This is a genomic window from Chroococcus sp. FPU101 (assembly GCF_017312365.1).
Lineage (GTDB): Bacteria > Cyanobacteriota > Cyanobacteriia > Cyanobacteriales > Microcystaceae > Chroococcus.
The window spans coordinates 1-57,671 of sequence record NZ_BLJI01000017.1 but is presented as its reverse complement, the minus strand read 5'-3'; the positions used below and the strand labels follow the sequence as shown (position 1 = coordinate 57,671).

The window sequence follows — 57,671 nt, the reverse complement described above, 5'->3', positions numbered from 1 at the left end:
AAGACATTGATTTAAGGCAACAATTGCCCGACTAGCGCGAGAATGCCACACCTGATAGCCTTGCGCTTCTTCTAACCAAACCGACTCAGTAATTAAATTAATCCCTAAATGATGATGAAAATAATAATTTAGTGGGGCTTTTTTAGGTAAATCGGCAAGTGGGGCGGGGCTATTTTTGCGATAATGACCGGGATAGTACCACAATAAATGTAACTCTCTGGGTAAATCTACGCCTGGTTGTACGCCTTGTTTGAAATCTAAACGCAGATAGAAATTAAGGTGATCCCAACCATAATACAACCGTTGTACTAAACTTCCTCGGTGCATGGTTCCTCTAGCACCCCCAATATCATACCGTCCTGCGTAATCCCAGTCTTGTTCGTCACCAAAACCATCAATGATCGGATGAATATAATTAGATGGACGATGAGCTTGTTTCGCGTAATGATCTTCTAAGGGTTGGCGTAAATAGGGGGGTATTGGTTCATTTAAAGCCCGATAGATCGCGGCGAGATGTTCCCGAAACAGTTGATCAAACATGGCATCTTGATTAGAGGTATGTCCCTCGCCAAACCACCAAAACCAGTCTGATCCCTCGGCTGCATACAAAGCATCCCAAACTTCGGGGTTATTTTCGGGTGTAGCTTCAGGATGTGTCGCTAAAACTTCTCTGGCAATCGTCAAATAATCCCAAGCTTTATTCTTGACAGGATCACCAATCCATGTACTAAAACAGGCATCGATCCAAGAGCCGCTATGTAATTTAGGTAAAATGATCTTTGGAGGAAATTGCTCAATAAATTCAGAAACAGTAACTAATTTAAGATCGGGGTGCTGACTCAAACGACGATACAGTTCTTCTAGGAAAAATAGACCATCTTTGGGATAATGTTCCCAACAGTTTTCGCCATCTAAAGCGATCGTTACTAACCAAGGTTCATTTAATCCTGTGCCATCCCCAGTTCGATGTAATAGAGAACGGGAAATTGCTTCTAAATGTCCGATCAGATCCATCGCTGCTTGATGACTATCCATCGCTCCATAAGTAAACCCAATAAGATCCGATAAACGATGATCCCGAAAGACGATCGCTAAATCTCCGTTTGGGGTATCGAGTCGATAAGGACGATACAGCAATTCAGGTTCATAAATATTCCCTGTTTCATCTCGATGGAAAAAATGATTTAAACTACTACCTAAAACACCCTCATCTGAACAGATCCAGTTAAAGCCTTGTTTAGCAATATAAGGCAAAATTGCGGGACTGACTGATTGTTCCGAAGGCCATAACCCGCGTGGGATACAGTTAAAGTGAGTGGCATAAATATTCCATGCTTTTTCTAAGTGTCTGGGGATATCAGCCGCCCATTGAAATCTTAACTGAGGTAAAGTCATTTTGGGAATCGCAACCCGTCCCGCATTTGTATCGGCTAGGAGGGGTAAAATCGGATGAGTATAAGGGCTAGTTATTACTTCTATTTGACCACTTTGCTGCATTTTGTCATGATAAGGCAAAATACGGCGAATAATTTGACGTTGTTTTGAGATAATGCGCTGACGATCGCTTAGTGTAAAGTTTTTTCCTTTTTCTAACCAAACGGCGATTTCTGGATCATCCCAAAAGATCGGATCGATCCACGCTAAGTTATGCCAAGCGAGTAAATCACTATAATCTTGTTGTGTCCAATTTTCTAGACACCAAGCGATGCCATGATCTTTTTTTTGCTCATAAAGTTGTCGATAGCGAGGATGGGGTGCGATCAGGGTAGAATAATTCGCATCAAAAAAATGTTCAATAATATAGTGTTTCTGTGCGAGGTTAAATTGTTCTACTGAAGTGAGAGTGAGTGCCATATAAGGATCGATCCCTTCTCCTTTGGCGTAGTCTTCGAGTTGTAAAATCAGTGAAGGAACAAGATTAATTGTTTGATGTAGCTTAGGAAAACGTTCTAAAATCAGAATTAAATCTAAATAATCTTTTGTGCCGTGTAGTCTAACCCAAGGTAGGCGATATTGTCCTGAAGCGTCTGTTACTGCTTCCCGTGATTTGTACAGAGGTTGATGTTGATGCCAAATAAAGGCAATATATAGAGGATGAGCCATAGAAACCGTGTTAACAAAAAGCTTAGATTTATCCTATCGCTGATCAGTCAAGCAGGATGCAATCAGTTTTCGGGATTTGCATCACAAACAGAGTATTGATGTCAATTAATATATAACTTTAACTAACGTTACTTGTACATCATCTCCCAGAGTCGTGCTAATACTGATTTTTCGATAATCCTGAGTACTACGTTACGGATGTTTACCAAGAATTTTAATGTTTATTTAAGATTTTTGACATTTTCAGCTAAACTGCTTTTTGGTAGATATCGTATAGACAAGCAAGCATCTAAAAAAATATTAGCTTGGAGATGATCATGGTCATCAGTCTACTTCGTTCCCTCCTATTTTCAACAATCCTCAGCTTTACGATACCTATTATTGCAGTCGGTAGTATTTTGGCTACTTTATATACTGTCAGTTATGTTCCTGGTATTGCTTGTGTCGGGCAAATCGGTGCTACCCATATTGTCGGTTTTTTGTCGATTTTCGGTAGTGGTTACCCCGTTCAAGGTATTTTAATTATTGGTGGTACTTTTGCCATTGCAGGTAGCTTATTCGATTTATTTAATTTTTACGTTAATCAAGGCAGTAGAGGGCTGTAGAGACAAACTTTTCTTAAAATAGAATAGAACATTTATTCGTCTCGAAACGTTTATGTCACAGCGATACGCTTCATGGTGGGCCTTTTGGTACTCTAAGGGGTTATATGTTCTGGTTGCGCTGTTGATGGCAGCTACTATTATTCTGACAACACCTCAAGTTAGTCAAGGACGTTCTTGGCTCGATCTATTGCTTCAAGGTGTTCAGGTGATCCAACTCTCCAGACTCTCAGATAATCAAGAAGTACAACTTGGACAGCAAATTAATCAAGCATTACTAAAAGAAGGCAAAGTTGAACTCTACCGCAATGATCAGATTAATCGTTATGTCACCAGTATTGGCCAAAGATTAGCCAAAAAGAGCGATCGCCCCTCAATCCCCTACACTTTCCAAGTCGTAAATGATGATACTGTAAATGCTTTTGCCACAATGGGGGGGTTTATCTATGTGCATACTGGACTCATGGAGAAAGTCGCAAATGAAGCGGAATTAGCGAGTGTGATCGCTCATGAAATTGGTCATATTGTCGGTCATCATGCAATTGAAAAGATGAGGAAAACGGCTATTACTCAAGGATTATTGACCGCAGCAGGACTAGATCGACAAACTTTTGTTCAACTTGGGGTACAACTCGCTTATAGCCTTCCTAATAGCCGAGGTGCGGAACTAGAAGCCGATCAATTAGGATTACAAAATCTTAAACGAGCAGGTTATGCACCGATCGCCATGCTAACCTTTATGGAAAAACTAATCAAGTACAGCAGTTCTGCACCAGAGTTTTTGAGTTCTCATCCTGCGACAGATGATCGCATTACGGCTTTAAGAGCATCGATTGATCCCGCAACAGCTAACAAAGGAGATGGTCTTAATGAAAAATCCTATCGTAATTTTGTAAAACCACTTATTGCAAAATAATCGTCGCCTAAAGTACAATAAGTTTATCTAGATAATGCTTATTTGCTGAGAAATTTAATTTTTCACGAGACAAAAAAGCTATGTTTGTTGTCCAAAAAAGCAAGTATACTCAAGAACTGTTGTATTTATCAATACAAAATTGGAACTTAATCATTACATTCTTTTAGAACTTCCCTCGAAGGTTGAATACGCGATCCTAGCCTTGCTAGAAATGGCCAGTCAAGTTAATGTAGAACAACCTGTTACGGTTAATGAGATTATCGCTAAACAACCCATTCCAGAACGTTATTTAGAACAAATTTTAGCCAATTTACGACGGGGTGGATTACTGAAAAGTCAGCGCGGCTCAAAAGGAGGCTATATCTTAGCTCGTCCTGCCGCTCAAATTACTTTATTAGAAATTGTTTCGATTATTGAAGGCGATCGCCAGCCCAAAGATGACTCAAATTTACCAACCGTCGAAATGAAGCTGATTCGGGAGAGTTGGCAAGAAGCTAACCTAGCGGCACAATCGATGCTAGAACAATGCACATTAGAAGAATTATGTCAACGAAAAGCAGCATATCTTCAACAAGGATTAATGTACTATATTTGACATTCAAGCAATTAGACCGCTAGAGAAAGCCTAAAACAATTACAGCGGTGCTGGAGGTTCAGGACGAGCGTTTCTAGGTTCGGGCCTTTTTGAGCGTCGTTGTTGCATCATTTGTTCTAATTCTTGACGTTGAGCCGTTGTTAAAACATCGCGGATGTCTAGCATACTTTCAAAACGCAATCGATCCATATCTTGACGTAAATTGCCGACTTGTTGATATTTAGCTAGGATTTGGTCACGAGAAGCAGAACTCGCCATCAGCTTTTGTAAATCTTGTTGCGTGGTACGAAGTCGCTGGGCAGTTTGCTCGATATTAGGACGATATTTTTGGCGAATCGTTGAAATCTGCTGTTTTTGGGCTTCGGTTAGATTAAGTTGCTCAAAAAAATTTTTTCTATCTCTTTGTGGTCGTGGTTTAGTTTCTGCTTGAGCATATTCTGATTGAGGAGAAACAGACGGAACAGCAAACACAGGCCCACTAATGGAAGCTAGTGTGAGCAATGATAGACTAGCAGCATATAAATACTTAAACATGATTGTTTTCCCTTATTATTTGTGATTTGTTTTGTTTTTTGAATTCGAGTCAGACTCTTCTAGCATTAACCAAGTGTTTTCGAGATTAGTTTCTTTTGGTGCATAGGATAACTGTTCGTTAGCCCCATTCCAACTATCGATCACAAAAGATTCTAATTCTTCTGGTTGAGTCGCCATTTGTTGAGTAGAAGGCCCACTTTTCCAAAAGTGCCAAGTTACTAAACCAGCAGTAGCAATCATCCCAGGAATTAGCAGCCTATAAAAAATCGGTTTGCTAGAGGATACACGGCGTTCCTTAACCACCCATTGCATTAACTGTTTTTCAACTAAATTAGTTGTTGCAGGCGGTATCGGTCGATTTTGCTTCAAAAATTGGATTAATGGTTGATCATCATGAGGAAGGCGAGTCATAGGATTACTCCTTGTTGCTGCAAATATTGACGAATTGCATTCCGAGCATAATATAAACGAGATTTAACCGTTCCCGTCGGAATCTGTAAGATTTGCCCAATTTCTTTTTGTGGTAAATCTTCTAAGTCATGTAGGACTAATACAGCACGATGTTCTAGACTCAGTGTGTCTAAAGCTCGCTGTACGAGATCTTGATAATGCAATTGCATCAAATCTGGTGTATCTTGCGGACGCGAGAACTGTTCATCTACTGTAGACGTTTCTTCACGTTCAGTTGTTGGGAGTTCTCTTTCTAACTGACGTTTAGCAAACTGTCGCCGTCCATCGGTGGCTACATTCCAACAAATGCGATAAAGCCATGTGGAAAAATAAGACGGTTGACGAAGTTTCGGAAGTCCTCGCCAAACTCGAAAAAACACTTCTTGCAGCAAATCGTCTAACATCTCGCTACCACATAATTGATACAAAGTCGCTTTAACACGTGGCTGATAACGTCGATAAAGTTGTTGGAAAGCGATGCAATCCCCTTTTTGACATTGTAGGATTAATGTGCGATGCCCCAGGCACGCTTCGCGCACGCTTGTTCCTGTCTGGTTATCAGCTATCACGAGTTTTTCACCCTCACCAGTCATTGCAGCCTTTTAGACTTGGGTTATTCAATAATGGTTCAATAATTTCATTTATCCTGAGTATGATTTGAGTAACCAACCAATAACAATACCCAAACCTCCAAACCGTATGATTTGCCAAAAAACCTCACTGAGTAATCCTTGTCTAATTCCTTTCCAGAATAATCGTTGAAAATCCCGACTCGATAGTAAAGCACTTTCTAAAGCAATGGATAATTCTTGAATTTGATCTCTAAGGTTGATTAATTCTTTTTCTAATTCGCTTTGTTGATGAGTTTGCCATTCTTGCTCAAGACTCTCAAACTGTCCTTTAAGCTCGGCTTGTTGTTGCAGATCTTGTTTAACTTGATGATAACGTTGTTTTAATGTCTTTAAAGACTGTTCTATGTCTACAATTGCTTGTTCAAATTCTGCGTCATCGCCATCGAATAGGTTAGAAATCTCTGAAGACATACCATCATCACTATAAGGTTAATGTAAATTATATATAGTAGATAGGAAGGAGATTTTTACTAACTTTCTTAAAACTTTATATGATGCTTCCCACTTCATCTGACAAACTGTCTGAATATAGTACTCTCGAATTAGCTCAAGCTTTAGCGGAACGTCTTTCCATTACTCCGAATGATTGGCATCGTCTCAAAGCTAATCGTAAGGCACAAGCGGGACAGCAAATCGGCTCGGCTTTAGTTTTTTTACTCAAAGATCAACCCGAAGCAGCGTTAACCCATCTTCATCAGGCTACAGGATGGTTAGATCGTTCAATTTCTGCGCCACCTTGCCCGACTCATGGTAAGCATTAGACTTGTACGGTTTGACGTTTACCTTTTTTAATGATTTTACAAAGTTTGACCTGTGTTCCTTTCTCATAATCCCAGAGAACTTGGTCAAATATTTCGTTTAGTATACACAAACCTCGACCACTTTCTGATTCATCGATCGGAAGATCTCGATCATGAGTGACTTGACACTGACATTTGGGTTCGGAGGGCTGTGGATGATGAAAACCCACTCCTTCATCTGAAATAATCCAAGAATAACTTTCTTTGGTAATGATAAACTTAACGACTACAGTTTTAGACGGATCAAGTTTATTTCCATGTTTAGCTGCATTAATTAACGCTTCTTGTAATCCAAGCCTAATTTCGGGCTGTAATTCTTGAGGAACTTTTGATAATAATAAATCCAAAATTGGACATAAATAAAGAGTTGAAGCAAAACTTACAGTGCTTGAATTCCGTCTGGTTGGAGAAGGCAGCGAAACGAAAATCACGTGCTTTACCTCTAGATTTTTTAGTAAATGTTAATGGATTCAATAATTAAATCTGATTAATCATGATTAATTCATCTTTTCTGGTTCTATTTTTATTCTTAATACTTTTAAAAGCCAGAGTTAAATCATCGTTTTTACTCTAATTTAACTATTCATATTTATTTAGCTTGAAAGTCAAAAACATATAGAATCCTGAAAAAAACGAATGTATCTTTTCTTGGATGAGCATAATTAGTGTGTGAGGAAAAGATTAAATCTTAATCGCTTTTGTTCATTTCTATAGAACTTACTCAATAAATTGACAAAAAACATTGATTAATGTAATATGATCAGATGCCTAGTTTTAAAACTATCTTAAGGTCTATAAACTACACTTCTATCTATAATTTATCATAACATAAAATGAAATCGTTTCAGCTTCATTGTCAAGACAGCAGTTTTATAGCCAAAATTTTTAATTAATGCGTTTATTAAAGCAAAAAAGAAGTGGTATTAACGCTTTTGTGCAATACCACTCTGTAATAAGTAATTTTAGAGATTCTCCCTCTCCAGACATGGACAAGAGAGTAGAGTAGTTTAAGCTAAAGCCATTTGATGCTGTGGCCAACGATTAATCGCTTTTCCGATAATGGCTAATTCTTGGGTGAGTCGATCAAAACGTTCTGGTGTAAGGGACTGTGGCCCATCTGATAAGGCTTTTTTCGGATTGGGATGCACTTCAATCATCAAAGAATCTGCACCTGCCGCTAAGGATGCCATCGCCATTGCAGGGACATAATCTGATTTACCTGTACCATGACTGGGATCAATCATAATCGGTAAGTGAGTCAGAGCGCGTAAAACGGGTAAAACCGATAAATCTAGAGTATTGCGGGTATATTTGCCATCAAAGGTACGGATACCACGTTCACATAGAATCACATTAGGATTACCTGCCGCTAGGATATATTCAGCCGCCATCAACCACTCATCGATTGTTGCTGACATTCCTCGTTTAATTAATACGGGTTTATCTTTTGCGCCGACTTTTTTGAGGAGTGAGAAATTCTGCATATTTCTCGCCCCAACTTGAATGACATCTGCGACTTCAACAATTTTATCGAGGTCTGCTGCATCCATGACTTCTGTGATAATGCCTAAACCCGTCGCTTCTTTGGCTGCTGCTAATAAACCTAAAGCACTTTCTCCATGTCCTTGAAACGCATAAGGAGAGGTGCGAGGTTTATACGCCCCACCTCTGAGAAACTGTGCACCAGCCGCTTTGACTCGTTTGGCGGTTTCTATGATCATTTCTTCGTTTTCGACGGAACAGGGGCCGGCGACAATACTAACGGGGTGATTTTTCCCGATGAAAATATCTCCGTTAGGGGTGGGAACAATGACCTCACTATATTCACCGTGACGATATTCGAGACTTGCCCGTTTAAAGGGTTGTTCAACTCGTAGTACGGTTTCAATCCAAGGGCTAACTTCTTGGATTTGTAAAGGATCTAAATCGGCTGTTTCACCGACTAAACCAATTACGACTTTATGTTTACCGACAATTTTTTCGGGATTAAGTCCCCAACTTTGAAACTCTGCACTAACGCGACTGATTTCGGGTTCTGGGGAACCAACTTTCATTACGACTATCATTTCTTATGATCCCTTATACTGATTGGGTTCTATTTAGCGATTCAAAGATATTTTAGCTGTTGCCCTTGGCTTCTTTTTTACCTGACCGCCATGCTTCTAGTGTACGGCCAAAGTTGATTTTGCACTCTTCCCAACCGAACCAACTTCCTAGTCGATTTTCATCCCATGAGGTCGAAAAAATACCGTAGCTTAAGCCAAGAACGCCTAACCCAAATAAGCCTAGACTGACGGCAAAGACAGCATAGTTGGGTACTTTGATCCCATGACTAACCACTAGGTAAAAAACAAAAAATGATGACATTCCTAGTGCTGTAGGAATGCCTGAGAATAAAGCCATGCGTTTAATCATGCGCTTACTAACCTCTTCTGGGATCGCTTTTAGGCTTGCTTGTTCCTTTTTAGCTGCGATGACAGGTGATGGAGGTTGTTTTGGGGTTTTCTTTTTTTTCTGATTGGGTTCAAACGGTAAGCGATCCCTTTTCGGTTCAGAGGGCATAGGAAATATGGTAAAGATAAATTAACGACGAATTCCAAGAGTACGAATCAGGTTTTGATAACGGTCTTGGTCTTTATTTTGAATATAAGATAATAAGTTTCTGCGACGACCAATCATTTTGAGTAGTCCCCGTCTAGATGCGTGATCTTTGGGGTTCGTTTGTAGATGAGAGGTCAATTGGTTAATTCTTTCGGTAAGCAAAGCAACTTGTAAATCCGCAGATCCCGTATCGGTTTCATGGGATTGGAACTGAGTCATTAATTCTTGTTTTTTGGTCTGTGTTAATGCCATTGCGATTCTGTAAGTTTTCGTTAAATGCTGCAATCTATTATCTTACCATCCTTCTTCGGGATGGGTCAATCTTAGCTTAATCCTAATCTATTGCGTAAATCTGTACTCTTAATTGCACCCTCAATACTTTGCGTCATTTATTAGACATTGCAGAGACGTGCCATTGCATATCTCTACAACCGTTCTAAACAACACTAAAATCAGCCGAAGTTAGAGCTAGATTAGCTGAAAGAGTCACGAACTGGGTAGCGGTAGATAAAGTACTATTACCATCCGCATCAAAGAATAACGCGCCAGTTGTGGTGTTATAAATCAATCGCTGTGTTGCTGTATTTGCCGTCGTAATTCCTGCACCGACTCGCAACAGAGAAGGATCAAGAGTACCAGCCAATAAGCCACCACCGAAACCCGATGCTGATATTTCGATAAGATCGTCAACGACTGAAAAATCGCTAATCCGATCGATTCCATCAGCCAAGGAAACAAAGGCAAAAGTATCAATACCACTGCCACCTGTCAGGGTATCATTACCGCTTTCTCCAACTAAGCGATCGTTTCCATTCCCTCCAAGCAGTTTATCAATACCACTGCCACCTGTTAGGGTATTGTTGCTAGTATTACCAGTCAGAGTGTTATTATTACTATCTCCAGTACCGTTGATGTTTCCTGTTCCCGTTAAAGTTAAATTTTCGAGGTTCGTTCCTGTCAGGTTAGAGGTAAAAGGTGTTTTAAGGGTGTCTATCCCTTCTCCCACGTTTTCTATGCACACATCAGCGATATTGTCAACAGTATAAGTATCATTACCCAAGCCACCAATCAGGTTATCTACGCCGACACCGCCATTAAGTTGATCGTTACCGCCGTTACCTGTCAGGGTATTATTGCCCGCATTACCTGTAATCGTGTTATTGTTGCCATCTCCTGTAGCGTTGATGTTTGCTGTACCTGTTAGTGTCAGGTTTTCTATGTTAGTCGTACTATTTAAGTCAACCGTAATGGAGGCTTGCAGAAGATCGGTACCTTCACTGACATTTTCTGTAACGATGTCTCCTAGATTATCGATGAAATAACTATCATTACCTAAACCACCGCTAAGGCTATCGACTCCAGTACCACCGTTGAGGGTGTCATTTCCTGCATTTCCAATTAAAGTATCATTTCCATCCCCACCGTTGAGGTTATCGCTACTACTACCACCGATTAGGGTATTGTTTGAAGCATCCCCATCATCGTTGGTTATTGTGCCTGTAACAGTTGCAGGAGTAGCAATAAGGTAATTCAGTCCACTGGTTAGAGTTATTCCAACAGTTTCAGGATTTTCAACTAGGGCATCACCTTTAGGATCAATGGTTAGCGTTGCGGTAGCAGAGTTAGCTGCAAAAGTTAGATTTCCTACGGTGGCACTAAAACTACTGCTTCCAATGACGGTATAGTCTGTATTCCAAGTTGCTGTACCATTAACGCTAAAGTTAACGGTTAGAGAATTCGTTGTATTACCAGTTCGGGTAAAGGTATAAATTAGATTAGGTGTACCATTTTCGGCGACGGCAGTCTGGTTAACCGATAGACTGATGCTAGATGGGTTAACCGCGATATCGTCATTCAAAATCGTACTGATTACTGTACTATTGGTGCCAATGATATAGCTGGCATTAGAAGCTAAAGTAATACCAATGGTTTCATCGTATTCTACTTCTGTGTCATCGGTAGGACTAAGGGTGAGAGTGGTGGTACTGGCACCAGCGTTAAAGGTAATGCTACCAGTGGTACTGTTATAAGTTGCTCCACTTTGGCTATAGTCGGTATTAAATACAGCATCACCACTAACATTAAAGTTAACGTTTAAACTACTGCTGAGATCACCAATACGAGTAAAGGTATAGACAAGAATATTGGTACCGTCTTCTGCGACACTACTCGGCGATACTCCAAGGCTAATTGTAGGAAGAAGAACATTACTGTATAGAATGTTCAGTTGGGGGCTAGTATAGTAGTTTTTTACTGTAACTGAGCCATTGCTACCTAAACCAATAACTAAATCATTGCCGTTTTGAGTACGAGTGACTGCATTGAAACTATAAGCAGATAAATCTAAGGTATCGTTATTACTTGTATTCCAGAGAACATCTGCACCAACCGATCGCCCTGTGGTATATCCTTGAAATTCATTCGCGGCATTATTAGCATAGATAGTATCTGAACTGCTGGAGTTAACTAAATTTTCTAGCGTGACATCATAAGCGATCGATGTGCCAAAATCAAAATAGGTGCTTTGAATGGTTCCTCCCGTCACATTATAGTCACTAATATTCTGTTGGAAGCGATAGGCGCGGTTTGCAGTTAACCAGCCACCTTCGTTCATATCAAAGCGATAACCCAAACTCTCAAAGCTAAGATTAGAAAAATCTAGGGTATCAGTTCCCCCTGTATCCCAGATCGTTTGTTTGGTTAAATTGGGAGTGTTAATCGATAAAACGCTATTGACGGAAAACTGATCAATGCGAGTGGTAAACTGATAGGAGGTATTTCCAGTTTCTTTGGCTTTTGTGCCGTATAAATTTTGTAATGCCCCAATATCATAAGCCATCGCTGTTCCAGATGAGTTTCCTGTAAAGCGATAGGACATGACGGTATTGGCTGTATTATCCTCAACAGTGGGTAGTGCAGTGCCTTCGTGGGGATGTTTGAGACCAAGACCATGTAAGGTTTCATGAATTAAGGACATATAACCATGATTACCTGCGGGTTGCTCAAATCCGTTAGTACTGGATGTATTTTGATAGCTTGGCCTTAAGTGAACATCTCCCCCCAGTGGATGAGTAGTCGGATAGTAGGCATAGGCATAACCAGGATTATTGGATAACATATAGCGTAATGTTCCAACTGAGCCAGATGTAGAGGTTTCGGTTACTTCTTGAAAGTCGATATTAATGACTGTCTCTAACCAATTCAAAATATTTCGTACATTGGTTTTAACCGCTTCACTAACTTCTGTGACACCTGTTTCACTCCCATAATAAGACCCATTCCAAACCGAAGATTCATAAAAGCTATAAGTCAGCACTCTGGAAGCGGGTATAGTCCAGCTATAACCCGATAATAAGCCATTAATTCGACTTTGACTGAGGGAATTAGTCGGGATAATTTCAGGGACGACTAAGCGAGTCGGTGCAATAATAGATCGTGGTGAATCACTGACTGCAAGGGTAGCAGGGTTTAAATCGATCGGATAATCATGAACGTCATGGATATCATGATCATGCTCGTGAGCCCTGTCACTCAAAAGATCACTAGCTGTTAAATTTTCTTCCAAAATATTGGACAAAGAATCATTATTAAATGTCATGATTTTTACCTAAAGATAATTAGTAATTCGTTAAATAATGCTTTTTCAAGTCGAAAATACCAACGCTCCTTTTCAGGACGAAGGCTCAAGAATTTTGGCTAACTCTACTTTGTTTGTTGTCTCTAGATTGAAATATGGAGGGTTTAAATAAATCTGATTCGAGCTACCTAAATATTATAAAAGATTGATAATAAAATAATTTTGATACTTGATAGACTTTATATTAATTTACAAAAACAAGTTAAATAATGGGAAATTACTGAGCATCAAAAAGTTTTTATCTAAAAAAATCAGTAAATTTACGCTAGTCTTGTTCGGCTTTTAAATCACGAGCCATCAAGTTTTTTACAGCTTCTTGGGAAGTGATTTCGCCTTTCAGTAGACGATAAACCTGATAAGCGATCGGTACATATAAATTTTGTTTTTGAGCGATTTTTAGTAAAACCTCGGTTGTATTAATTCCTTCGGCAGTACCTTTTAAGGCAACAATAATTTCATCAAGGGTTTGTCCTTGACCTAGACGGTAACCAACCTGATAATTACGAGATAGAGGACTATTACAAGTAGCGAGTAAATCCCCTAAACCCGATAAACCAAAAAAGGTTTCTTGTTTTGCTCCTAATAAAGTTCCAACGCGAATCATTTCAGGTAAAGCCCTTGTTAATAAAGCCGCTTTTGCATTGGTTCCTAGGTTTAATCCATCACAAACACCAGATGCGATCGCCATCACATTTTTTAAAGTTCCTCCTAATTCAGTCCCCTGGGGATCAGAATTCACATAAACTCGAAAAGTATCTGATGATAAAATTAATTGTATGGCTGCTGCTGCTTGAATATTTTGACTAGAAACAACCGTTGCTGCGGGTAAATTCTGTTCAATTTCAACCGAAAGATTAGGCCCAGATAATACAACATGATAATGGTTAGGGAAGGCTTCTTGCCATATTTGTGAAGCGGTTAATGTTGTAACTGGATCTAAGCCTTTTGTAGCTGATAGAAAAATAGTTTTTTGAGGTATTTCTAACGTTTTTAAATGCTCTACTGTGGGGCGTACACCTTGAATAGAAACGGCTGATAGAATAACATCAGCATCATCAATAGCCGTCTCTAAACTTTCAGGACTTTGACGCGACCAAAGGCGTAAATCATGATGATTTCGAGAAACTAATTTACCTAATGCAGTTCCCCACACTCCCGCCCCTATAATAGTAATAATTTTAGTTGGTTGATTCATAACATTTAGGGTGGAGCTTTAAAAATGACTTATCGTAATCCAACTCCAACAGTAGATATTATCATTGAATTGTTAGATCAGCCCCATCGTCCGATTATTTTAATCGAAAGAAAAAACCCGCCCTACGGATGGGCAATACCAGGGGGTTTTATCGACTACGGAGAAACAGTAGAAACCGCCGCTAAACGTGAAGCAATGGAAGAAGTTAATTTAGATGTTGATTTAGTCGAACAATTTTACGTTTATTCTGACCCGAATCGTGATCCTCGTCAACATACCCTCAGTATTGTTTTTATTGCAACCGCTAAAGGTGAACCGAAGGCGTTAGATGATGCTAAAACTGTTAAGATTTTTCCTCTTGGGGAAATTCCATCTAATCTTTGTTTCGATCACGATAAAATTTTAAAAGACTATTGTTACTATCGTAATTATGGTATTCGTCCACGTTTATGAGTTTTTATCTAGGAATAGATTTTGGGACATCGGGTGCTAGAGCCATTATTATTGATGAAGCTGAAGTAATTTTATTTCAAAATCATTATCTTTTTGAAACTCAAAATTATATCAAGATGTGGCAAGATGCGTTATTTTCTCTCCTTGCTGCCATACCCTTAGAAATTAGGAAAAAACTAAAAGCGATCGCAATTAACGGAACATCTGCTACAGTTCTCTTATGCGATCAACAAGGCGATCCTATAGATGCACCGATTTTGTACAATGATGATCGCGGAAAAGTGGTTTTAGATGAAATTAAATTCATTGCACCAACTGATCATACAGTGATTAGTGCAACTTCTAGTTTAGCTAAATTATTGTGGTGGCAAAAACAAAATCTTTTATCTCAAGCAACTTATTTTTTACATCAAGCAGACTGGTTAGCGTTTTTATTACATGACAAACTTGGAGTCAGTGACTATCACAATGCTTTGAAATTGGGTTATGACGTAGAAACCCTATCTTATCCCGACTGGATCAAGAAATTATTGTGTTTTCCTCTATTACCTGATATTTTCTCACCCGGCTATCCTATTGATACCATTACACCCAATATTGCGAACCGTTTTGGGATACCATCGTCATGTGTGGTTTGTACAGGTACAACGGATAGTATTGCTGCATTTTTAGCTAGTGATGCTAAATACCCTGGTGAAGCGGTAACTTCTCTGGGTTCAACTTTGGTTCTAAAACTCCTTAGTCAGACTCGCATCGAAAATGCCAAGTATGGTATTTATAGTCATCGTCTGGGTTCTCTGTGGTTAACGGGTGGCGCATCGAATACAGGTGGCGCGGTTTTAAAACATTTTTTTACCAATACAGAATTAAAAGAACTCAGTGAAAAGATAGATGCAACTCAAGAAAGTCCCCTAGAATATTATCCTCTATTAACAAAAGGCGATCGCTTTCCAATTAATAATCCAGACTTACTCCCTAAATTAACTCCACGTCCCGAAAATCCTGTAGAATTTTTACATGGTTTATTAGAAAGCATGGCGCGTCTTGAAGCATTAGGCTACAAAAGATTGCAGGAACACGGCGCAACCCACTTAACAAAAGTTTATACAGCAGGGGGCGGGGCGAAAAATCAGACTTGGTGTACCATTCGTCAGCGTCAACTACAAGTACCCGTACTCACATCCGTTCAAACTGAAGCCGCTTTCGGTACTGCAAGATTAGCCAAGAGTTTAATGTAAAATTATGTAACGTATATTATTTTTTTGATGTTTTATATGTTACGCAGACAGTTTTTGCAGAGTCTTGTCGGTATTGCGATCGTTATCCTAACCTTTTTTAATTTTAATCCAGTAGCATTGGCATTAGGTGGCACTCAACCCACGCTTAACCAAGCTGCGCCCGAATTTACTTTACCGACAAATACGGGTGATGGCAACATCTCTTTGTCCGATTATCGGGGACAATGGGTCGTTTTATACTTTTATCCCAAAGATTTTACCCCTGGTTGTACCTTAGAAGCGCGTCGTTTTCAACAAGATTTACCGAAATATCAAGCCAAAAACACACAAATTTTAGGCGTTAGTGCTGATGATACAGAATCTCATGAGGAATTTTGTGATTCTGAAGGCTTAAAGTTTCCTCTATTAGCTGATACTACTGGAAAAGTGAGTAAAGCCTATGGTTCTTGGTTAGGTGCGATGTCCTTGCGTCATACCTATATTATCGATCCAGATGGGATATTAAAAGCTAGTTTTCTCGGTGTTCAACCTGCTATTCATAGTACAGAAGTGTTAGCCCGTTTAGACGAATTACAATCTAATTCGTAATCAATTAGAGTAGGTTTACCAATAGCCTACTCATTACTGTTTTGATTTTCTTCAATAATCATTGTTATTTCGTACTCTCCAGATAATAGTTCTGAAATAATATTAGTTTTAAAGTTCCCTTGCTCATCTAAAATTCCTTTAGCTTTAACTGTATGTAATATAACTTGTTTAGTACCGTCATTAGTATGGATTCTTCTAGGAATATTCCCTTTTAAAGCTTGATATTGGTCATCATATTTACCTCGAACAGATGTGCTTAAATCATAGTTATCTAGATTGTCTAAAGCATCTTTGGAAGAATAATCAGTTTTAGATTCCTTGTTCATATAATTTGACTTTTTTTATGTTCACTCTAACGTATTTTTAACAGTTTCAATAATTAAATTCTGATTTTTTGCATTCGCATCTCTCAAAGAATCAGTCACACCTTTAATCACACTAGAAATCGGAACGGCAATCAATAAACCTAAAATCCCACCAACTTTTCCACCAATAAATAAAGAAATAATAATCCAGACTGGATTTAAACCTGTCATTCCTCCCATCAAACGCGGAGCAACAATATTATCATTAATTTGACCGACAATAAAAGCAGCAATTAAAACTTTTAATCCTAAACTAAATTGCTGTAGCATTAAAATTGTACTAATCATTAAAATCGTTACAGCACTCATATAAGGAATCAGTGTAGTCGCACCAATCAAAACACCAAATAAAAGCGCGTAAGGAACATTTAAAATACCAAAGACAAGGGTTTGGGCGGTACTTAAAATTCCTGCCAAGATTGCTTGACTAGCAAAATAGTTTTCAAATTGTTGTTGCAAAGATTCTCTTAATCGCGTATTCCAAGGTGTGGGAATCCAGCTAAAAATACCATCCCAAACCTGTTCACCTGTTAAAACTAAAAAGACCGTTAGAATTAAAACAAAAGCCACATTAACTAAACTACCGATCGTTCCTACAATAAAATTCAAGAGATTAGAACTTATGGATTGTAGAACCGAAGAAAAGTTATTCAATAACTGATCAATGGATTCTTGAATATTAATCGATAATTTTTGAATAATTGTCCAGTGTTCAGCCGTTTTTATCTGTTCGCGACTCGCTTCTAATAACCCTGGTAAATTTGTAATTAAATCAGTTAATTGTTGAATAATTATCGGAAATAGAATTACACTTAAAATCACTAAAATCAGAACAGCAACCAATAAAACTAGACCAATTGCCAACTCACGACGAATTCCGCGATCTTGTAATGCTCTAACGGGAAAATCTAGTAAAAAAGCCAGTAAAGTAGCAGTAATAAAAATACTAAATAACGGCTCAAAATAACTAATAAGCAGGGTTAAAAGCCAAGCATTTAAAAAAGCGATCGGAAAAATAATCCCAATTTGTAGCCAGCGCGGAAGTTTATCAAAAAAATCCATCATAATATTTTTCTTAAGTGATAGATGATGGAAAGAGAGAGGGCGTAAGGATTTGATCACCAAACCGCCGACCAAACCGACTTTGAAAGTCGGTTCACAAGCGGCGGTGCATTCCGCACCCTTACAAATAATGATGGATCTTAACTATTAACCGTTAATTGATACTGGGCATTTTTCCACAATTGATAAAGAAAAGACTCAGTATATTCATCCATCACACAGACAAATAAACCCTCATCACTTTCAACATCAGATGTTAACCAAGTTCCCTCTAAACTGATTTCGACTAATTCAGCATCACACTGCGAAACAGATAAAGTATCCTCTCCCATCTCTTCTAAGGTAGCTAAATCTGCTAAGTTTTGGGGTAGTAAAAAGCAAGCGGTACTCGGTTCAACACTTAAACCCGTTCCAGAACGCATGGCAAGTAAAACACGTGTATTAACCCATTCTTCAATTGACTGGCTTAAATGCTCTAAATGAAAGCCATTTGTAGTATAAGTCAGTTTTAACATCTGAATCCCTCTAAAAGATAAATCGGTTTGAAAAGGACAATTTTGCTAGTCCTTTATCGTTTGCCCCAAAACTCTTCGGCAAATAGTACAGCAGGATGACAGGGGGCTTTTGGAGTCGTGTGTAAAATCATTCCCACTTGTTGCGGAGTTTGATCGCCTTTACGAGTGTTACAACTTTCACAGGCAATCACGACGTTATCCCAAGTGTGTTGACCACCTTTACTACGGGGTAAAACGTGATCGATGGTTAATTTTTTACGACTTCCGCAGTATTGACATTGATAGTGATCTCGACGTAACAATTCTCGACGGTTTACGGGGGGAACTTTCCAAATCCGTTCAGCACTTTGAAATTTGAGACGGATATAAGCAGGAACCTGTAAAATCAAATTGGGCGATCGTACTTCCGTATACGTTTCTGTTTCCAAGTCCATCGGTTCAGCTTTTTCCGTTACTAAAAGCACTATAGCCCGTCGGATATTGACTCGACTAATAGGCAGGTAGTTAGTCGAAAAAACGACTACCGATTGTTGTAAAGGTTCAGTTGCTTGAATCACGGTTTTATCCCAAACATTTTAAGAGAATTAAAAAACCCCGCTTTCAGTCTGAATGCGGGGTCAAGTAAGGGGTTAAGTTACTTCGTTTTATACAGGTACAGTGACTCGGTTTCTGTACCTCCCGCTTGTCTTTTTGGATAATGCTTTGGCTGTTAAATGACGATCGCGAATAAAATTAGGTCGATTATCTTGGTTAATATTAATCTCGCCGTTAAAATAACTTTTTCCACCCAAGCATTCAAGGTTAAATAAGCCCACACCCTCGCCTGACACTGCGAAGCCTAGCCAAATCATGGCTTTGTGCAGCAACAAACTGGTAGATATGGCTTGAATTCTTAACATTGAAAGTGTTACTCCTTGGGACGGCGCGTGTTTACTATTTTTTTGATTATTACAAATATAATACAAGGTGGGTCAATTGGCCAATACCCTAGCTAAAAATTTTTTTTTACCAATCATCATCAGGAATTTGAATCTGTGTTGATGTACTCCGAGGCGTTAATTCAACGTCATCTTCATCTTTCTCCTCTTCTGTATTCCAAACATCAGTAAACGGTTTAACAACTTTATTAATCGCGTCTACTACAAAAGCTTTAATAAATTCATCTTTTTTGCTTAATTGGAACTGTCGCTGCACAACCTCAGAAATTCCCCCATCGCCCCAATCTTGATCGTGTCGGAAATATTCTACAAAACTTTTTCCTGCAATTCTCGTTAAATAAGCAGCCGTAACCGCTTGAATCACTTTACCAACAATATAAGTCGCAATATTGGTTTGTAATGCCCTAGCCAATAATTCTACCGCCCCTTTGACCACTCCCAGACTTACTAATGTTTTCCCCAAAGAGATAGCTAATTCTTTTCCTCGTTCGCTATTAATTTCACATCCATACACCTGCCCAATTTCTACCACCATTTGAGCATTAACCGCAACTGTCGCCAGTAAATCAATAACTGGTAGAGGAGTTACCGCAATAACACCCGCGCCTATCCATTGATATCGATCAATGATTTGATCCGCTTGTCTGCGTCGTTGTCGATCAATGATTTTGCGGGCTTCATCCCCTAAACGTTGCGATTGTAATAGGATATTATCAGCGACGAGATCCTCACCTTCTGCCCGTAACACAGTAGCGAGTCGTTTGATTAAAGGAATAATTTCGGGTTCAGGGCTGAAAATCTGTCCATTTTCGAGTTGCAGGGGTTGAGGGTTTGCCGCAATGGGGATAATATCAGCACTAGAGATAATACCTTTGAGTCGTTCTCGTAATTGTTTTAAGATAACTTGTTGATCTTCATCAGTATAAAGATCGGTTTTATTAAAGACTAACAGCGATCGTTTACCCATAGCTGCTAGATATTGCAAAGGTTCATATTCAGATTGTCGTAAATCATTATCAATCACAAATAATAATAAATCGCTTTGGGTTGCCAGTTGTCGGGCTAGTTTTTCTCGTTCCGTTCCCGCGACTCCTGCTTCTAAAATTCCTGGTGTATCCGTTATTAGTATTTCTCTGGCTAAACCCTTTAATTTCAAACGATAGGTTTCCCCGACTTCAGTTGTTCCCATCGTTGCTTCGACATTGCCCACCATTTCCCCAATTAAAGCATTGACTAAAGACGTTTTACCCGCCGAACCAGTCCCAAAAATGACAACTTGTAATTCACCTCGTGCAAGATTTGTTTCTATTTCTTGGGAACGTTTAAATAAAACCTGTTGTGAAACTTGATCTTGAATTTGTTGAACTTGTTGACGAATGGCTTTTAGGTTTTCTTCGGCGGCTTCGGTTTTTTGAAGAGGGGGTAAGGTAGTAGGAGAAATTTGACGAGACTTACGCCGTGATTTTTTTTCTTTAGGACTAAGATAGAAATAATAAACAAATATATAGATTAATAGCCCCAGAAGAGCCATAATCAGCAATAAAAGCAAATTAGCAAATATTGGGGCAGTAAAAGAAATTGAGATATAAAGTCGGTAAATTGAGTTGACCAACCACAAAATCATCCCTAGAATGAGTGTCAGACCGAGGAAAAGCAAAAATAGTCGGGGTAAGGGCATTGTCTTAGAAAGGGGCATTTTTTTTGATCTTAATCTTTTCGGCAACGAGTAAGCGATCTGACAAAAATTTGACATAAGGTGGTCAATTTCAAATTTTTTTGCTATAATAGACTGGATCATGCAAACAATATCCTATTTGTCAAGTGTCAAAAGTCGGTTTTTAGTAACAATAAAGTTAGTTAGATTTTCCCTAACCATCAAAAATCAATAATTGCGAAAGAAAACTTCACTTAAGGGTTTTCCATACTATGAGAAGGCTTTTATGATCACCTCTGATCTATTAACAGACTCGCTTTCCATGTCAATTGATGAGGTCATTCGATTATTAGAAGTGTCTGGGCCCAAAAAGCTAACGCCTTTGCAAGAACAGGTACTGCGTTTGGCATGGGATGGCAGCACGTATAGTCAGATGGCGATCGCCTTACATTATCAAGAAGCTTATTTAAAAAATATTGCCTCGGCACTGTGGCAAGAACTTTCAGTGCTATTGAACGATAGTATTACTAAAACAAATTTTGCCGATAAGCTGAAAAGTTATTTATTATCTGAACAACAACAGCAACGTTTAACAACAACGTTTAATACTTCACTCGTTCAGCCTTCGGTCTCTCCCGAATCACCCTACGGACCTGTTCCTCTCAACTCCATTTATTATATTAAACGTCCCCCCATTGAAGAACTAACCTTTATGGAATTACATAAACCAGGTGGGGTGATTCGTCTCAAAGCTCCCTCAAAAATGGGAAAAAGCTCTCTTTTATTAAGAATTATTGCACAGGCTCAAATTGCCGATTATCATACTATCCAAATTGATTTTAAAGAAATTGATCAATCTATTTTAAAAAATTTAGATAAATTACTACGTTGGCTATGTACAGTTATTAGCCGTCAACTTTCCTTAAAACCCATGTTGAATGACTACTGGGGTGAAGAAACTGGCAGTAAAATGAATTGTAGTGTTTATTTAGAAAATTATATCTTATCGCATCTAGAACAACCGTTAGTGATCTCATTTTGCGATTTACACTATATTTTTGCCTATCCCGAAATAGCATCAAATTTACTTTCTCTATTGCGTTTCTGGCACGAAAAAGCTCAACAATCAAACATTTGGCAAAAAATACGATTGATTTTAGTGCATTCTACAGAAATCTATATCCCGTTGCGTTTTAATGAATCACCTTTTAATATTGGATTACCGATTACGATTCCTGAATTTACCCTCCCACAAATTCAAGAATTAGCCGAACGTCATCGACTCAATTGGAAGAATGAACAAGGGTTTAAGAAGGCTCGATCTTTAATGAATTTAGTTGGGGGACATCCCTATCTAGTCCGTCTCGCTTTTTATTATATGTGTTGGCGAGAGATGAGTTTAGAAACCATTATTGCTGAAGCCTCAACTCAGACAGGAATTTATCGAGAACACCTTCAGAATTATGTCGTTTTATTACAAGAATATCCAGAATTATTATCCGCTTGGTTAAAAGTTGTTACATCTAGTGAGCCAGTCCAATTAGAAACCATTACCGTCTATCATTTAGAAAGTTTAGGCTTGATTAAAATAGTCGAGAATGGCGTAGTTCCGCGTTGTGAATTGTATCGTCAATTTTTCCAAAGACAACTAGATTTAGTCAATTTAATTGACAATCAACTTAAACGCTTAAAAGAAGATAATCAACGTTTACAGGCTCTTTGTTATATTGATGAATATACTCAAACAGGAAATCGCCGAGGCTTTGATCAGACACTAGAACTAGAATGGCGACGCATGACCCGAAATCAAACCCCTCTAGCACTGATTTTGTGTAATATTGGCTTTACTAAACTTGACGATGATAACATTGAAGATTCAGACACCGATCGTTATTTAAAACAGGTCAGTCAAATTTTTAGAAATGGTGTGCAAAGAGCATCAGATTATATTGCCCGTTATACAGATCGAGAATTTGGGATTATCTTACCCGAAACCGATGTCAAAGGAGCTACCCAGATTGCCGAACGAATTCTTCAAAATATCGTACTCTGGGAAAGTGAGAAAACTTTAGGTTTAATCACACATTTAGGTGTTGCTTGCCTCATCCCTAAAACAGAAATGAGAATTAGTTTTTTGGTTCACGAAGCCCAAAAAGCCCTTTATCGTTCTATAAAAATGGGACATAATACTGTGATCGTTAGTTCCTTGTTAGACGATTAATTGTGGCTTAATACTTCTCAATAAAGTCTTGTTAGTTTAATCGATTTTTGGGGAATTCTAAGAGTAGTTCTTGTTGCGCTCTTGTAATCCTCAATCAACAGAGGTGAACTTCATGACCCCCAAATCACAGCCCATTCCTGATCCTTCTTTTTCGACGATTCCACCTTCAGAGAGTCTGACTAGCGATTCATCACTTTCCTTTTCGAGTGAGAATTTAACGCTAAATTCACATCACCACCAACGCGAAGCCCTAAATCAGCCCTCACCTGTCTTTTTTGAATCCGATCAAGAAAAAAACCAGCAATTCTCAACAAATCCAGGTTTTTTCTCTTGGAAAGGGGATTTACGTTCTCAAGCTGCCCTCGCTTCTCTACTCATTGGCTTAGTTCCTGTTGCTCTCGTTGGAACCAGTGCTTATCTTGTTGGTAGTAATCTGATTAATCAACAAGTTCGTCAGAATATGGAAACGAAGGTGATTGGATTAGGCGAACAACTTCAAGACTTTATTAATAATCGCTATACTAACCTAGTCGGACTAGCTCGACAAGATATTTTTACCCTACCGCAGATTAGTTCAATTACAACCACAGAAACCCGAAATCAAGCATTACAGCGTTTTCGGGAAGTACATCCCTATTTTGGCAGCTTAGTTTTATTGGACTTACAAGGCAATGCGATCGCCCAAAACAGTAACACACAACTAAACCGCCAAGACAATGAAAAATATTTTCAAACGGTTTTAAAAACAAAACGTCCTTATATCAGTGAACCTCAAATTAATAAAACAACAGAAACATCTAGTTTTAATATTGCCGTTCCCGTCATAGAGCAAAATACAGGTAAACTGATTGGCATTTTAAAAGGTAATATTCCTTTAAAAAATCTTGATCAACTGTTTCGTCAATCAATCGAACGAGGCATCGAAAATTACTTTTTAATTAATTCTGATGGTCAAATAGCGGCTTCAAATCAGTCTCAAAATCTGGGTAAAACACTCAGTAAAGATTTTCCCAAGATCTATGATCAACTCCGTCAATCCTTAGCCCCAACAACGGGAACATTATTAGAAACCCTCAACCGACAAACAGCCTTAGTTGCTTATACCCAACCCAAAGAACTGCAAGATAAGTATCAACTCTCTTGGCGACTTGCCGTCACACAAGACAAGGATAAGGCCTTTGCTGCTGCCAAATGGCTTTATCTAATTCCCTTACTCGGTATTGCCACCGCCGCAGGAGTCGCAGGCACAGCAGGAATTCTAGCCGAAAAAGCAACACGACCAATTAGAGCGATCGCATCAGCCGTTAAAAAGATTGGTCAAGGGGATCTAGATACACAAGTTGAAGTTACTGGAGAAGATGAATTTGCGGTTTTAGGCAATAACATTAACGCCATGACCTATCAGTTAAAATCTCTGGTTCAAGAACAAGCTTCATCGGTGCAACAAGCGAATTTACTAACCGAGATCAGTAGCACCATGTTAGCGGATAGTCTTGATACAGAAGAAGCCTTGACACCGATTTTTAATAAAGCCTTAGATGGATTGCGTCTACAATTAGATTGCGATCGCGTCGTGATTTATCGTCTTAATTCCGATCAAAGTGGTCAAATCGTTTATGAATCACTCAGTGGGGGTGTCGGTAGTGCCTTAAGAGAAGCATTGACTGATCCTTGCATCCCCAAAGAATTACTTGAAGCCTATCGCCTGGGACGAATTCAAGCGATGAGAGATGTAGCAGGGGCTGCACTTCACCCCGAACACCAACAGCTATTAAGTCGCTTGCAAGTCAAAGCTAATTTAGTTGTTCCTATCATCTCACAACGGGAATTGTATGGCTTGTTGGTCGTGCATTATTGTCGAACTCCCCATCAGTGGACAGCCAGAGAGTTGAAATTTACGCAACAAGTCGCTGACAATTAAGTATTAACCTAGATCGACTGAAAATACAAATGTCTCGGCGCGAAGATGCCCGACGCTCCCAAACTCTCAAAGATATTACCCTAAAAATTGCGACCGCCTTAAACTCAGATGGAGTCTTTGATCTGGTGGTCAAAGAATTACGGAAAGCCTTAAATAGCGATCGTGCTATTGTCTATCGCTTTGATCCGCAATGGGGAGGCAAAATCATCGCCGAATCGGTTAATAGTCAGTTTCCTGCCGCTATCGGTGCCAAGATTGATGATCCCTGCTTTGCGGAGCGATATGTGGAAAAATACCGTAAAGGACGAGTCCAAGCCACAACAGATATTAAAAAAGCAGGTTTGACGGAATGCCACCTCAAACAATTAGAACCCTTTGAAGTCAAAGCGAATATGGTAGCCCCCATTTTACATAAAGGGGAATTACTCGGATTATTAGTCACCCATCAATGTTCTACCCCTCGCAAATGGGAACAAAGCGAAATCGATTTTTTTGCCCAAGTTGCCACCCAAGTCGGTCTAGCGATTGAAAGAACCACCCTGCTTGAACAACAACGACAAGCCGAAGTCGAACAGCGTTTAGCGAAAGAACAAATGCAAAAACGAGCCTTAGAGTTGTTGATGGAAGTTGATCCCGTCAGCCGAGGCGATCTAACCATTCGCGCTCATGTCACAGAAGACGAAATCGGAACCATTGCTGACTCTTATAACGCCACCATCGAAAACTTACGGAAAATCGTAACAAGCGTGCAAAAGGCCGCCCAAGAGTTAGCCAGCACCACCAACGATAATCAAATTTCCGTATCTGCCCTCAGTGAAGACGCATCTTTCCAAGCCAACAACATCGCTTCGGCTTTAGGACGAATTCAAATCATGACGGATTCGATCTCAGCAGTCGCGAAGAATGCCGAACAAGCCGAAGTCGCCGTCCAACAAGCTACTTCTACCGTTGAAGCGGGTGAAATCGCCATGAACCGTACTGTCGATGGGATTATGGCAATTCGGGAAACTGTAGCAGAAACAGCAAAAAAAGTCAAGCGTTTGGGAGAATCTTCACAAAAAATATCTAAAGTCGTCAACCTGATTGGCAGTTTTGCCGATCAAACCAACCTACTCGCCTTGAATGCCTCGATTGAAGCCGCCCACGCAGGAGAAGAAGGAAGAGGCTTTGCGGTCGTTGCTGACGAAGTGCGATCGCTGGCTCGACAATCCGCACAAGCTACCGCCGAAATTGAAACCCTAGTGGCTAGTATTCAAGCAGAAACCAACGACGTAGTAGCGGCGATGGAGTCTGGAACCGAACAGGTTGTCCTCGGTACCAAGTTAGTCGATGAAACCCGTAAAAGTCTTAACCAAATTACCGCCGTCAGTATTCAGATTAACGAATTAGTCGAAGCCATTGCTAAAGCGGCTGTTGAACAATCACTGACCTCGCAAGCCGTTACTCAAACCATGACCCAAATTGCCACCGTATCGGATAAAACCTCACTTGAAGCGGCTCAAGTTTCCGACTCCTTTAAAAAACTCTTGCAAGTCTCACTCGCCTTGCAAGAAAGCGTCAGTCAGTTCAAAGTCACTGAGTAAATTTGGATTTGGATCAATGAGTATGAATATTTCATATAAAATCATGACTTGGATTGCTTGTGCCAGTCAACCCCAAATGACAGAAACCGCCAGCTTTTCGCCCGATTTGATGGCATCAGACTATATTTACTGTAAACAACGCTATCGTGATCAAGTTTTTCAAGACGGCGATGTCATTGGCGGTATTTTAATCAATTTACCCCTAGAAGGATAACCTATGAACACCTCAAAGCCTTATTCATTGAGTCAGAAATTTGCCGATCTACCCATTCAAAGAAAAACCCAACTGATTACCCTGTTGATCTTTTTGTCTCTTGCAGGAATTCCCCTATTAGGAGCGAAAGTTTTAGAAGGAAGCTTGCGATCGCAACTACAAAACCAGATCAAAACCCAACTCGCGGTTACAGAACTCAACTACAACAACCAAATTGAGAATATGGAGGTCAGTTTTGCGGCTGTTGCGAATAATCTGACTGTCATTGAAGCAGCCCGCTTAAAGGCTTCGGGGCAACCGCTACCCCCTAATTTAACCCAAGCGTTAAAAGATCTGTTACGTCAAGAAATCAAAATTCAAAACCTTGATTATGCAACCTTAGTCAGCCCAAATTTAGAGATTATCGCTTCGGGTAATCCAAGCACACGCACAGGTGAAAAATTTAATCCCAATCAACTTGTTAGTAGCGTTCTCAAACAACCTCGACAACTGAGTACAAGTGAAATCGTTCCTTGGCAAGATTTCCAAAAAGAAGGTACTGAGCGTTCTAAGAATTTAACCAATCAAGACGCATTAATTCGCTATACCCTAACACCCGTTAAAACATCCGATAACGGCAAAGTCATCGGCGTTTTAGTCGCAGGAAACATCGTCAACGCTAAAAAAGAAATTGTTCAAAAGACTTTAAACACCTATACCGACGATGGGTATACTGCCATTTACCAACGCTACGGAAATGGTAAATTTGCCCTCGCCTCATCCTTAGAAAAAAACGAACTTCGTCAGTCAAATTTTGATATTCCACTAGCTGATCAAACCCTACTTAAACAAGCCATCAACGCCAAAAATAAAGTTATTTCAGGAACAGGAACGATCGGTCAACAAACCTATCACTTAGCCGCCAAAGCCTTACCCAATTCAAAAGGAGAAGCAGTTGCTGTTTTAGTATATGGCGATCCTGAAACTGCCCTTAAACGGGTTATGAATGCCAGTTTATTGACCCAAGGACTGCTTTCAGGATTAATGCTCTGTTTTGTTCCCCTGTTGGCGTGGGGTATTAGTCGCTCAATTACGCGTCCCATTAAACGATTACAACAGATTACCGCCGAATTTGCCGACGGAGAATACAAAGCCAGAGCAAACATTGATTCACAAGATGAAGTCGGTCAACTTGCCAGTAACTTTAATGAAATGGCGGATAACATCGTTTCTCACAACCAATATCTAGAAGAACAGGCTGAAATGTTTCGTTTTTTGTCGCGTTTGTCTCTTCCTGAACAACTAGACGAAACCCGTTTAGATCCCTTTTTGACCCAAGCTCTTAAAGAAGCTCGTCAAATTATTAAAGCTAACCGTCTACTAATTTATCGCATAACAAACGATGGTCGGGGCAGTGTTACCCATGAGGCCCGCGAATTATCTTGCCCGAGTGCCTTAACCCAACGAATTGAAGATACTTTCCCTCAAGAACTCCTAGCGGCCTATCGTCAAGAGCGTATTTTTGTAATCAACGATATTGAGCATAGCGAGCAAAAGTCGCATCACAAATTACATCCCGCGCATGAACGACTGCTACAACAACTACAAGTGAAAGCCTGTGTCATTCTACCGATTATGAACGAGGATGATTTATTTGGCTTGTTGATTGCTCATCGCGACTTTCAAAAATCGCATCAATGTGATTCAACTAGAGAATGGCAAGAAACCGAAATTAACTTTCTTAAACAATTGAGTAGTCATTTACAAGTGATTCACGAACGGGTTAACTCACGCCGCCGACATATTCTTGATTCTCGTTTAGCCATGCGTTTAAAAGATTTGACGCGACAAATTGCGCGGAGTCAAAAAGATGAAGATTTGTATCAAACAGTGGTGTCGGAGTGCAGAAGAGCGATGCAGGTAGATCGGGTGATAGTTTATCGCTTCGATGCGAACTGGATGGGAACTGTGATCGCGGAATCCGTTGATGATCGTTATCCCGTTGCGCTTAATGCCAGAATTGGCGATCCTTGTTTTGCCGAAAAATATGTGGAGAAATATCGACAAGGGCGCGTCGTTGCTACCCCCGATATTTATCAGGCTAATCTGACCACTTGCCATCTACAACAACTAGAACCGTTTGCTGTGAAAGCCAATTTGGTCACGCCGATTATTATTGGTAATGAATTATTTGGCTTACTGATTGCTCATCAGTGTCGTGGAATTAAATATTGGGAAGATACCGAAATCGATTTTCTGTCTCAAATCGCTACTCAAATTGGAGTCGCCCTAGAACGATCGCAACTACTTCTTACCCAAGCATCAGTCGCCCTGCAACAACGTCAAGCCAAAGAACAATTACAACAACGAGCTATCGAATTATTGATCGAAGTTGACCCAGTGCGACAAGGTGATCTGACGATTCGAGCCACTGTCACCGAAGACGAAATTGGTACGATCGCAGACTCATACAACGCCATTGTTGAGAGTTTACGACACATTGTTACTCAAGTGCAATCAACAACCCATCAGTTAGCCAGTAGTACAAATGATTCTGAACAAACAATTTTTGCCTTGTCCCAACAAGCTGATCAACAGGTGGAGGAAATCGAGTCTACTGTCGATCATGTTGAAAGTATGATGGGTGCTATTGCTCAGGTGACGACTAATGCACAACTCGCCCTCGCCACCGTTGAAAAAACCCTCAATACGGTAGAGGCTTCCGAAGCGGTGATGAATCAAACCGTAGAAGGGATGATCGCCATTCGGGACACGGTAACTCATACTGCCGAAAAAGTTTCTAATTTAGGGGAATCATCGAAAAAGATTTCTAAAGTGGTTAATTTAATTAGCCGATTTGCGGCTCAGACCCATTTGTTAGCACTGAAAGCCTCAATTGAAGCTGCACGAGCAGGCGAAGAGGGTCGAGGTTTTGCGGTGATTGCCGATGAAGTCAGAATGCTGGCTACTCAATCAGCCGAAGCGAGTGCCGAAATTGAAGCCATTGTCGATAGTATTTCTCTTCTTACCCGCGAAGTAGCCGCCACGATGGAAACAGGAACCGAACAAGTTGCCGTCGGCAGTCAGTTGTTAGATGAGACGCGCCACACCCTCTCGCAAATCATTGCAGCTAGTCAAGAAATTGGTCAGTTAGTTGAAGCGATCGCAAAATCGGCCCAACAACAAAGCGAAACAGGAGGCAGCGTCAGAGCAACGATGACTGAAGTGGCAACGATATCTCACAAAACCCTGAAAAGCGCGCAAACGGTAGCCAATTCTATCGAACACGTCCTACAAACTACTCAAAATCTTTCGAGTAGCGTCGGTCAATTTAAGGTTTAGTCTATCTTTAAGGACAAAGCATTATGATCCATTCAGACATTCGTGACCAAGCCTATCGCTTTTTTATTGAAGAAGCAGCCGAATTACTGCAAATTATCGAATCGGAATTACTCAACATCCGACAAGATTGTTCTAGCGACTTTCAAAAGTCGCATAACGCGAGAATACATGAAATGATGCGGGCGGCTCACTCGATTAAAGGTGGTGCGGCAAGCTTAGAACTTGATACTTTAAAAATGATCGCCCATCGTCTGGAAGATTATTTTAAAGCTTTGTACCTCGATGTCACGATAGACGAAGAGTTAGAAAACCTGCTACTACAAGGCTTTGATTGTCTTAAAGAACCCCTAACCGCGCAAATCGCTCAAGGGGAGTTTGACGAGGTAGCAGCGATCGCTAAAGCAACTCCGATTTTTGCCGCCCTCGATCTACGTTTAGGTGATGCGCTAAACCAGTCAGAAAATTATTTACCCAGTTCGACTGATTTAGGCATTGATATCACCACCTCTATTTTTGAAGTCGATGTATCACAGGAGTTAGAACGACTGGCGACGGTTCTTGTTGAACGTAATGGGTTAGAGGTTTGGCGAGAATTACAAGTTAGTGTAGAAATGTTCGCGGGATTAGCTGAATTACTAAATTTGCCTGGATTTGCAAGTATCGGTCAAGCGGTTTTAGTCGCCTTGAAAAACAATCCCGAACAAGCCGAAAAAATTACCGAAGTAGCGATCGCCAATTGGCAAGCCGCACAGCAACTCGTAAAGAGTGGGGATCGTCGTTCGGGGGGTAATCCCAGTCCCGAACTGTTAGCCCTACAAAAATCTGAACCACAACCTACTCCAGAGCCAGACTTTCAGGATCAAGCCTATTGCTTTTTTATTGAAGAAGCAACCGATTTATTACAAGTGATTGAAATGGGATTACTGACACTGAGAGAAGAACGCACCCCTGCTAAGGTTCATGAAATCATGCGGGCGGCTCATTCAATTAAAGGCGGTTCGGCTAGTGTTGGTCTAGAAGCAATTCGTACCCTTTCCCACCGTTTAGAAGATTATTTTAAAGCCTTATATCGTGAGGAAGTTATTTTAGATGAAGAACTACAAACTCTGCTTTTACAAGGATTTGATTGTCTAAAAGAGCCACTACTTGAGCAAATCAATACAGGAACCCATCAGCCAGAAACCCTACTAGCCAAAGCTCAACCGATTTTAAGCCAAATAGAAGAACGTTTAGGCGATGCTCTCAATCAAGGTGATGAATATCTACCTAGTTCGGCTGATTTGGGAGTTGATTTGATTGCCTCTGTTTTTGAAGTCGATGTCACCCAACGTTTAGAAACGATAGCAGTCTTTCTAGAAAAAGGTACAGAACAGGAAATAAATGAGCAGATACACTCGACAATCGAACTTTTTGATGGTTTAGCTCAAATGTTTAATTTAGAAGGTTTTAGCGCGATTGGTCAAACAGTTCAAAACCTGCTGAATGCTTATCCAGAAGACATCCGTCGGATCACTGAACTTGCCCTTTCTAATTGGCAACAAGCCCAAGCTATGATTTTAGCTGGAGATCATACGGTAGATAACTATGTTCTTGGTGAATTACTGAATTTTGTAGGCGGACAAACGGATGTCGGCGTTCTTTCTATCGAGAATTTAGGCAATGTTTTTGATCTTGATAATGAGCCAATTTTAGGCAATGCTTTAATAGAAAACGTTTTTAGCACCGAACTAGAAAATACGGAGGTATCAGAAACATTAAGTTTAGATGAAGTCTTTTTAAATGTTCCTACTCTTGATGAAGTTTTTCTAAGTCTTCCAGAAACTGAGCCTATACCAGAAATTGTCCCACCCGTTAGCGATCCAGCCTCGATTTCACTCAGCGAAGCTATAAGAGCGATCGCCCAAGATTTTGAGCAATTACCGACGGTAGAAAAACTGCCTCAAGTTCAAGCCCAACCCTCCATTCCAGAAGCCAAACCAATCGCTAAAACCGAGTCAACACATACACCTGCTGCCCTTTCAGTACGGGTTGATTTCAATCGTTTAGAACGGATGAATAATTTAGTCGGTGAGTTAGCGATTAACCGTAATAGTTTATCGCTCCAAAATGAACAACTACAAGGATCAGTTAAAGAACTGCTGAACCGTATGAATCGTTTTAGCAAAATCACCGAAAAACTCAGAGATGTATCAGATAAAATGTTAATTGATGCGTCTCGTTATGAGGGATGGTCTGGTAAGACAAGTAAAGGTTTCCTCGAAAAAGGCTTTTTACCCCCAGAAAAATCCGATTTTGATGCTTTAGAGATGGATCGCTACGGCAAGTTGTATTCTTCGATTCAAGGATTATTAGAAGAGATGATCCAGCTTGAAGAATCGGTGGATGATATTGTTTTATTTGCCAGAGGTTCTAACCAAACCCTTGAAACACAACGACAAATGCTCACTCTACTTCGTGATGAATTAATGTGGGCCAGAATGTTACCGTTAGGAGAAGTCTTAAATCGTTTTCCTCGCGTTCTACGAGATTTATCGGCGAGATATCACAAACCAGTACGACTCAAATTAGTGGGAACAGGGGTTTTAGTCGATAAAGTTGCTCTCGAAAAACTGTATGATCCACTCTTACATTTACTGCGAAATGCTTTCGATCATGGCATTGAATCATCAGAAGTACGCTCACTACGAAATAAAAACACAGAAGGATTAATCGAAATTCGAGCCTATCATCAGGGAAACCAAACAATTATTGAGGTTAAAGATGATGGCGGTGGTTTAAATGATGAAAAAATTAAAGAACAAGCGATCAAACGGGGTTTAATTACTCCAGAACAAGCGGCAGTCCTTTCTAAAGATAAAATTTCTAACCTGATTTTTGAACCTGGATTTTCGACGGCTGAACAGGTAAGCGAGTTATCGGGTAGAGGAGTGGGTTTAGATATTGTTAAAGCGCAACTCCAATCACTCAAAGGAAATGTTACTGTCTCTTCTAGCTATTACCAAGGAACTATTTTTACCCTACGTTTGCCCTTGACACTGACGATCGCTAAATTGTTAGTATGTATGATCCACCCCCAACGAAATCGAAATGTCTCAACGGGGATTGCTATTCCTTCCGATAGTATTGAAGAGATTATCGTTCCTCAAGCAGATCAGATTAAGATGTCGGGACATCAACGATTTTTAAAGTTTGCGGGGCATCTGATTCCGATCTATGTTTTCGGCGAATTATTTGATTATCGCTGTCCATTGGGCGAAAATAACATGAGTAAAGCTTTAGCTACTACGGTTCCATCTCCCGAAGATTGGGGGCTTCCGTTATTGATTTTGCGTCGTGGACAACAACTCTGTGCTCTAGAAGTTAGCCGACTGGTGAGTGAGCAAGAATTGGTGATTAAACCATTTGGCAGTGCGATCCCTTCACCGACCTATACTTATGGTTGTACGATCTTAGGCGATGGGACTTTACTTCCTGTTGTTAATGCGATTATTCTGCTTGAACAATTCCTTGATATTAGTCCCGACACGCGATCCGCTTCAAATGAAGGTAGTGACATTTTAACAACTCCTCCAGTAGCCTCTATGTCGCAAACACCTACGCTTTTAATTGTCGATGATTCGGCAGCTTTACGCAGAACACTGGCTCTTACATTAGAAAAAACAGGCTATCGGGTGTTGCAAGCGAGAGACGGGCGCGAAGCAATAGAACAACTTCAACAAAATAGCGGTATTCAATTAGTGATTTGTGATGTCGAAATGCCTAATATGAATGGGTTTGAGTTCTTAGGACAACGCCGACGGGATCTCACTTTAACTCAAATTCCAGTAGCGATGTTGACTTCTCGCAGTAGTGAAAAACACCGCCAGTTAGCACTCCAATTAGGTGCAAGTGCTTATTTTACTAAGCCTTATATTGAGCAACAATTCTTAGCATCGATTAAAAATCTGATCGCTTCACAGACGGCTGAACCCTCTTTAGCTCATCTTTAATATATTGATTAGATCTTTTAACTATGAACACTCCCTTAACAACAACCGAACCCCAAGTGTCATCAAATCTAACTTTTTCAACCCCTAGCCATCAATCTTTAAGTAAATTTCTGCTGTTTGATGTGGAGAAATTACATTTGGCTTTATCGGTTGATCTGGTTCAAAAAGTCATTAACTATACGCCTGTTTTTGGCAGTGGTTTAAGTTCCTTTGGTGTCGCTCATATTGATAACCAAGAAATTACGGTTATTGATTTACATCAACAATTTTTTAAAACGAGTTCTGAGATCGCTGTCGGACGGGGTGTACAAGCTCCTGAATTCGATTCAGGAGACAGCCCCTCACAAAAAGGTTATTTGATTTTAACTAAAACGACAATTGGTGAAACTTTCGCGCTTTGGGTGACTCAAGCACCAACTTTAATCGATGTTTCGCTTTCTCAAATTCGCCTTTTACCAGAGTCTTATCGTCGCGCTGATACTCTAGGATCAGCTAGTCATGTCATGCTAATTCCGTCGGAAAATAAGACGATGACTGTTTTTATCTTAGATGTCGATCATCTCATTACATAATTTGTAGAAATGCACCATGATAGAGACGTGCCACGGCAAGGGGCGTACGTCTCTACAAAAATTGATATAAGATTCATCAAATACGAGTTAGTAATAGTGGGTTATGCTCATTAAACTGATTTCTCCCATTAGTGTTACTCGTATCCATCGGCTCTGGAATGGTAAGATGTTGACTCGCTTCTAATAAATAACTTAGAAAGGCTTGAGCAATCACCGATAACTGTTTGCCAGCTAAATGAGCAACATACCAATTGCGCTCAATCGGAAAATGTTCAACATCTAAGATTGTTAATTCTCCTCTAGAGGGTTCTGTGCTTAGAGTATGTTTGGATAAGACAGAAATTCCTAATCCTCCTGCGATCGCTTGTTTAATCGCTTCATTGCTGCCGAGTTCTAGACGAACTTTTACAGAAACATCATTTTGGAATAAGAGTTTTTGTACCGCCTGACGAGTTCCAGAACCTGATTCGCGCATGATAAAAGGCTCATCTTGTAAACAGGAAATTGGTAAATTTTTCTGATTTGCTAAAGGATGATCGTATCTGGCTACAACGACTAGCGGATTTTCCAAAAAAGCTTGATGATGAAGATCTATATCTTCAGGCAGTTGACTCAAAATATACAAATCATCTTCATTTGCAATCATTCGTTCCTGTAACTTTTGATGATTTGTCACTTGTAAAGCAATATCAATGCCTGGATACTGTTGACAAAATGCACCTAATATTCTAGGAATAAAATATTTAGTTGTGGTGATCACTCCTAATTGCAAGCGTCCTTGTTTAGTGCCTTTTAAGTCCGCGATTTTCATCTCGAAGTTTTCTAGCTTATCAAAGATCTCTTGACAAGTGTTTAATAATTCCTGTCCAGCTTCAGTTAGATAGAGACGTTTACCAATTTGTTCAAATAAGGGTAAACCGACAGCCTTGGTAAGTTGCTTTATTTGGGTAGAAACAGTAGGTTGAGTAATATATAGTTCTTCTGCTGCTTTCGTAAAGCTACTATGGCGGGCTGTTGCCTCGAATACTTTTAGCTGATGTAGGGTTGCCTGAATCAACTTCTTTATCCCCCTAATCAATATACATTATTTTATTTTTTCAATTCTACTTCTTTTATAGACAATAGTCAATATTTAAGGATATTGAGATAGATTTGTATATATATAAGTAAGACTTAATTGCAAGCTATGGTTAGAGGGGAACGGCAACCCCCTCCCTTTCGTCACAATTTACGAATTTACAGTTTTTGACTAACTGCTTTGCGATAAGCTTTCTGAATGGTTTTGAGCAGTTTATCAAAACCCGAATGAGCCATTTCATTCGCGGGATCGAGAAGCTGGACTTTAGTCAAAAGTTCTGCCTCCGAGGTTTGAACATCGCCATCGCTATAGATCATTGCTCCCATCGTTTCTAAGAGTTTCTCATAATCATCTTGTTTGGGATGAGTTCCTAAATACTCCTCTAGCCACTGATAGCATTCTTGAGGACGGACAGGTTTAAGCCCAGAAAGAAGCGATTTAAGCTCACTATCATCAGCTAATCCATATTGTTGCGCTTTTTTGTGCAAATACTCTTGTTCTTCTGGCTGAACCACACCATCGATCCAAGCCACACCAACCAGTATTTTTAAAAGGTGTTTGGTTTTTGTTAAGTCATTCATCATTTAAAGTCCTTTTACTAGCTTAACGATAAAAAAGCCATCCATTTGATGTCGGTTCGGTAAAACCTTCAGCCAACCTTGTTCAGTAGCAAACACTGTCAAAAAGGAATCAACCGACGGAGGTTGTATCATCCAGTTTGGATGTCTCTTTAAAAAGTTTTCGATAACTCTTTCATTCTCTACCGAATTTAGAGTACAGGTGGCATAAACTAATATTCCCTTCGGTTTTACCCAAGATGCGGTTTGTTCTAAGAGTTCTTGTTGCAGTTGTACCAGTTCATTAATACGTTCAGGGGTTTGTCGAAACCGAAGATCAGGGCGTTTGTGTAGGGTGCCTAACCCCGAACAGGGGGCATCGAGTAAAACGCGATCGGCACTTTCTAAAAATTGGCTAAACTGTCGGCTATCACCAGTTAAAATCCGAATTGATCTAAGATTTAGGCGTTTTTGGTTTTCTTGTAGCTTTTTTAAACGAGATGCAGAGCGATCGCAAGCCCAAATAATCCCATCATCTTCCATTAACTCAGCGATATGTGTTGTTTTTCCACCTGGTGCCGCACAAGCATCAATAATTGTCTCACCGATTTGTGGCCCAAGTAGATGAGTAACTAATTGTGCGCTACTATCTTGTACAGTGAACCATCCTTGTTCAAATCCTGGTAGATCAACAATGCTACGAGAACCACTAATTAATCGTAGGGCTTGTGGTAGATGAGCGACAGGTGATACTTTAATTCCATTCTCCAAAAAAGTCTCTTGAACTTTTTTTAACGTTGTTTTCAGTGGATTAATTCTAAGATCTAGTAATGGAGATTGATTAAACCACTCACATAAGCTTTCTGTCGTCTCTTGACCCAATTGCTCGATCCATAGTTTAATCATCCAATCGGGAAAACTATATAAAATCCCTAATCTTTGTACTGGATCAACAGATAAGATCAACGGATCATCTTGTTTTGCTAATCGTGCATAGGCTCTCAATAATCCATTAACAACCCCTGAAAGTTGTGTAAATCCGTTCTTTTTCGCTAGATCTACTGTTGTATTGACGGCGGCTGATTCTGGAATTTGAGTCAAATAACGAAGCTGATATAAACCAATTTGTAGAATAATTCTTAAATCGGGTGGTTGTTGATTCGCTTTTTTTTTACCCAGTTGATCGATTAAAGCGTCTAGGGTTCGCTGTCGTCTGACAATTCCATATACTAATTCTGTGGCTAAGTTGCGCTCAACATTCGACAAATTCGCTTTTTTTAACCCTTGATCCAAGGCAACATCTGTATAAGCTTCACGTCGATAAATTTCCCGAAGTACGACTAAAGACAGTTGACGCGAATTTGTTAGCGTTTGCATTCTAGACTTGTTGAATTACATTGATACATTCTTCGACTGAAGCGCGTTGACTCATGGCTTGCACTAAAGCATTATAAGCGGTTTGATTGCGTTCTAGCAGATTTTTGGCTTGTACGAGTCCCCAGCTTTGTTTCTGTGAATAACTATATTCGGGTACGCCTGCTAATTTTAAGGCCATCTGTAGTTGTAGCGAGTCGCCCTCTCCACCTTCTGATGAGCCATAAGTTAGTTTTTCTGCTGCAATTCCCGCCATCCAAACAGTACACAGTCGCTCGATGAGTAACGAATATTCTCGCGGATCTTGAATTTTTTCGTCGATGGCAGCCCGATCAAATTGTACCCCACCGAGTCCAGGTTGTCCTTGTTTGAGCGCATCCCACGCCGTTATGCTGTAATTTGCGATCGGAATTCCTAGCAAATAAGCAGCTAAAAAATGTCCCGCCTCATGATGAATCACTCGTTGACGATATTCAGTCGGTGCAAAACGATCTAATAATAAAGTAACACCGCGTCCCTGCCACGTAAATGTATCTAGTGTAGCGAGTCCCATTACTCCTAATGTTGCTGCTGCAGGAATAAAGGGCGAGATGTTTAAAAGGGGAACCATAAAAACCGATAGCGTCATGAGAAAGACACCGATCGCAACAAGGTTTAAGGCGGTTTGCTGCATAAAAAGAGAATAATATAATTTTTACTTCATTTTACTTTACATTTAGAGATTTGGTTCTACGCCTAACGCTTTTAATTGTGCTTTGAGTTGTTTTACTTCTTGTTGTGCGTATTTTTTCTTGTCGTTCGAGTTCAAGTTGTTGTGCTTCGTCTAATTGTGACTGTGCTTGTTTAGCAAATTCTTCTGGTGTTGGGACTAATTCACCTTCTGAAGTAAAGTAGCGCAATTGTGATTCGTATACTCCTAAATATAGCTTTAACTGCTCACTCCATAACAATCCTTGCTCATTGGGTTGTAGCAGTTGATATTGCCCACTGACTAGGGTAAATCCTGCAAATTCTAGTGTTACGGGATCAAAATAATAATCAGGTAAACGGAAAACATCTTGATAGAGTTGTTTTTTCTCGGTGCGATCTACTTTAGCAGTACTATCGCAGAGAATTTCAACAATCAGATTCGGATATTTTCCGCCTTCTCTCCAAACCATCCAACTTTTACGGTTTTTTCTAACGGTATTTAAGACTACGAAAAAATCTGGCCCACAAAAGTCTCTCAATTTAGTCGGTTGTTCAGGACTATTATAGATATAGTAAACGGAGAGATTGCCCGCCGCAAAGAAATCATTTCTGTCTTGCCATAACCACTCAAGACATTGGAGTAGCAGAATAATTTGTTGTAGATGTAATGAGGATTCAAATTCGGGTTCGTCGCTTTCTATCTCATCAGGAGGTAAAATAAATTCTTCTGATAATTGTATCTGTTTAGCGATCGCCATAATCAACCCTCATAGGATTAGAAAATTCTGGTAGTCTTTTAATTATGGATGACCAGTTGGCTAGACGAATTGCTAGTTTATCCTAGTTAAAATATACAGGAACATTGAGTATTTTAATTAAAGCGAAACAGTTAGGCTATCTCTCCTCAGTATTACCTGTCATTTAGTCTCTTCAGAGTAAAGGAATGTGGATATCTCAGAAGGTTATAACTGATATATTACAGTTAGCAGGGGAGTCTCCTACCCTTTTCTAGCCGCTTTGACCATATCAATTAGTGTGTGATGTGCGTCTTCAGAATCTTTGAGGGTATGATCGAATTCTACTCGAACGGGTACTGTTTCGCCATTGATTTGTACGGCTAAATTCATCCCTTGTGGATCAATTGATGACATTTGCGCGGTTTGAGCATTGGGTGTGTTGCCGTAAACTTTAGCATAAAGCACGATCGCTTCGGCGTGATCTTCGTTCATGTGTTGGCAAATGCGATCGCTGATAGCGGGTGTGATAGAATCTGACATGATTAATTATCTCTTGAAATATTGATGACAAAAGGTGATGACTTCTGAGACTGAACTGGTTTGCATGGAATAAAATATTTTTGGTCTAGCAATGACTAGCAAAGGGATATTCAATTCTTGTGCGACTAAGCGTTTGATGTCTTCTCCTCCTTGTATTCCAGATGCTTTGGTGACAACGAGTGATATTTTCCACTGTAACCAAAGGGCTTTTTCTAGTTCTAGACTAATCGGAGGACGCAAGGCAATAATACGAGCGCTACTAAAGCCAGCAGCAGTAGCCACTAATAACGAGTTTACAACAGGAAGAATCCGAGTATAAAGGGTTGCTCGATTTTGCCAGGGCTGAAATAATGGTAAAGCTTTGTATCCGACGGTCAGTAAAACCCGTTGTCCTGTTAGATAATCACTCTCAAGCAGGGTTTCAAAACTATCTAATTCAATGGCTGTTTGCGCTTCAATGTTTAGACGTTCGTACCGTAGATAGGGAATATGGTTCTGATGGGATAGTGCGATCGCGTACTTAGTAATTTCGCTAGCATAAGGGTGAGACGCATCGACAATAGCGGTTATCTCACTTGGATCAGGTTTACCTATTTTTACGGTTAATAGGGAAGACACTGGGTAAAGGTGTTTCGCGCTTTCTGTGGTTACGGTGACAAGAGTCGGAATACTATGAATGATCATTTCTTGAGAAAGCATAGCACTGTCACTCGTTCCCCCGATTAACCAAATAGTCATTTCAATACTTAGCCTCAAAAAATTGTTATACTAGATGAACTGTTGTGATTATTATGGTAAAAATAACCATAAAGATTTGTAAACTGTGCTAACCACCGTCCTAACCCAAAACCGAAACGTAGCTCATTTAATGCCTGATGACTTATTTACAGCCATTAATGACTTAAAACGAGAATTAAACGCTGTTATCTTGGCGCATTACTATCAAGATCCAGATATACAAGATATTGCTGATTATATCGGCGATTCGCTCGGATTATCACAACAAGCGGCTCAGACGGATGCTGATGTCATTGTCTTTGCTGGTGTTCATTTCATGGCCGAAACCGCGAAGATCCTAAATCCAGATAAATTGGTATTATTACCCGATAGAGATGCGGGATGTTCATTAGCCGATAGTTGCCCCCCCCAAGAATTTGCCCATTTTAAAGCACAATATCCCAATCATCTAGTGATTTCATATATCAACTGTACAGCCGAAATCAAGGCGATGAGTGATATTATTTGTACCAGTTCTAACGCTGTAAAAATTGTTAATCAGATTCCTTTAGATCAGCCGATTATTTTTGCACCTGATCGGAATTTAGGGCGATATGTCAGTGAGCAAACGGGACGAGAGTTAGTGCTGTGGCAAGGTAGTTGTATCGTTCATGAAACCTTTTCCGAACGCCAAGTAGTTCAATTAAAAATTGTACATCCTGAAGCTGAAATCATTGCCCATCCTGAATGTGAAACTTCTATTTTGCGTCATGCGAGTTATATTGGTTCAACGACAGCTTTGCTTAAGTACTGTCAAAAAAGTCCGAGTCAAGCTTTTATTGTAGCGACTGAACCAGGGATTATTCATCAAATGCAAAAAGAAGCACCGCAAAAACAATTTATACCTGCACCAAACATTAATAATTGTGCGTGTAATGAATGTCCACATATGCGATTGAATACACTAGAAAAGTTGTATTTAGCCATGAAACATCAAAAACCAGAAATTATTTTACCCGAAGCGATTCAAAAAGCAGCTTTACGACCTATTCAAAAAATGCTCGAAATGTCCTAGTCAATTTACAAAACTTAGTAATTTTACGAGTGTAAACTAACTTTAATGTCAATTTTTGTATAAAAGACTAGCCTAACTGAGCAAACATGATAAATTAATCATAGAAGCAATAAAGCTTCTCTGGCAAAGAGAACAGCCAAGCCAATATAAAACAAAAAGAGGTACACCGCGCTGTTTAATTTACCAAATGCTGTATCGTTAAACGAAAAACGATTAACCAAAAACATCACCCATACCGAAAACGGATTATTCCTCAAACTGGATGTATAGGGAGTTAAAAGTAATTACAACTCCAAGAAATATCACTCTCATGAGGAAGTCAACCGAAGATTAGGTTTTGGGTGATGTTGTTTTAAATAAAATTTAGATATTTCAACAAGCTAAAACACTTAGAATACAATAATGAGTGTGGAGCAGTGAGAGGTAAAACATCTAAATGTCAGAAGATAAAACAGTCGATCAGCGATTGATTAAACAAAACTTATTATTGACGCTTCTCACTAAAGCAACAGAATTATTTGAATTAGATAAAATTACTGACATATTAGATCAACAAGCCGAATTACTTACTCAAAGTGAACAAAGAGAAGAGAAATTACAAGCCGCATTAAGTCAAGAATTAGCTAAACGTACCAATGACTCAGAAAAAGAGGCCGAACGAGAGAGATCGATTTCTTTAGTTATTGATAAAATTCGTCAAACACTAGATATCAATACTATATTTCAAACCGCCGCCACAGAAGTTCAAAAGTTACTAGGAGTTGAACACATTGCAATTTATCAATTTCGAGAAGATTACGGGGGAGACTTCATTTTTGAATCTGAACCGCAAAAACCCTTTCCTCATCTCGTAGGTAAAAGTTGGAATGACGAGCATTTGATGGAAACTAAAGGCGGCAGACTTAGGGAAAATCAACCCTGTGTAGCCAATGATGTTGAACAAGATGAACGTTTTATTCAGTGTTACCATTCAACGATTAGTGTGTTTCAACTAAGATCCTTTGCAGTAGTTCCCTTGTTTCTCGGTGAAACGTTGTGGGGGCTATTAGCAGGTTTCCAACACAGTAGCCCAAAGCATTGGCAAGCAGACGAAATTAAGCTGTTACAAAAAGTTGGCATTCAATTAGGAGTCGCGCTACAACAAACCGAATATCTCAAACGCATTCAACAGCAATTCGTTCAAGAACGGGCTTTATCGCAAGTGATCGATAAAATTCGCCGTACCCTCGATCTCGATACCATCTTTCAAACTACCGTTACAGAAGTACGCCAACTCCTCGAAGCGGATCGAGTTGCTATCTATCAATTTATTCCAGACACAAATTGGGTAGAAGGAGAGTTTATTTCAGAAGCCGTTTTAGCCCCGTTTGATTCTGCTTTAGCTGCTAGAGTAGCCGATCATTGCTTTGGCGACAATTATGCTACTTCCTATCAACAGGGTCGCATTTGGTCACTTAACAACCTTGAAACGGCTCATCTAAGCGAGTGTCATACCGCCATTTTATCGCGCTTTCAGGTCAAAGCCAATCTAGTCGCGCCTTTGTTGAGTGGTGAAAATCTTTGGGGTTTATTGTGTATCCATCAATGTTCGAGTCCGCGTCACTGGCAAGAAACAGAAATCGAATTTGTCAGCAAAATTGCTACTAATTTAGGGGTAGCATTACAACAAGCCGAGTTACTCGCCCAAACACAAGCACGATCGCAAGAACTACAAACCGCCCTCGCTCAAGTTGAAGCCCAAAAAGAACAACAAAAAGCCCTAACGCAAGTCATCGATAAAATTCGCCGTACTCTTGATCTTGATACCATCTTCCAAACCACAGCCACCGAAGTTAGACAACTGCTACAAGTTGATCGGGTGGCGATTTTTTGTTTTGAACACCACTCAAAATGGACAGAAGGGGAATTTGTCGCCGAAGATGTCAATAGTTCCTTTGGATCTGCCCTAGCTGCGAAGATAGTTGATCGCTGCTTTGGCGAAAAACACGCGACTTATTACCAACAAAATCGGCTCTGGGCAGTTAATGACATCAGTCAAGCTAATTTAATAGAGTGTCATCTAAACACCTTAAATCGTTTTCAAGTTAAAGCCAATTTAGTCGCCCCACTGCTCATCGGGAAGAATTTATGGGGTTTACTTTGCATCCATCAATGTTCGAGTCCGCGTCACTGGCAAGAATCAGAAATCGAATTTGTGAGCAAAATCGCCACTAATTTAGGGGTGGCATTACAACAAGCTGAATTACTCGCTCAGACTCAAAAACGCACGAAAGAATTACAAACCGCCCTCGCTCAAGTGGAAGCTCAAAAAGAACACTTAGCTCATGTAGCCGCCCAAGAAAGAGCATTAGCGAGAGTGATTAAGAGAATTCGTCAAACCTTAGATGTTGAAGATATTTTTCGGGCGACAACAGAAGAAGTTCGCCATATTCTCAATTGCGATCGTGTAGTCGTCTATCGTTTTTATGATGATTGGAGTGGCGAGTTTCTCTATGAGTCGATGAGCGAAATCTGGCGGCCTTTAATTTGGTCACCTGGTCTAAAAACGGTGTGGGAGGATACTTATCTTCAAGCCACCAAAGGGGGAAGATATCGCTATCATGAAACATTCGCGGTAGATGATATTTATCAAGCTGGACTAACTCAGTGTCATGTCGAAATTTTAGAACACTTTCAGGTCAAAGCGTTTGCTATTGTACCCGTTTTTGTGGGCGAAAAACTCTGGGGTTTATTGGGGGCTTATCAGAATACGGCAACTCGACAATGGAAACAGCGCGAAATTGCTTTATTAGATCAAATTGCTAATCAATTGGGAGTTGGTGTTTATCAAGCACAATTATTAATCCGAACCAAACAACAGTCAAGAGAACTCGAAACCACTTTAGCGGATCTTAATGCAATTGTTGATAATTTAGCCGATGGATTATTGGTGATTGATATTTTGGGTCGAATTACTCGTTTTAATCCAACTTTAATTTCAATGTTTCGTTTAGAACAGGTTAATTTAACGGGTAAACATATTGCTACCGTTTTTGATGAAAAACTTGTAAAGTTGATCGAGCAAAGCGAACGATGTCAGCAGCAAATTGTGACGGCGGCTGTTGATTTAGAACAAGGTAGAGAAGGACAAGCGTTAGCTACAAGTATTATTAAAGAATCTTATGGTGAGGAGGGAACACAATGTTTAGGTTCAGTTATTTTAATCCGAGATGTAACAGTAGAGAGAGAAATTGATCGGATGAAAACTGAGTTTTTAGCTAATGTTTCCCATGAATTAAGAACTCCATTAACTTCAGTTTTAGGGTTTGCTTCTTTGATTAAAGAAAAGCTTAAAGATGTGATTATCCCTTCGATAGCATTAGAGAATATAAAAGTTCATCAAGCTTTACATAAAGTTGAAACAAATATCGAAATTATTGTCTCAGAAGCAGAACGTTTAACCGATTTGATTAATGATGTTTTAGATATTGCTAAGATGGAAGCGGGGCAATTAGAATGGGTTATCCAGCCAACTTCTCCTAGAGAAATGATCCAACGAGCGATCGCTACAACTGAGCCTTTGTTTCAAAATAAACAAATTACTTTAATTCAAGATATTGAGCTTGAATTACCTGTTATTTGGGTTGATGAAAATCGCTTTATTCAAGTTTTACTTAATCTAATCTCCAATGCAGTAAAATTTGCCGAAGAAGGAATCGTTACTTGTCGAGCAAAAATTGTTCAAGAGCAATTATTGATTAGTATTAGTGATACGGGAATTGGGATACCTGATGAATATAAAGATATGATTTTTGATCGTTTTAAACAAGGGGGAGATGTACTGACTGATAAACCTAAAGGAACAGGTTTAGGTTTACCGATTTGTAAGCAAATTATTGAACATCATGGAGGTAAAATTTGGGTTGAGAGTCTGTTAGGACAAGGCAGTACATTTTTTATTGCTATGCCCATTAGCCCTCAAGTTATAAACATTCATGAAGAAATGAAGACAGTTAGTCATTTGTTTGAGGAATCATGAGTAAAAAAGTTTTAATTGTTGACGATGAACCAAATATTTTGATTTTAATGGAACAGGCTTTAGAAAAGTTAGAAGAGGATTATAATGTAATTCTTTTAACGGCTAAAAACGGCACAGAAGCTTTAGACATTATTCAACAGCAGCAACCTGATTTAGTATTTTTGGATGTCATGATGCCGAAACTTAGTGGTTTGGATGTCTGTCGAATTATTAAAAATGAATATAAAATGAATAATATTTTTATTATCATGTTAACTGCTAAAGGACAAGAATTTGATAAAAAAAATGGGATTGCTATGGGAGCCGATTTATATATGACTAAACCCTTTCGTCCCAAAGAAGTGTTATGTAAGTCTTTAGAAATTTTAGGTTTTATTTAAGATAATAAATTAATGGTTTATTTAAGTTTAAAAAAAGTTTTATTAAGACCCAAAATCATGGCTATTATTGAGCAATTACAACAGCAGCTTGAAATAGAAATTAATATTTGTGATACAGAAAATAATTATTTATTGGGTCAATATGATGCGAGTTTACATTTACGACAACAGCTAGAAATTGAAGGACAAATTTTAGGATGGATTCACAGTAAAAGTGAGAAATCTATAATTATTTTAGATGTTTTAAGTTTAATATTACAACAAGAATTTGAAAAAAAATCTTTAGCTAATGAAATATTAGAAAAATACGAAGAAGTTAACTTTTTTTATGATATTTCCTCTAAAATATCAACTTGTTTAAAAATTGAGGAAGTCATTCAAGTTATTTATTATGAAGTTAAAAAACTGATTAATTTTGATTACATATCAGTTATTTTAGTCAATTCAGAAACGGGTGAATTAGAGACCTTAATTACGGGTCGAGAAAAAGTTATAAAAAGAACAGTAGGTCAAGCAAAATTAGGTATTGCTAGTTATGTTTTTAACTCAGGTGAAGCAGAGATTATTAATGACGTTTTAACCGATTCTCGATATAGTCCAAGTACGACAATCATGAGGTCTTTAATTTGTGCGCCTCTAACCATTCAAAATGAAATTATCGGTGTAATTAATATTAGTCATCCAGAAGTGATGGCTTATACAACATCTGATTTAAAATTGTTTGTTTCCTTAACTTATCAAGTAGCCGCAGCCATTCAAACTGTGCAATACTATGAACAATTAAAAGAATATTCTCAAACGCTAGAACAAAAAGTTGCTGAGAGAACATTAGAGCTTGAAAATGCTAAATATGAGTTAGAAAAATTAGCAACAATCGATCAACTGACTAAACTCGCTAATCGTCGTAAATTTGATGAATATTTACAGTCCGAATGGAAACGCATGAAACGAGAAAAACGTCCGATTTCCTTAATTCTTTGTGATGTTGATTATTTTAAATTGTATAATGATTATTATGGTCATTTATTGGGCGATCAATGTTTAAAAAAAGTCGCTCAAGTACTGCAAAATACGATTAGAAGTCCAGCCGATTTAGCAGTACGCTATGGTGGCGAAGAATTTGCGATTGTTTTATCAAATACGAATAGCGATGGTGCTATCAGAGTAGCACAAAGAATTCAGTTTGCTATTGAAAATTTAAAAGTACCACATCAGCTATCTACAGTCAGTCAATATGTCACTATTAGTCAAGGAATTTCTAGTCTATTTCCAAGTCAAAATAACACATCAGAAGTTTTAATCAAATTGGCGGATTTAGGGCTGTATCAAGCTAAAAATAGTGGTCGTAATCGTTATGTTTTGAATTCATCGAATTAGCCAGCAAAAAGGGGCTAGATTTCTAACCCCTACATAAGCAATAATCATGGCTTAATTTTCTCGACTCGGAGGCGTTGTTACAGGTTTATTTTGAATACTTTCCTGTTGTTGACGCTTAAATTTTTCAGCTGCATTTTGCAATTCTGACTGAGTATCATTTTGGAATTCCGATGAATTACGACTACGGCGAAAATTAGCGTTATGAATAAAATCCATCGGATTAAAATCATTGCCGAACGTGCCACCTGTCGTCGGATCTTGTTCATTTTCTTGATAGCCACTGTTATTCGGATTAATTTGGGCCCTACTAGACTCCGTAAAAAATCCTAGTCCGACAAATAGACTTAACAAAAACGTTAAAGTGATCTTGTTCATAATTTACTAAAGAATATTTAAGCGAAACGACGACGTAATAAAGGTTGAATCGCTAATAGAACCAGTGTATCAAAGGCTAATAAAATCAATAGAACTAACCCAAAGCTGATACTCGTCCAAGGCGTTTCTAATACTATACTATTCAAATTCCAAGAGGAATTAAAATAAATATATCTAATGGGTTCAATTGCATAGGTTAGAGGATTTAGACTTGCTATAACCTGTAACCATTTAGCCATAAATGATAACGGAGCGAGGGCGGTACTGGCAAATAGTAGGGGTAAATTGGTGACAAAGATTACCGCAATGAGTTCGATATGTCCAGGTAGAGCAAACGCTAAACCCAAACTTAAGGCCGTCATTCCTAAAACGACCAAAAAGACAATTAAAGCAATCATCGCTAAACCAAGACCACTAGGTAAACCTGCCCCTAAAACGGCACTCGCAGCGATAATAACGGCGGTTTGGATAAAACTCAGGATGATGATATAAATGGTCGATGCAGCAACAATTGAATAGCGAGTTGATAAAGGTGCCACCAATAAACGGTTTAAAAAGCCAAATTCTCGATCAAACATGACAGGTAAACCCGCATTCAACGCCCCAGAAAAAGCCGTAAAAACAATGATCCCAGGTGCGAGGAATTTAGCATAGTTAAGGTCATTACCAAATAATCCCTGTGGCGCATTGTAGAATAAAGCACCAAACAAAATTAACCACATCATCGGCTGAATAATACCCGCAATGAGGGTGGATGGACGACGTTGCAGTTGAATAAACAAACGTTTGGTTAAAGCGAGAGTTTCTTGAATAAATTCGCCAAACTCATTAGAATCTGGAGTAATTTCTGTAAAAGAAGGACTCGGAGACAGTTTAGAAGGTGTTAGGGTTTGACTCATATTTACTCCTATTTCATTTCTTGTTTTTTCTCGGCTTTTAAATCCCGCTTTCCTGCTGATGCGATTTCTGCATCCATTAAGGTTTTGCCCGTAGCGGCGAGATAAACATCATCCAAGCTAGGACGGGATTGCGCCATACTAAAAATTGGTAAACCAGAATTTAAAAGGGTTTGCTCAATTTTACTTAAAGGATTACTTTGGGGGGTAACGATTAGATTTAGCGAGTTACCTTGAGATGGGTTGGTAATAACTTCTTCGACAAAAGGTAAAGGGGTTAGTAGGGTTTTCGCTTTTTCCGCTTCTTCAACTGCCGTAAATTCCCGAATGCGTAACGTAATGCGATCGCCACCTAAACGCTCTTTTAACGCCGATGGTGTTCCTTGTGCAATCACCACACCTTGATCGATAATAGCTAGACGATCGGCTAAAACATCGATTTCTTCTAGATAATGGCTAGTAATCAGAACACTTGTACCTGCTGCTCTCAGATTTTTCAAGAAATCCCAAACAATGACCCGACTTTCGATATCTAAACCAACCGTCGGTTCATCTAAGACTAAAATTTCGGGTTGATGGAGTAAACCTGCTGCTAAATCAAGACGTTTGCGTATTCCTCCAGAGTAAGTCCCTGCTTTTTTGTCCGCATAGTCTTGTAAACCCAGTAAATTTACAAGTTCTTCAATCCGTGTTTTTGCGGTTTGAGGCGAGAGGTGATAGAGTGCTGCTTGTAAATTGAGTAATTCTCGCCCCGTCAAAACCTTATCGATAGCGACTTCTTGCGCGACATAACCGAGTCGTCGTCGTGCTGCTTTTGGAGAATCAATTGCTGAAACCCCCCCGACTTGAATCGTTCCGCCATCGGGTTTAGCGAGAGTACACAGACAGCGTATCGTCGTTGTTTTTCCCGCACCATTGGGGCCGAGTAAACCAAAAATTTCACCCTGTGGCACGACAAAAGAAATATCTTTAACCGCTTCTACCGAGCCATAGCGTTTTTTTAGATGATCGATGATGACAACAGGAGCCATATTTGCATTCAAAAGTAGCTACACAAATCTATACAATTTTCCTATATCTTTATTTTGACACTTCCTCACGCGAAAAGAGTGGAACTCGTTGAATGATTACCGAGATTCAAATACTGTACTAAAACCTAGTTCAATACAGACAGCTTTCTCAATTTCTTCCCAGTAAGTATCTTCCAAAACCCCTAACTTAGTTTTAACTCTTTGAGCATCTACCGCCCTCATTTGGCTTAAATTGATATATCGATCTCCATCTAGCCCATTTTGCAGAGTTGATTTAACATTGACAACAAACGGATACATTTTTGTCTTAGGAAGCAAAGGAGCGATGATTGTAGTGGCACCATTTTGATTACCAATATCATTTTGTAGGATTAGGCAAGGACGCGCTTTATCAGTTTCGCTACCAACCACAGGTTTTAGATCAACCCACCATATTTCGCCACGCTTGTAAGTTAAAATTCCATTAGGCATCTAAACCATCGCCTACTGTAGTATCCCATGCCGCGATTTCTTCTTGAAATTTTAGGTCATTAGCCTGTTCTTCATAGGCGTTTGCTAGATCTTCTAGGAAAATTCTTTTTTTTTCTTCCCAGAGAATACGATTGATGAAGCTACTACGGTTGTTTGAGCGTTGGTCTACAAAATGTAAGATCTCATCATCTAATGTAATACTGACTTTCTTACTCATGACTCAGCCTTTATCTGTCAAAAAAAGTAGGATTAATTTATCTTACTCAATAATCTTACCATAATGATTGATTATCGAAACAATAAACTAATTCCCCCCATCGCTAGGCATACACCTAAAATCGCTCTAAGGCTAATTTTTTCTCCCAAAATCGCAGCAAGAGGTAAAACAAATAGTGGACTCGTCCCCGTAAGCGTTTGAGCAATTCCCACTGGAATTAAAGCTATTGCGGTTTGTTGTAACCAAATTCCAAGATAGGTACTGCCAAAAGAAGTTAGGGTGATAATTCCTATCAGTCGCGTTGACCAAACGATTTTATGATTCTCAGATTTTCTCGAACTGAATAACAATAAAATAAAAGCCGTAAACGTACCTGCACTAATCCGAATCAGTGTACTCCAAAGTGGCGTAATATTCGACTCTAACAAAGCAAAACGAGCTAAAACCCCACCAAATGCTAGAGAAAGTGCTGCTAATAAACCCCAAATGATTCCTTGTATCGGAACTGATACTTGCGCGTTTATACCTGGTGTGCGTTCGGTAATAACCCAAGCAACACCGATTAGAGTTAATAGAATACCGTACCATGCTTGCGGTTGTAAGGTTTCTTGGAATGCCACTAAAGCAATAAGGGCAGAAATAGCAGGGGCTAAGGTTTCGACTAATAGAGTACGTCTTGCCCCAAGTTGATTTAAGGCCGAAAAATAAGCCGTATCACCTAAACCTATGCCAATTACACCACTCAGTCCTAATAAAATAGTAGGAACGATCGCACTTTGAGTATAGGGTTGCCGAGTGAGCAGTAAAGTAATGAGAATGAGAACGATCGCAATTCCACCTTTAAGACAATTTAACTGTAAAGGGGAGATTTTTTGACCGAGTAGGGAATACACAATAGAAGAGGCAGCCCATAAAAAAGCAGCCCCTAATGCGGCTAGTTCACCTGTAAGGTTAAGAACGTTCACTGAAGATTTTTAACAAAAAATATGGGTACGCTTCTACACTGAAGAATACCCTAATATTTGATTCATGGATAGTTTTAACAATTTTTTTCTAGCTTAAAGAAGCATTACTGCGATCATAGGATTTACTAAAATCAGATTGAGTTTGTCCTTGGATTGTACCGCGATAATTGCTGTCTACATCTACGCCAATTTCTTCGGCGACTCTTTCTAACATAGACTGTTGACGGTTTTTGATCGTTTGGTGATGACGTTGTAATAAAGCGCGTGCTTGTTGATCCATATTCATGATTTTATGCTCCGATTGCTGAATGATTGTTTTATACTTTTTACCCTTACTAATATATATAACATAAAAAACTGTATATAATGTTACAAAACTCTTTTGTATAAAAAAAAATAATGCTAAAAGCACTATTTAAAATATTTATTTATATATTTTTTAGAGATTTTGATTTTTGCTTAGATTTTGCACTCGTAAACGGTGTGCTGCACAATCACAGCCATAAAGCTCAATAGCTCTTTCTCCCTCAGTATCACTCATATTAATATCCTGACAGCTACAATCAGCAAAATCTTCCATTGGGAGATCGACTGCGAGGATTTCTGTACCTTCGTTGGCTGAGGTAAAAACGTATTCCCGAACGGGTACACTATTTGCATGGGCAACAGGAACCGTCATCAGAGTTAGTGCGATCGAGCTAGAGCATCCTAAAAGCGTTAATAAATCTTTTTTCATCTATTTTGGCCTTTAATTAATTTCCTAACATCATAAACGTCTTGACTCAAAATAGGGAAAATAAGTTACAGGTCATTCCCCCTATTTCTTAGAGTTACACTGTAACTAACTGAGGACGTTTACTGTTACGAACCCCTTCGATCGCTGTCGCATAATCTGGAGCATTAAAAACCGCAGATCCCGCTACAATAGCGTTAGCACCAGCTTCCGTGACTTGCCAAGTATTAGCAGGTTTTAGACCTCCATCCACTTCGATCCAAGGATCTAAACCTTTTTCGTCGCACATTTGGCGTAATTTTTGGATTTTGGGGATAACACCAGGGATAAAACTTTGTCCACCAAAACCGGGGTTAACACTCATAATTAGAACAAGGTCACAGAGTTCTAAAACATATTCGATCAACTCTAGAGGAGTAGAAGGATTAAGAACGACACCTGCTTGTTTACCGAGTTCACGAATCTGGCCTAAAGTACGATGAAGATGGGGCGAGGCATTATGTTCCGCGTGTACAGAAATAATATCAGCACCCGCTTTCGCAAAATCAGCGACATACTTTTCGGGTTCAACAATCATTAGATGAACATCTAACGGTTTTTGGGTATAGGGGCGAATTGCTTCTACAATCAGTGGGCCGATGGTAATATTAGGAACAAAGCGGCCATCCATTACATCTACGTGTATCCAGTCTGCACCTGCTTTATCTACCGCTTGAATTTCTTCACCCAAGCGACTGAAATCAGCAGATAGGATAGAAGGAGCAACAACGATCGATTTATTATTTCCGTTCTGGGTCATGGCTGATCTTTAATTTTGTCAAGGCTCGTCATTTGGTATTAATCTTAACAGACTCTTTAGATTTTTTTTATTGTTAAAGCGTGGGATTTTCTCAAGAGTTAAGATTTTTGGTAGAGAAAAACCTCATCTTTTTGATAAGTTGGTTTAAATTCTGGCATTTCTTGAAGACGCTTGAGAAATTCTTGAATGAGTTCGGGCGAACTTGACCAACCTGAATGACGTTGATTGAGTAGGATATGATCAAACTGTTTTAAGTCTAGAGTTTCTGAGCCTTGGATTGCTAGTTTAATCAGGGGACGATGGGTAAGGTGGGGTGCGATCGCAGAATTGGTTAAAACTCCTCCAGATGTATTGATTAAAGATACAGCTTCTTTTGTTGCTGTCCAAGTATCTAATTTTGTTAAATAAATTGAACCAAAATAACCATATTTAGCAAGTGCGATAAATGCAATCAGTGACCAAAGTAATATATATTTAGTTTTTTTTAGCCATCCTTTTCCCGCCGCTAATGTAGCAATTACTGCTATAAATAAAAAAGGAATAACCGTTAAAGAATATTGAGTTGTAAGATTTTTTTGAGGTGAATAATCTGTTATTAAGTTTAGTAATAAAGTTGGAGCAGCCCCAAGCAAAGGTTTTAAATGACGAGGTGAAAGACCCCAGATCACAGGAAACAATAGTAAGATGATGTATTCTAAATTAGCTAAAGTAAAAATTTTTCCTAAAATTAAATGAGGATTAAGAAAAATATTTTTGATGATTTCACCAATTGAGTTACCTAAATAACTATATCGATTATCTGCCATTTCGACAGCCGCATCTGTTCCCGTTAGCATAGGGATAATAACTTGAGTAGATAAAATAAACCAAGCAACTCCCATAATGATCGCAATGCTGCCATATAAACGTTTTTTTTCAAAGATTAATAACCATAAACCCATTGCAGCAACAGTTAAAGAAAAGATGGCTTTAGAAAACAAAACCACTAAAATTGCGATCATAAAACCAAGAAGGGAATTACATCGGGCGGCTAAAACTGCCCATAACAAAGCAGGAACCGCAATGACATCTGGATGAAAATCAAAAAGATTAACATTAAATATTAAGGGATAAAGCAGATAAACAATAGATAAAGTGAAAGCTAATTGTTTTCTTAAACCCGCTTGTAAAGAAAGTTGATAGATTGGTAATGCTCCCAGAGAAAGGGCTAAAGCTTGAATCGCTAATAGCCAATACACACTCGGATAGATTTTATAAAATAAGGCGATCGGATATAAAATCAAAGCGGCATGATCGCCCAAAATATGAAAATCAACAAATGAAATAATCGGCGTTTGATTCTGACTAATTAGATAAACTCCCTGGTCAAACCAACCTAAATCTAGTGCATTAGATTGATAAAGTAGGTGTCTAATGCTACTACTTATGAATAAAATCAAAAAACTAGAAGTAATGAGAATCGCTAGAGATGACTTTAAATTTTTCATTTTAGATTAAAGCTGGATCTTACTTCACAATATAAATGATAACTAAACTAACTTTTAGATAATTTTCTCATTGTTATGGCAAAAATCCAAAATAGTATTAAGATGTAAAATAACATTATATCTAAATTTAAAATGCTTAATTTTTAGAGTATTAATAATGGACGATTTTTCTAGAGTAAAGCTAAATCAATCTGAGCAACTTCCCCTAGTACCTTCGGGTAAACTCTGTATTCCTAGACAAATTCAGAGTACCGATCAACCTATTTTATCAACGATTTCCCTGCAACTCTCCTTAGTCATCCCGACTTATAATGAAGGTCGAAATGTTCAAAAAATAGTCAGTCAATTAAGTCAACTCCTAGACACAGCGATCATAAATGACTATGAATTGATCATTGTTGATGATGATAGCCCAGATCGAACATGGGAAATTGCACAATCTTTACTTTCTGATTATCCACAATTGCGGGTGATGCGTCGTCAACAAGAACGCGGGTTAGCATCTGCGGTAATTCGAGGCTGGCAAGTCGCCAGAGGTGATATTCTAGGAGTTATTGATGGAGATCTCCAGCATCCACCCGAAATCTTATTAAAGCTATTATTTGCTATCCAAAATGGTTCCGATTTAGCCGTAGCGAGTCGTCATGTCGAAGGAGGTGGGGTTAGTCAATGGAGTTTTGTCAGACGCTTTTTATCAAGAGGGGCTCAACTTTTAGGGTTAATCATTCTGCCTAGTGTAGTCGGACGAGTGACAGATCCGATGAGTGGTTATTTTTTGGTACGTCGTTCTTCTATTGCAGATATTAACCTAAATCCCATGGGTTATAAAATTTTGTTGGAAATTATTGGACGGGGGAGAATTGGAAAAATCTCAGAAGTAGGTTATGTTTTCGCAGAACGCACCGCAGGAGAAAGTAAAGTCACGTGGAAACAATATATAGAATATATTTTACATCTGGCTCGATTGCGTTCAAGAGGCCGTGTTGCGTTCCTTAGACAACGATTCAATTTTCCTATCATTCGGTTAATTCGTTTTGGTTTAGTGGGATTGAGTGGTGTTTTTGTAGATATGGCCCTATTTTACCTACTGAGTGATCCATCTACTTTAGCTTGGGGTTTAACTCGTAGTAAAATTATTGCAGCTGAAGTGGCTATTTTAAATAACTTTTTTTGGAATGATTTCTGGACATTTCGAGAGATTTCGAGTCATCAAAAAGGTTGGTCACAGAGGCTCAAACGTTTATTAAAGTTTAATTTAATTTGTTTAATGGGTGTTATTTTAAATGTTTTGATTTTAAATCTATTGTTTAATGGTTTTGGACTCAATCGTTATTTAGCGAATTTAATTGCGATCGCTATTGTCACATTTTGGAATTTTTGGATCAATCTAAAACTAAATTGGCGAGTCACTGAAGTCAAATAAAAGTGAATTCTTTCCCCTCTTTATTGATGGAGAGGGGCTAGGGGTGAGGGAAAATTAAAATAAGAAATACCGTTGCGCCATCGGTAAAATTGTCGCGGGTTCGCAGGTTAATAACTCTCCGTCTGCTTTCACTTCATAAGTTTCGGGGTCAACTTCAATCTCAGGTAAAGCGTCATTTAATTTCATACTCATTTTACTGAGATTACGAGTATTAGAAACCGCTACAACTTTTGAGCTTAAGTTTAATTTTTCGGGAATACCCGCTTTAAGGGCAATCTTAGAAACAAAAGTTAATGAAGTTGCGCCAATTGCACCCCCAAAACTACCAAACATCGGACGCATATAAACAGGTTGTGGCGTGGGTATACTTGCATTAGCATCTCCCATTTGTGACCATGCAATCATCCCACCTTTAATGACTAATTCTGGTTTAACGCCAAAAAAAGCAGGCCGCCACAAACATAAATCAGCTAATTTACCCTCTTCTATTGACCCCACATACTCAGAAATCCCATGAGTAATCGCAGGGTTAATCGTATATTTAGCAATGTAACGTTTTGCTCTTTTATTATCATTATCGCCAGTTTCCCCGTTTAAGGCACCCCGTTGTACTTTCATTTTATGGGCGGTTTGCCAACTGCGAATAATTACTTCTCCAACTCTTCCCATCGCCTGCGAATCCGAAGAAATCATACTGAAAGCCCCTAGATCATGTAGAATATCTTCGGCTGCGATCGTTTCTCGACGGATTCGGGATTCAGCAAACGCCACATCTTCTGGAATACTACGATCTAAATGATGGCAAACCATCAACATATCTAGGTGTTCTTCTAATGTATTTAAAGTATAAGGACGGGTTGGGTTAGTAGAAGAGGGTAAAACGTTACTTTCTCCACAAACTCGAATAACATCGGGTGCGTGACCTCCTCCCGCGCCTTCGGTATGATAGGTATGAATGACGCGATTTTTAAATGCTGCAATCGTTGCTTCGACAAACCCCGCTTCATTTAGAGTATCGGTATGTATGGCGACTTGGACATCGTATTTATCAGCAACCCCCAAACACGTATCAATGGTTGCAGGTGTGGTACCCCAATCTTCATGTAATTTTAAGCCCATTGCCCCCGCTTTGATTTGTTCAATCAGTCCATCGCTTTGACTGCTATTACCTTTCCCCAAAAAACCAAGATTCATCGGAAACGCATCCGCCGATTGTAACATTCTGTAAATATTCCATTCTCCAGGGGTACAAGTCGTTGCATTGGTACCTGTTGCGGGGCCTGTTCCACCTCCTATCATCGTCGTAACACCCGATGCGATCGCGGTTTCAATTTGTTGGGGGCAAATAAAATGAATATGAGTATCAATTCCCCCTGCGGTTAGAATCATGCCTTCACCCGCGATTACTTCAGTTGCAGGGCCAATAATAATATCGACTCTATCTTGTATGTAAGGATTGCCTGCTTTTCCGATTTTTAGGATATTACCGTCTTTAATCCCCACATCAGCTTTCACAATGCCCCACCAATCTAAAATGAGAGCATTTGTAATTACCAAATCGACCGCCCCCCCTGATCGTGAAATGGGAGATTGTCCCATACCATCCCGAATTACCTTACCACCGCCAAACTTGACCTCATCTCCATAGGTCGTAAAATCTTGTTCTACCTCAATAAAAAGTTCTGTATCGGCTAAACGAACTTTATCTCCAACGGTTGGCCCATACGTTTCTGCATAAGCTTGACGGTCAATTCTGTAACTCATTTTAATTGCTCCATGACGCTGTGACACGTGTTTGATTCGGCTGCTCAATTGTACCAATAGCTCAAACACTCAAAAAATTAATATAAGTTAAGCTTATGATTTACATAAGAATACACATTGTTAAAAAGCTTTACAAAACTATAAAAACTGACTAATATAAATACATATTCATAACGAACCTTGAAAACTTCATAGGATGACATCTAAAGTATGTTCAAAGTAATCGGCAATTTTGCCAAATGCTTCCTTAATTTGCGCTTTTCCCGTC

54 protein-coding genes (1 of these 54 running past the window's edge) are annotated in these 57,671 nt (G+C 39.2%); 19 read left to right on the top strand and 35 right to left on the bottom strand.

Annotation, left to right across the window (positions count from 1 at the left end; translation table 11 throughout):
* Positions 1–2,103 carry the 5' portion of a glycoside hydrolase gene (locus tag CFPU101_RS15210; protein ID WP_206816188.1) on the bottom strand. It extends 135 nt beyond the left edge of the window, so 2,103 of the gene's 2,238 nt are visible here — the first part of the coding sequence; it begins with the start codon at positions 2,101–2,103; its stop codon lies off the left edge, out of view.
* 311 nt (positions 2,104–2,414) lie between these two features.
* On the opposite strand from CFPU101_RS15210, the gene CFPU101_RS15205 reads away from it, so the two are divergent.
* From CFPU101_RS15205 to CFPU101_RS15195, 3 genes are all read left to right on the top strand, one after another.
* Complete coding sequence (locus tag CFPU101_RS15205; RefSeq protein ID WP_206816187.1) at positions 2,415–2,708, top strand: hypothetical protein; 294 nt, start codon at positions 2,415–2,417, stop codon at positions 2,706–2,708.
* A 52-nt stretch (positions 2,709–2,760) separates the two neighbouring features.
* The gene (locus CFPU101_RS15200) at positions 2,761–3,621 is read left to right on the top strand and encodes a M48 family metallopeptidase (RefSeq protein WP_206816186.1); all 861 of its coding nucleotides are present in this window, start codon (positions 2,761–2,763) and stop codon (positions 3,619–3,621) included.
* Between the two features lie 139 nt (positions 3,622–3,760).
* Complete coding sequence (locus CFPU101_RS15195; RefSeq protein WP_206816185.1) at positions 3,761–4,216, top strand: Rrf2 family transcriptional regulator; 456 nt, start codon at positions 3,761–3,763, stop codon at positions 4,214–4,216.
* A 39-nt stretch (positions 4,217–4,255) separates the two neighbouring features.
* Here the strand turns inward: CFPU101_RS15195 and CFPU101_RS15190 are convergent, their stop codons facing one another.
* Genes CFPU101_RS15190 through CFPU101_RS15175 form a run of 4 tightly spaced genes read right to left on the bottom strand, consistent with a single transcriptional unit; the run spans position 4,256 to position 6,243 of the window.
* Positions 4,256–4,750 (bottom strand): Spy/CpxP family protein refolding chaperone, encoded by a 495-nt coding sequence (locus CFPU101_RS15190; RefSeq protein ID WP_206816184.1) that lies wholly within the window; start codon positions 4,748–4,750, stop codon positions 4,256–4,258.
* 15 nt (positions 4,751–4,765) lie between these two features.
* The gene (locus tag CFPU101_RS15185; RefSeq protein ID WP_206816183.1) at positions 4,766–5,161 is read right to left on the bottom strand and encodes a hypothetical protein; all 396 of its coding nucleotides are present in this window, start codon (positions 5,159–5,161) and stop codon (positions 4,766–4,768) included.
* Entirely contained in the window at positions 5,158–5,793 is a 636-nt protein-coding gene (locus CFPU101_RS15180; protein ID WP_206816182.1) for a sigma-70 family RNA polymerase sigma factor, read from the bottom strand. The genes CFPU101_RS15185 and CFPU101_RS15180 overlap by 4 nt, the downstream gene beginning before the upstream one ends.
* 48 nt (positions 5,794–5,841) lie before the next feature.
* The gene (locus tag CFPU101_RS15175) at positions 5,842–6,243 is read right to left on the bottom strand and encodes a DUF2203 domain-containing protein (RefSeq protein WP_206816181.1); all 402 of its coding nucleotides are present in this window, start codon (positions 6,241–6,243) and stop codon (positions 5,842–5,844) included.
* Between the two features lie 80 nt (positions 6,244–6,323).
* Between CFPU101_RS15175 and CFPU101_RS15170 the strand changes: the two genes are divergently transcribed.
* On the top strand, positions 6,324–6,593 hold the full coding sequence (locus CFPU101_RS15170; protein WP_374191960.1) for a DUF6439 family protein: 270 nt from the start codon (positions 6,324–6,326) through the stop codon (positions 6,591–6,593).
* Here CFPU101_RS15170 and CFPU101_RS15165 read toward each other — a convergent pair.
* From CFPU101_RS15165 to CFPU101_RS15140, 6 genes are all read right to left on the bottom strand, one after another.
* Positions 6,590–7,063, bottom strand: a complete 474-nt coding sequence (locus CFPU101_RS15165; protein WP_206816180.1) for an anti-sigma regulatory factor — start codon at positions 7,061–7,063, stop codon at positions 6,590–6,592. The genes CFPU101_RS15170 and CFPU101_RS15165 overlap by 4 nt on opposite strands.
* Before the next feature lie 576 nt (positions 7,064–7,639).
* Complete coding sequence (aroF, locus tag CFPU101_RS15160; RefSeq protein ID WP_206816179.1) at positions 7,640–8,698, bottom strand: 3-deoxy-7-phosphoheptulonate synthase; 1,059 nt, start codon at positions 8,696–8,698, stop codon at positions 7,640–7,642.
* A 52-nt stretch (positions 8,699–8,750) separates the two neighbouring features.
* Positions 8,751–9,194 (bottom strand): PAM68 family protein, encoded by a 444-nt coding sequence (locus CFPU101_RS15155; RefSeq protein ID WP_206816178.1) that lies wholly within the window; start codon positions 9,192–9,194, stop codon positions 8,751–8,753.
* A 21-nt stretch (positions 9,195–9,215) separates the two neighbouring features.
* Positions 9,216–9,485: a 30S ribosomal protein S15 gene (gene rpsO, locus CFPU101_RS15150; protein ID WP_206816177.1), complete on the bottom strand. Its 270-nt coding sequence runs from the start codon at positions 9,483–9,485 to the stop codon at positions 9,216–9,218.
* A gap of 184 nt (positions 9,486–9,669) precedes the next feature.
* Positions 9,670–12,831 (bottom strand): M10 family metallopeptidase, encoded by a 3,162-nt coding sequence (locus CFPU101_RS15145; RefSeq protein WP_206816176.1) that lies wholly within the window; start codon positions 12,829–12,831, stop codon positions 9,670–9,672.
* Between the two features lie 304 nt (positions 12,832–13,135).
* Positions 13,136–14,065 (bottom strand): NAD(P)H-dependent glycerol-3-phosphate dehydrogenase, encoded by a 930-nt coding sequence (locus tag CFPU101_RS15140; RefSeq protein ID WP_206816175.1) that lies wholly within the window; start codon positions 14,063–14,065, stop codon positions 13,136–13,138.
* Between the two features lie 24 nt (positions 14,066–14,089).
* Here CFPU101_RS15140 and CFPU101_RS15135 point away from each other — a divergent pair, with 24 nt between their 5' ends.
* The 3 genes from CFPU101_RS15135 to CFPU101_RS15125 are packed head-to-tail and all read left to right on the top strand — an operon-like array spanning position 14,090 to position 16,344.
* Positions 14,090–14,518 carry an NUDIX hydrolase gene (locus tag CFPU101_RS15135; RefSeq protein WP_206816174.1) on the top strand — a complete coding sequence of 143 codons (429 nt, stop codon included), beginning with the start codon at positions 14,090–14,092 and terminating at the stop codon, positions 14,516–14,518.
* The gene (locus CFPU101_RS15130; protein ID WP_206816173.1) at positions 14,515–15,756 is read left to right on the top strand and encodes an FGGY-family carbohydrate kinase; all 1,242 of its coding nucleotides are present in this window, start codon (positions 14,515–14,517) and stop codon (positions 15,754–15,756) included. Before CFPU101_RS15135 ends, CFPU101_RS15130 begins: the two co-directional genes overlap by 4 nt.
* A gap of 36 nt (positions 15,757–15,792) precedes the next feature.
* Positions 15,793–16,344 (top strand): peroxiredoxin, encoded by a 552-nt coding sequence (locus tag CFPU101_RS15125; RefSeq protein WP_206816172.1) that lies wholly within the window; start codon positions 15,793–15,795, stop codon positions 16,342–16,344.
* 26 nt (positions 16,345–16,370) lie between these two features.
* Here CFPU101_RS15125 and CFPU101_RS15120 read toward each other — a convergent pair whose 3' ends face one another.
* The 6 genes from CFPU101_RS15120 to CFPU101_RS15095 form a co-directional block, all read right to left on the bottom strand.
* Positions 16,371–16,670 carry a hypothetical protein gene (locus CFPU101_RS15120; RefSeq protein WP_206816171.1) on the bottom strand — a complete coding sequence of 100 codons (300 nt, stop codon included), beginning with the start codon at positions 16,668–16,670 and terminating at the stop codon, positions 16,371–16,373.
* A gap of 21 nt (positions 16,671–16,691) precedes the next feature.
* A complete protein-coding gene (locus tag CFPU101_RS15115; RefSeq protein WP_206816170.1) occupies positions 16,692–17,774 on the bottom strand; it encodes an AI-2E family transporter in 1,083 nt (360 codons plus the stop codon).
* Positions 17,775–17,911: 137 nt separating this feature from the next.
* A complete protein-coding gene (locus tag CFPU101_RS15110) occupies positions 17,912–18,286 on the bottom strand; it encodes an alr0857 family protein (RefSeq protein ID WP_206816169.1) in 375 nt (124 codons plus the stop codon).
* Positions 18,287–18,339: 53 nt separating this feature from the next.
* A complete protein-coding gene (locus tag CFPU101_RS15105) occupies positions 18,340–18,843 on the bottom strand; it encodes an HNH endonuclease (RefSeq protein WP_206816168.1) in 504 nt (167 codons plus the stop codon).
* Positions 18,844–18,930: 87 nt separating this feature from the next.
* The gene (locus tag CFPU101_RS15100) at positions 18,931–19,185 is read right to left on the bottom strand and encodes a hypothetical protein (protein WP_206816167.1); all 255 of its coding nucleotides are present in this window, start codon (positions 19,183–19,185) and stop codon (positions 18,931–18,933) included.
* Between the two features lie 106 nt (positions 19,186–19,291).
* Entirely contained in the window at positions 19,292–20,902 is a 1,611-nt protein-coding gene (locus CFPU101_RS15095) for a YcjF family protein (RefSeq protein WP_206816166.1), read from the bottom strand.
* A gap of 262 nt (positions 20,903–21,164) precedes the next feature.
* Between CFPU101_RS15095 and CFPU101_RS15090 the strand changes: the two genes are divergently transcribed.
* From CFPU101_RS15090 to CFPU101_RS15065, 7 genes are all read left to right on the top strand, one after another.
* Entirely contained in the window at positions 21,165–23,099 is a 1,935-nt protein-coding gene (locus tag CFPU101_RS15090; protein WP_206816165.1) for an AAA-like domain-containing protein, read from the top strand.
* A gap of 112 nt (positions 23,100–23,211) precedes the next feature.
* Complete coding sequence (locus CFPU101_RS25655; RefSeq protein ID WP_242578018.1) at positions 23,212–25,020, top strand: GAF domain-containing protein; 1,809 nt, start codon at positions 23,212–23,214, stop codon at positions 25,018–25,020.
* Between the two features lie 29 nt (positions 25,021–25,049).
* On the top strand, positions 25,050–26,603 hold the full coding sequence (locus CFPU101_RS25650) for a methyl-accepting chemotaxis protein (protein ID WP_242578012.1): 1,554 nt from the start codon (positions 25,050–25,052) through the stop codon (positions 26,601–26,603).
* 43 nt (positions 26,604–26,646) lie between these two features.
* The gene (locus CFPU101_RS25645; RefSeq protein ID WP_242578011.1) at positions 26,647–26,817 is read left to right on the top strand and encodes a hypothetical protein; all 171 of its coding nucleotides are present in this window, start codon (positions 26,647–26,649) and stop codon (positions 26,815–26,817) included.
* Positions 26,818–26,820: 3 nt separating this feature from the next.
* Positions 26,821–30,138, top strand: coding sequence for a GAF domain-containing protein (locus CFPU101_RS15075; protein WP_206816164.1), 3,318 nt, complete (start codon positions 26,821–26,823; stop codon positions 30,136–30,138).
* 23 nt (positions 30,139–30,161) lie between these two features.
* The gene (locus CFPU101_RS15070) at positions 30,162–34,127 is read left to right on the top strand and encodes a hybrid sensor histidine kinase/response regulator (RefSeq protein ID WP_206816163.1); all 3,966 of its coding nucleotides are present in this window, start codon (positions 30,162–30,164) and stop codon (positions 34,125–34,127) included.
* Between the two features lie 23 nt (positions 34,128–34,150).
* Complete coding sequence (locus CFPU101_RS15065; protein ID WP_206816162.1) at positions 34,151–34,699, top strand: chemotaxis protein CheW; 549 nt, start codon at positions 34,151–34,153, stop codon at positions 34,697–34,699.
* 76 nt (positions 34,700–34,775) lie between these two features.
* Here the strand turns inward: CFPU101_RS15065 and CFPU101_RS15060 are convergent, their stop codons facing one another.
* The 7 genes from CFPU101_RS15060 to CFPU101_RS15025 form a co-directional block, all read right to left on the bottom strand.
* Positions 34,776–35,756 carry a LysR family transcriptional regulator gene (locus CFPU101_RS15060; RefSeq protein ID WP_206816161.1) on the bottom strand — a complete coding sequence of 327 codons (981 nt, stop codon included), beginning with the start codon at positions 35,754–35,756 and terminating at the stop codon, positions 34,776–34,778.
* Positions 35,757–35,935: 179 nt separating this feature from the next.
* Complete coding sequence (locus CFPU101_RS15055; protein ID WP_206816211.1) at positions 35,936–36,358, bottom strand: TerB family tellurite resistance protein; 423 nt, start codon at positions 36,356–36,358, stop codon at positions 35,936–35,938.
* A 3-nt stretch (positions 36,359–36,361) separates the two neighbouring features.
* A complete protein-coding gene (locus CFPU101_RS15050; RefSeq protein ID WP_206816160.1) occupies positions 36,362–37,711 on the bottom strand; it encodes a 16S rRNA (cytosine(967)-C(5))-methyltransferase in 1,350 nt (449 codons plus the stop codon).
* Position 37,712: 1 nt separating this feature from the next.
* The gene (locus CFPU101_RS15045) at positions 37,713–38,381 is read right to left on the bottom strand and encodes an ATP-dependent Zn protease (RefSeq protein ID WP_206816159.1); all 669 of its coding nucleotides are present in this window, start codon (positions 38,379–38,381) and stop codon (positions 37,713–37,715) included.
* 31 nt (positions 38,382–38,412) lie between these two features.
* Positions 38,413–39,156 carry a Uma2 family endonuclease gene (locus CFPU101_RS15040; protein WP_206816158.1) on the bottom strand — a complete coding sequence of 248 codons (744 nt, stop codon included), beginning with the start codon at positions 39,154–39,156 and terminating at the stop codon, positions 38,413–38,415.
* A 240-nt stretch (positions 39,157–39,396) separates the two neighbouring features.
* Positions 39,397–39,675 (bottom strand): DUF2470 domain-containing protein, encoded by a 279-nt coding sequence (locus CFPU101_RS15030; RefSeq protein ID WP_206816157.1) that lies wholly within the window; start codon positions 39,673–39,675, stop codon positions 39,397–39,399.
* Between the two features lie 6 nt (positions 39,676–39,681).
* A complete protein-coding gene (locus CFPU101_RS15025) occupies positions 39,682–40,413 on the bottom strand; it encodes a cobalt-precorrin-6A reductase (protein ID WP_206816156.1) in 732 nt (243 codons plus the stop codon).
* 85 nt (positions 40,414–40,498) lie between these two features.
* Here CFPU101_RS15025 and nadA point away from each other — a divergent pair, with 85 nt between their 5' ends.
* The 4 genes from nadA to CFPU101_RS15005 all read left to right on the top strand — a co-directional run bounded on the left by nadA (position 40,499) and on the right by CFPU101_RS15005 (position 47,242).
* Entirely contained in the window at positions 40,499–41,467 is a 969-nt protein-coding gene (gene nadA, locus CFPU101_RS15020; RefSeq protein WP_374191959.1) for a quinolinate synthase NadA, read from the top strand.
* A gap of 436 nt (positions 41,468–41,903) precedes the next feature.
* Positions 41,904–45,485, top strand: a complete 3,582-nt coding sequence (locus CFPU101_RS15015) for a GAF domain-containing protein (RefSeq protein WP_206816155.1) — start codon at positions 41,904–41,906, stop codon at positions 45,483–45,485.
* Positions 45,482–45,865 carry a response regulator transcription factor gene (locus CFPU101_RS15010; protein WP_206816154.1) on the top strand — a complete coding sequence of 128 codons (384 nt, stop codon included), beginning with the start codon at positions 45,482–45,484 and terminating at the stop codon, positions 45,863–45,865. Before CFPU101_RS15015 ends, CFPU101_RS15010 begins: the two co-directional genes overlap by 4 nt.
* Before the next feature lie 57 nt (positions 45,866–45,922).
* Complete coding sequence (locus CFPU101_RS15005; RefSeq protein ID WP_242578010.1) at positions 45,923–47,242, top strand: diguanylate cyclase domain-containing protein; 1,320 nt, start codon at positions 45,923–45,925, stop codon at positions 47,240–47,242.
* Positions 47,243–47,293: 51 nt separating this feature from the next.
* Here CFPU101_RS15005 and CFPU101_RS15000 read toward each other — a convergent pair whose 3' ends face one another.
* The 10 genes from CFPU101_RS15000 to CFPU101_RS14955 all read right to left on the bottom strand — a co-directional run bounded on the left by CFPU101_RS15000 (position 47,294) and on the right by CFPU101_RS14955 (position 54,216).
* Positions 47,294–47,617, bottom strand: coding sequence for a hypothetical protein (locus CFPU101_RS15000; RefSeq protein ID WP_206816152.1), 324 nt, complete (start codon positions 47,615–47,617; stop codon positions 47,294–47,296).
* Between the two features lie 17 nt (positions 47,618–47,634).
* On the bottom strand, positions 47,635–48,516 hold the full coding sequence (locus tag CFPU101_RS14995; protein WP_206816151.1) for an ABC transporter permease: 882 nt from the start codon (positions 48,514–48,516) through the stop codon (positions 47,635–47,637).
* 8 nt (positions 48,517–48,524) lie between these two features.
* A complete protein-coding gene (locus CFPU101_RS14990) occupies positions 48,525–49,544 on the bottom strand; it encodes an ABC transporter ATP-binding protein (RefSeq protein WP_206816150.1) in 1,020 nt (339 codons plus the stop codon).
* A gap of 96 nt (positions 49,545–49,640) precedes the next feature.
* Entirely contained in the window at positions 49,641–50,015 is a 375-nt protein-coding gene (locus CFPU101_RS14985) for a type II toxin-antitoxin system PemK/MazF family toxin (RefSeq protein WP_206816149.1), read from the bottom strand.
* Complete coding sequence (locus CFPU101_RS14980; RefSeq protein WP_206816148.1) at positions 50,008–50,232, bottom strand: hypothetical protein; 225 nt, start codon at positions 50,230–50,232, stop codon at positions 50,008–50,010. The genes CFPU101_RS14985 and CFPU101_RS14980 overlap by 8 nt, the downstream gene beginning before the upstream one ends.
* Positions 50,233–50,303: 71 nt before the next feature.
* Positions 50,304–51,197: a DMT family transporter gene (locus tag CFPU101_RS14975; protein WP_206816147.1), complete on the bottom strand. Its 894-nt coding sequence runs from the start codon at positions 51,195–51,197 to the stop codon at positions 50,304–50,306.
* Between the two features lie 88 nt (positions 51,198–51,285).
* Positions 51,286–51,483: a hypothetical protein gene (locus CFPU101_RS14970; RefSeq protein WP_206816146.1), complete on the bottom strand. Its 198-nt coding sequence runs from the start codon at positions 51,481–51,483 to the stop codon at positions 51,286–51,288.
* Between the two features lie 153 nt (positions 51,484–51,636).
* Entirely contained in the window at positions 51,637–51,933 is a 297-nt protein-coding gene (locus CFPU101_RS14965; protein ID WP_206816145.1) for a hypothetical protein, read from the bottom strand.
* Positions 51,934–52,027: 94 nt separating this feature from the next.
* The gene (gene rpe, locus CFPU101_RS14960) at positions 52,028–52,729 is read right to left on the bottom strand and encodes a ribulose-phosphate 3-epimerase (protein ID WP_206816144.1); all 702 of its coding nucleotides are present in this window, start codon (positions 52,727–52,729) and stop codon (positions 52,028–52,030) included.
* A gap of 98 nt (positions 52,730–52,827) precedes the next feature.
* Positions 52,828–54,216, bottom strand: a complete 1,389-nt coding sequence (locus tag CFPU101_RS14955) for a DUF2079 domain-containing protein (protein WP_206816143.1) — start codon at positions 54,214–54,216, stop codon at positions 52,828–52,830.
* A gap of 157 nt (positions 54,217–54,373) precedes the next feature.
* Here CFPU101_RS14955 and CFPU101_RS14950 point away from each other — a divergent pair, with 157 nt between their 5' ends.
* The gene (locus CFPU101_RS14950) at positions 54,374–55,639 is read left to right on the top strand and encodes a glycosyltransferase (protein WP_206816142.1); all 1,266 of its coding nucleotides are present in this window, start codon (positions 54,374–54,376) and stop codon (positions 55,637–55,639) included.
* A gap of 54 nt (positions 55,640–55,693) precedes the next feature.
* Here the strand turns inward: CFPU101_RS14950 and ureC are convergent, their stop codons facing one another.
* Complete coding sequence (gene ureC, locus CFPU101_RS14945; RefSeq protein ID WP_206816141.1) at positions 55,694–57,403, bottom strand: urease subunit alpha; 1,710 nt, start codon at positions 57,401–57,403, stop codon at positions 55,694–55,696.
* Positions 57,404–57,671 lie beyond the last annotated feature (268 nt).

Excerpts from the sequence above, each read along its gene's own strand:
- rpsO (WP_206816177.1), bottom strand. The coding sequence starts at position 9,485 with ATGGCATTAACACAGACCAAAAAACAAGAATTAATGACTCAGTTCCAA.
- CFPU101_RS15175 (WP_206816181.1), bottom strand. The coding sequence starts at position 6,243 with ATGTCTTCAGAGATTTCTAACCTATTCGATGGCGATGACGCAGAATTT.
- CFPU101_RS15130 (WP_206816173.1), top strand. The coding sequence starts at position 14,515 with ATGAGTTTTTATCTAGGAATAGATTTTGGGACATCGGGTGCTAGAGCC.
- CFPU101_RS15190 (WP_206816184.1), bottom strand. The coding sequence starts at position 4,750 with ATGTTTAAGTATTTATATGCTGCTAGTCTATCATTGCTCACACTAGCT.
- CFPU101_RS15205 (WP_206816187.1), top strand. The coding sequence starts at position 2,415 with ATGATCATGGTCATCAGTCTACTTCGTTCCCTCCTATTTTCAACAATC.
- CFPU101_RS15145 (WP_206816176.1), bottom strand. The coding sequence starts at position 12,831 with ATGACATTTAATAATGATTCTTTGTCCAATATTTTGGAAGAAAATTTA.
- CFPU101_RS14970 (WP_206816146.1), bottom strand. The coding sequence starts at position 51,483 with ATGAATATGGATCAACAAGCACGCGCTTTATTACAACGTCATCACCAA.
- CFPU101_RS14990 (WP_206816150.1), bottom strand. The coding sequence starts at position 49,544 with ATGGCTCCTGTTGTCATCATCGATCATCTAAAAAAACGCTATGGCTCG.
- CFPU101_RS15090 (WP_206816165.1), top strand. The coding sequence starts at position 21,165 with ATGATCACCTCTGATCTATTAACAGACTCGCTTTCCATGTCAATTGAT.
- CFPU101_RS15030 (WP_206816157.1), bottom strand. The coding sequence starts at position 39,675 with ATGTCAGATTCTATCACACCCGCTATCAGCGATCGCATTTGCCAACAC.
- CFPU101_RS15045 (WP_206816159.1), bottom strand. The coding sequence starts at position 38,381 with ATGCAGCAAACCGCCTTAAACCTTGTTGCGATCGGTGTCTTTCTCATG.
- CFPU101_RS15120 (WP_206816171.1), bottom strand. The coding sequence starts at position 16,670 with ATGAACAAGGAATCTAAAACTGATTATTCTTCCAAAGATGCTTTAGAC.
- CFPU101_RS15110 (WP_206816169.1), bottom strand. The coding sequence starts at position 18,286 with ATGTTAAAACTGACTTATACTACAAATGGCTTTCATTTAGAGCATTTA.
- CFPU101_RS15010 (WP_206816154.1), top strand. The coding sequence starts at position 45,482 with ATGAGTAAAAAAGTTTTAATTGTTGACGATGAACCAAATATTTTGATT.
- CFPU101_RS15100 (WP_206816167.1), bottom strand. The coding sequence starts at position 19,185 with ATGTTAAGAATTCAAGCCATATCTACCAGTTTGTTGCTGCACAAAGCC.
- CFPU101_RS15025 (WP_206816156.1), bottom strand. The coding sequence starts at position 40,413 with ATGACTATTTGGTTAATCGGGGGAACGAGTGACAGTGCTATGCTTTCT.
- CFPU101_RS14965 (WP_206816145.1), bottom strand. The coding sequence starts at position 51,933 with ATGAAAAAAGATTTATTAACGCTTTTAGGATGCTCTAGCTCGATCGCA.
- ureC (WP_206816141.1), bottom strand. The coding sequence starts at position 57,403 with ATGAGTTACAGAATTGACCGTCAAGCTTATGCAGAAACGTATGGGCCA.
- CFPU101_RS15050 (WP_206816160.1), bottom strand. The coding sequence starts at position 37,711 with ATGCAAACGCTAACAAATTCGCGTCAACTGTCTTTAGTCGTACTTCGG.
- CFPU101_RS15170 (WP_374191960.1), top strand. The coding sequence starts at position 6,324 with ATGATGCTTCCCACTTCATCTGACAAACTGTCTGAATATAGTACTCTC.
- aroF (WP_206816179.1), bottom strand. The coding sequence starts at position 8,698 with ATGATAGTCGTAATGAAAGTTGGTTCCCCAGAACCCGAAATCAGTCGC.
- CFPU101_RS25645 (WP_242578011.1), top strand. The coding sequence starts at position 26,647 with ATGACTTGGATTGCTTGTGCCAGTCAACCCCAAATGACAGAAACCGCC.
- CFPU101_RS14985 (WP_206816149.1), bottom strand. The coding sequence starts at position 50,015 with ATGCCTAATGGAATTTTAACTTACAAGCGTGGCGAAATATGGTGGGTT.
- rpe (WP_206816144.1), bottom strand. The coding sequence starts at position 52,729 with ATGACCCAGAACGGAAATAATAAATCGATCGTTGTTGCTCCTTCTATC.
- CFPU101_RS15200 (WP_206816186.1), top strand. The coding sequence starts at position 2,761 with ATGTCACAGCGATACGCTTCATGGTGGGCCTTTTGGTACTCTAAGGGG.
- CFPU101_RS15005 (WP_242578010.1), top strand. The coding sequence starts at position 45,923 with ATGGCTATTATTGAGCAATTACAACAGCAGCTTGAAATAGAAATTAAT.
- CFPU101_RS15055 (WP_206816211.1), bottom strand. The coding sequence starts at position 36,358 with ATGAATGACTTAACAAAAACCAAACACCTTTTAAAAATACTGGTTGGT.
- CFPU101_RS15180 (WP_206816182.1), bottom strand. The coding sequence starts at position 5,793 with ATGACTGGTGAGGGTGAAAAACTCGTGATAGCTGATAACCAGACAGGA.
- CFPU101_RS14950 (WP_206816142.1), top strand. The coding sequence starts at position 54,374 with ATGGACGATTTTTCTAGAGTAAAGCTAAATCAATCTGAGCAACTTCCC.
- CFPU101_RS15075 (WP_206816164.1), top strand. The coding sequence starts at position 26,821 with ATGAACACCTCAAAGCCTTATTCATTGAGTCAGAAATTTGCCGATCTA.
- CFPU101_RS25655 (WP_242578018.1), top strand. The coding sequence starts at position 23,212 with ATGACCCCCAAATCACAGCCCATTCCTGATCCTTCTTTTTCGACGATT.
- CFPU101_RS15095 (WP_206816166.1), bottom strand. The coding sequence starts at position 20,902 with ATGCCCTTACCCCGACTATTTTTGCTTTTCCTCGGTCTGACACTCATT.
- CFPU101_RS14955 (WP_206816143.1), bottom strand. The coding sequence starts at position 54,216 with ATGAAAAATTTAAAGTCATCTCTAGCGATTCTCATTACTTCTAGTTTT.
- CFPU101_RS15115 (WP_206816170.1), bottom strand. The coding sequence starts at position 17,774 with ATGATGGATTTTTTTGATAAACTTCCGCGCTGGCTACAAATTGGGATT.
- CFPU101_RS25650 (WP_242578012.1), top strand. The coding sequence starts at position 25,050 with ATGTCTCGGCGCGAAGATGCCCGACGCTCCCAAACTCTCAAAGATATT.
- CFPU101_RS14980 (WP_206816148.1), bottom strand. The coding sequence starts at position 50,232 with ATGAGTAAGAAAGTCAGTATTACATTAGATGATGAGATCTTACATTTT.
- CFPU101_RS15125 (WP_206816172.1), top strand. The coding sequence starts at position 15,793 with ATGTTACGCAGACAGTTTTTGCAGAGTCTTGTCGGTATTGCGATCGTT.
- CFPU101_RS15135 (WP_206816174.1), top strand. The coding sequence starts at position 14,090 with ATGACTTATCGTAATCCAACTCCAACAGTAGATATTATCATTGAATTG.
- CFPU101_RS15065 (WP_206816162.1), top strand. The coding sequence starts at position 34,151 with ATGAACACTCCCTTAACAACAACCGAACCCCAAGTGTCATCAAATCTA.
- CFPU101_RS15185 (WP_206816183.1), bottom strand. The coding sequence starts at position 5,161 with ATGACTCGCCTTCCTCATGATGATCAACCATTAATCCAATTTTTGAAG.
- CFPU101_RS15015 (WP_206816155.1), top strand. The coding sequence starts at position 41,904 with ATGTCAGAAGATAAAACAGTCGATCAGCGATTGATTAAACAAAACTTA.
- CFPU101_RS15070 (WP_206816163.1), top strand. The coding sequence starts at position 30,162 with ATGATCCATTCAGACATTCGTGACCAAGCCTATCGCTTTTTTATTGAA.
- CFPU101_RS15040 (WP_206816158.1), bottom strand. The coding sequence starts at position 39,156 with ATGGCGATCGCTAAACAGATACAATTATCAGAAGAATTTATTTTACCT.
- CFPU101_RS15000 (WP_206816152.1), bottom strand. The coding sequence starts at position 47,617 with ATGAACAAGATCACTTTAACGTTTTTGTTAAGTCTATTTGTCGGACTA.
- CFPU101_RS15155 (WP_206816178.1), bottom strand. The coding sequence starts at position 9,194 with ATGCCCTCTGAACCGAAAAGGGATCGCTTACCGTTTGAACCCAATCAG.
- CFPU101_RS14995 (WP_206816151.1), bottom strand. The coding sequence starts at position 48,516 with ATGAGTCAAACCCTAACACCTTCTAAACTGTCTCCGAGTCCTTCTTTT.
- CFPU101_RS15140 (WP_206816175.1), bottom strand. The coding sequence starts at position 14,065 with ATGAATCAACCAACTAAAATTATTACTATTATAGGGGCGGGAGTGTGG.